Origin of the sequence: Nonomuraea rhodomycinica (genome assembly GCF_013363995.1) — a bacterium.
Classification (GTDB): Bacteria; Actinomycetota; Actinomycetes; order Streptosporangiales; family Streptosporangiaceae; genus Nonomuraea; species Nonomuraea rhodomycinica.
This window is the reverse complement of the sequence record NZ_JABWGO010000013.1, coordinates 220,734-274,733: the sequence shown is the minus strand read 5'-3', so window position 1 is coordinate 274,733 and position 54,000 is coordinate 220,734. Positions and strand designations below refer to the sequence as shown.

At 74.0% G+C, this 54,000-nt stretch carries 59 protein-coding genes (2 of these 59 running past the window's edge); 32 read left to right on the top strand and 27 right to left on the bottom strand.

Annotated features, from left to right (window positions below; translation table 11 throughout):
- Positions 1 to 562, top strand: partial view of an ABC transporter ATP-binding protein gene (locus HT134_RS38500; protein WP_175605408.1) — the 3' portion only. Its footprint begins 437 nt before the window's first position; the window shows 562 of its 999 coding nt (coding positions 438–999); its start codon lies off the left edge, out of view; it ends in the stop codon at positions 560 to 562.
- Complete coding sequence (locus HT134_RS38495; RefSeq protein ID WP_376768146.1) at positions 559 to 1,563, top strand: ABC transporter ATP-binding protein; 1,005 nt, start codon at positions 559 to 561, stop codon at positions 1,561 to 1,563. Before HT134_RS38500 ends, HT134_RS38495 begins: the two co-directional genes overlap by 4 nt.
- A 10-nt stretch (positions 1,564 to 1,573) precedes the next feature.
- Here HT134_RS38495 and HT134_RS38490 read toward each other — a convergent pair whose 3' ends face one another.
- Both HT134_RS38490 and HT134_RS38485 read right to left on the bottom strand, forming a co-directional pair.
- Positions 1,574 to 2,404, bottom strand: coding sequence for an NmrA family NAD(P)-binding protein (locus HT134_RS38490; RefSeq protein ID WP_175605407.1), 831 nt, complete (start codon positions 2,402 to 2,404; stop codon positions 1,574 to 1,576).
- 66 nt (positions 2,405 to 2,470) lie between these two features.
- Positions 2,471 to 3,664 (bottom strand): FAD-dependent monooxygenase, encoded by a 1,194-nt coding sequence (locus HT134_RS38485; protein ID WP_175605406.1) that lies wholly within the window; start codon positions 3,662 to 3,664, stop codon positions 2,471 to 2,473.
- A 73-nt stretch (positions 3,665 to 3,737) separates the two neighbouring features.
- Between HT134_RS38485 and HT134_RS38480 the strand changes: the two genes are divergently transcribed.
- The 5 genes from HT134_RS38480 to HT134_RS38460 all read left to right on the top strand — a co-directional run bounded on the left by HT134_RS38480 (position 3,738) and on the right by HT134_RS38460 (position 8,170).
- A complete protein-coding gene (locus tag HT134_RS38480) occupies positions 3,738 to 4,304 on the top strand; it encodes a TetR/AcrR family transcriptional regulator (protein WP_175605405.1) in 567 nt (188 codons plus the stop codon).
- A 202-nt stretch (positions 4,305 to 4,506) separates the two neighbouring features.
- Positions 4,507 to 5,709, top strand: a complete 1,203-nt coding sequence (locus HT134_RS38475) for a hypothetical protein (protein WP_175605404.1) — start codon at positions 4,507 to 4,509, stop codon at positions 5,707 to 5,709.
- Positions 5,706 to 7,016, top strand: coding sequence for a DUF8832 domain-containing protein (locus HT134_RS38470; protein WP_175605403.1), 1,311 nt, complete (start codon positions 5,706 to 5,708; stop codon positions 7,014 to 7,016). Before HT134_RS38475 ends, HT134_RS38470 begins: the two co-directional genes overlap by 4 nt.
- 59 nt (positions 7,017 to 7,075) lie before the next feature.
- A complete protein-coding gene (locus tag HT134_RS38465) occupies positions 7,076 to 7,468 on the top strand; it encodes a hypothetical protein (protein ID WP_175605402.1) in 393 nt (130 codons plus the stop codon).
- A gap of 306 nt (positions 7,469 to 7,774) precedes the next feature.
- Entirely contained in the window at positions 7,775 to 8,170 is a 396-nt protein-coding gene (locus tag HT134_RS38460) for an SCO4402 family protein (protein ID WP_175605401.1), read from the top strand.
- Between the two features lie 89 nt (positions 8,171 to 8,259).
- Here HT134_RS38460 and HT134_RS38455 read toward each other — a convergent pair whose 3' ends face one another.
- The 5 genes from HT134_RS38455 to HT134_RS38440 form a co-directional block, all read right to left on the bottom strand.
- On the bottom strand, positions 8,260 to 8,616 hold the full coding sequence (locus tag HT134_RS38455) for an antibiotic biosynthesis monooxygenase family protein (protein ID WP_175605400.1): 357 nt from the start codon (positions 8,614 to 8,616) through the stop codon (positions 8,260 to 8,262).
- A 46-nt stretch (positions 8,617 to 8,662) separates the two neighbouring features.
- On the bottom strand, positions 8,663 to 8,995 hold the full coding sequence (locus tag HT134_RS44975) for a hypothetical protein (protein WP_217708831.1): 333 nt from the start codon (positions 8,993 to 8,995) through the stop codon (positions 8,663 to 8,665).
- Between the two features lie 23 nt (positions 8,996 to 9,018).
- Positions 9,019 to 9,324 carry a hypothetical protein gene (locus HT134_RS44970; protein ID WP_217708830.1) on the bottom strand — a complete coding sequence of 102 codons (306 nt, stop codon included), beginning with the start codon at positions 9,322 to 9,324 and terminating at the stop codon, positions 9,019 to 9,021.
- A gap of 50 nt (positions 9,325 to 9,374) precedes the next feature.
- Positions 9,375 to 9,896, bottom strand: coding sequence for an NUDIX domain-containing protein (locus HT134_RS38445; RefSeq protein WP_175605399.1), 522 nt, complete (start codon positions 9,894 to 9,896; stop codon positions 9,375 to 9,377).
- An 85-nt stretch (positions 9,897 to 9,981) separates the two neighbouring features.
- Complete coding sequence (locus HT134_RS38440) at positions 9,982 to 10,947, bottom strand: ArsR/SmtB family transcription factor (protein WP_175605398.1); 966 nt, start codon at positions 10,945 to 10,947, stop codon at positions 9,982 to 9,984.
- A 71-nt stretch (positions 10,948 to 11,018) separates the two neighbouring features.
- Between HT134_RS38440 and HT134_RS38435 the strand changes: the two genes are divergently transcribed.
- Positions 11,019 to 11,855, top strand: coding sequence for an alpha/beta fold hydrolase (locus HT134_RS38435; protein ID WP_175605397.1), 837 nt, complete (start codon positions 11,019 to 11,021; stop codon positions 11,853 to 11,855).
- 19 nt (positions 11,856 to 11,874) lie between these two features.
- Here the strand turns inward: HT134_RS38435 and HT134_RS38430 are convergent, their stop codons facing one another.
- The 3 genes from HT134_RS38430 to HT134_RS38420 are packed head-to-tail and all read right to left on the bottom strand — an operon-like array spanning position 11,875 to position 13,583.
- Positions 11,875 to 12,534 carry a maleylpyruvate isomerase N-terminal domain-containing protein gene (locus HT134_RS38430; RefSeq protein WP_175605396.1) on the bottom strand — a complete coding sequence of 220 codons (660 nt, stop codon included), beginning with the start codon at positions 12,532 to 12,534 and terminating at the stop codon, positions 11,875 to 11,877.
- Between the two features lie 30 nt (positions 12,535 to 12,564).
- Positions 12,565 to 12,879, bottom strand: a complete 315-nt coding sequence (locus HT134_RS38425; RefSeq protein ID WP_175605395.1) for a DMT family transporter — start codon at positions 12,877 to 12,879, stop codon at positions 12,565 to 12,567.
- Positions 12,876 to 13,583, bottom strand: a complete 708-nt coding sequence (locus HT134_RS38420; RefSeq protein ID WP_175605394.1) for an FMN-dependent NADH-azoreductase — start codon at positions 13,581 to 13,583, stop codon at positions 12,876 to 12,878. The genes HT134_RS38425 and HT134_RS38420 overlap by 4 nt, the downstream gene beginning before the upstream one ends.
- Before the next feature lie 78 nt (positions 13,584 to 13,661).
- On the opposite strand from HT134_RS38420, the gene HT134_RS38415 reads away from it, so the two are divergent.
- Positions 13,662 to 14,207, top strand: a complete 546-nt coding sequence (locus tag HT134_RS38415; protein WP_175605393.1) for a TetR/AcrR family transcriptional regulator — start codon at positions 13,662 to 13,664, stop codon at positions 14,205 to 14,207.
- 48 nt (positions 14,208 to 14,255) lie between these two features.
- Here HT134_RS38415 and HT134_RS38410 read toward each other — a convergent pair whose 3' ends face one another.
- Both HT134_RS38410 and sigJ read right to left on the bottom strand, forming a co-directional pair.
- Positions 14,256 to 14,744: a carboxymuconolactone decarboxylase family protein gene (locus tag HT134_RS38410; RefSeq protein ID WP_175605392.1), complete on the bottom strand. Its 489-nt coding sequence runs from the start codon at positions 14,742 to 14,744 to the stop codon at positions 14,256 to 14,258.
- A gap of 96 nt (positions 14,745 to 14,840) precedes the next feature.
- Positions 14,841 to 15,776 (bottom strand): RNA polymerase sigma factor SigJ, encoded by a 936-nt coding sequence (gene sigJ / locus HT134_RS38405; protein ID WP_175605391.1) that lies wholly within the window; start codon positions 15,774 to 15,776, stop codon positions 14,841 to 14,843.
- 99 nt (positions 15,777 to 15,875) lie between these two features.
- On the opposite strand from sigJ, the gene HT134_RS38400 reads away from it, so the two are divergent.
- Positions 15,876 to 16,337 (top strand): hypothetical protein, encoded by a 462-nt coding sequence (locus HT134_RS38400; RefSeq protein WP_312888748.1) that lies wholly within the window; start codon positions 15,876 to 15,878, stop codon positions 16,335 to 16,337.
- Between the two features lie 16 nt (positions 16,338 to 16,353).
- Here HT134_RS38400 and HT134_RS38395 read toward each other — a convergent pair whose 3' ends face one another.
- Positions 16,354 to 17,133, bottom strand: coding sequence for an SDR family NAD(P)-dependent oxidoreductase (locus tag HT134_RS38395; RefSeq protein WP_175605390.1), 780 nt, complete (start codon positions 17,131 to 17,133; stop codon positions 16,354 to 16,356).
- Between the two features lie 169 nt (positions 17,134 to 17,302).
- On the opposite strand from HT134_RS38395, the gene HT134_RS38390 reads away from it, so the two are divergent.
- Positions 17,303 to 18,877, top strand: a complete 1,575-nt coding sequence (locus tag HT134_RS38390; RefSeq protein WP_175605389.1) for a wax ester/triacylglycerol synthase family O-acyltransferase — start codon at positions 17,303 to 17,305, stop codon at positions 18,875 to 18,877.
- 24 nt (positions 18,878 to 18,901) lie between these two features.
- On the opposite strand, the gene HT134_RS38385 is transcribed toward HT134_RS38390, so the two are convergent.
- Positions 18,902 to 19,906, bottom strand: a complete 1,005-nt coding sequence (locus HT134_RS38385; RefSeq protein WP_175605388.1) for a LacI family DNA-binding transcriptional regulator — start codon at positions 19,904 to 19,906, stop codon at positions 18,902 to 18,904.
- Positions 19,907 to 19,984: 78 nt separating this feature from the next.
- Here HT134_RS38385 and HT134_RS38380 point away from each other — a divergent pair, with 78 nt between their 5' ends.
- A complete protein-coding gene (locus tag HT134_RS38380) occupies positions 19,985 to 21,025 on the top strand; it encodes a nucleoside hydrolase (RefSeq protein ID WP_175605387.1) in 1,041 nt (346 codons plus the stop codon).
- Complete coding sequence (gene add / locus HT134_RS38375; RefSeq protein WP_175605386.1) at positions 21,022 to 21,993, top strand: adenosine deaminase; 972 nt, start codon at positions 21,022 to 21,024, stop codon at positions 21,991 to 21,993. Before HT134_RS38380 ends, add begins: the two co-directional genes overlap by 4 nt.
- A 28-nt stretch (positions 21,994 to 22,021) precedes the next feature.
- Here add and HT134_RS38370 read toward each other — a convergent pair whose 3' ends face one another.
- From HT134_RS38370 to HT134_RS38360, 3 genes are read right to left on the bottom strand one after another with little or no spacing between them, the layout of a single operon-like run.
- Positions 22,022 to 22,957: a ribose-phosphate diphosphokinase gene (locus HT134_RS38370; protein ID WP_175605385.1), complete on the bottom strand. Its 936-nt coding sequence runs from the start codon at positions 22,955 to 22,957 to the stop codon at positions 22,022 to 22,024.
- A gap of 58 nt (positions 22,958 to 23,015) precedes the next feature.
- Positions 23,016 to 23,519 carry a GNAT family N-acetyltransferase gene (locus tag HT134_RS38365; RefSeq protein WP_175605384.1) on the bottom strand — a complete coding sequence of 168 codons (504 nt, stop codon included), beginning with the start codon at positions 23,517 to 23,519 and terminating at the stop codon, positions 23,016 to 23,018.
- 52 nt (positions 23,520 to 23,571) lie between these two features.
- Positions 23,572 to 24,213 (bottom strand): HAD family hydrolase, encoded by a 642-nt coding sequence (locus HT134_RS38360; protein WP_312888746.1) that lies wholly within the window; start codon positions 24,211 to 24,213, stop codon positions 23,572 to 23,574.
- 137 nt (positions 24,214 to 24,350) lie between these two features.
- On the opposite strand from HT134_RS38360, the gene HT134_RS38355 reads away from it, so the two are divergent.
- Complete coding sequence (locus tag HT134_RS38355; protein ID WP_175605383.1) at positions 24,351 to 26,150, top strand: alkyl/aryl-sulfatase; 1,800 nt, start codon at positions 24,351 to 24,353, stop codon at positions 26,148 to 26,150.
- A gap of 57 nt (positions 26,151 to 26,207) precedes the next feature.
- Here the strand turns inward: HT134_RS38355 and HT134_RS38350 are convergent, their stop codons facing one another.
- Positions 26,208 to 26,603 (bottom strand): hypothetical protein, encoded by a 396-nt coding sequence (locus tag HT134_RS38350; protein ID WP_175605382.1) that lies wholly within the window; start codon positions 26,601 to 26,603, stop codon positions 26,208 to 26,210.
- 203 nt (positions 26,604 to 26,806) lie between these two features.
- Between HT134_RS38350 and HT134_RS38340 the strand changes: the two genes are divergently transcribed.
- The 3 genes from HT134_RS38340 (at position 26,807) to HT134_RS38330 (ending at position 30,453) form a co-directional block, all read left to right on the top strand.
- Positions 26,807 to 28,375 carry a serine hydrolase domain-containing protein gene (locus HT134_RS38340; protein ID WP_246366277.1) on the top strand — a complete coding sequence of 523 codons (1,569 nt, stop codon included), beginning with the start codon at positions 26,807 to 26,809 and terminating at the stop codon, positions 28,373 to 28,375.
- Positions 28,372 to 29,145: a MerR family transcriptional regulator gene (locus HT134_RS38335; protein WP_175605381.1), complete on the top strand. Its 774-nt coding sequence runs from the start codon at positions 28,372 to 28,374 to the stop codon at positions 29,143 to 29,145. The genes HT134_RS38340 and HT134_RS38335 overlap by 4 nt, the downstream gene beginning before the upstream one ends.
- A gap of 168 nt (positions 29,146 to 29,313) precedes the next feature.
- A complete protein-coding gene (locus tag HT134_RS38330; RefSeq protein ID WP_175605380.1) occupies positions 29,314 to 30,453 on the top strand; it encodes a hypothetical protein in 1,140 nt (379 codons plus the stop codon).
- 28 nt (positions 30,454 to 30,481) lie between these two features.
- On the opposite strand, the gene HT134_RS38325 is transcribed toward HT134_RS38330, so the two are convergent.
- Together HT134_RS38325 and rph are read right to left on the bottom strand one after the other, a co-directional pair.
- The gene (locus HT134_RS38325; RefSeq protein ID WP_312888744.1) at positions 30,482 to 31,429 is read right to left on the bottom strand and encodes a DNA polymerase domain-containing protein; all 948 of its coding nucleotides are present in this window, start codon (positions 31,427 to 31,429) and stop codon (positions 30,482 to 30,484) included.
- A 19-nt stretch (positions 31,430 to 31,448) separates the two neighbouring features.
- Complete coding sequence (gene rph, locus HT134_RS38320) at positions 31,449 to 34,112, bottom strand: rifamycin-inactivating phosphotransferase (protein ID WP_175605378.1); 2,664 nt, start codon at positions 34,110 to 34,112, stop codon at positions 31,449 to 31,451.
- Positions 34,113 to 34,182: 70 nt separating this feature from the next.
- On the opposite strand from rph, the gene HT134_RS38315 reads away from it, so the two are divergent.
- The 3 genes from HT134_RS38315 to HT134_RS38305 all read left to right on the top strand — a co-directional run bounded on the left by HT134_RS38315 (position 34,183) and on the right by HT134_RS38305 (position 36,158).
- The gene (locus tag HT134_RS38315; protein WP_175605377.1) at positions 34,183 to 34,998 is read left to right on the top strand and encodes an oxidoreductase; all 816 of its coding nucleotides are present in this window, start codon (positions 34,183 to 34,185) and stop codon (positions 34,996 to 34,998) included.
- 1 nt (position 34,999) lies between these two features.
- A complete protein-coding gene (locus HT134_RS47915) occupies positions 35,000 to 35,596 on the top strand; it encodes a TetR/AcrR family transcriptional regulator (RefSeq protein WP_175605376.1) in 597 nt (198 codons plus the stop codon).
- A 136-nt stretch (positions 35,597 to 35,732) separates the two neighbouring features.
- Positions 35,733 to 36,158 (top strand): hypothetical protein, encoded by a 426-nt coding sequence (locus HT134_RS38305; protein WP_246366276.1) that lies wholly within the window; start codon positions 35,733 to 35,735, stop codon positions 36,156 to 36,158.
- A 21-nt stretch (positions 36,159 to 36,179) separates the two neighbouring features.
- Here HT134_RS38305 and crcB read toward each other — a convergent pair whose 3' ends face one another.
- From crcB to HT134_RS38290, 3 genes are read right to left on the bottom strand one after another with little or no spacing between them, the layout of a single operon-like run.
- Entirely contained in the window at positions 36,180 to 36,542 is a 363-nt protein-coding gene (crcB, locus tag HT134_RS38300) for a fluoride efflux transporter CrcB (RefSeq protein ID WP_175605375.1), read from the bottom strand.
- On the bottom strand, positions 36,539 to 36,925 hold the full coding sequence (locus HT134_RS38295) for a DUF190 domain-containing protein (protein ID WP_175605374.1): 387 nt from the start codon (positions 36,923 to 36,925) through the stop codon (positions 36,539 to 36,541). Before HT134_RS38295 ends, crcB begins: the two co-directional genes overlap by 4 nt.
- Complete coding sequence (locus HT134_RS38290) at positions 36,922 to 37,458, bottom strand: fluoride efflux transporter FluC (protein WP_175605373.1); 537 nt, start codon at positions 37,456 to 37,458, stop codon at positions 36,922 to 36,924. Before HT134_RS38290 ends, HT134_RS38295 begins: the two co-directional genes overlap by 4 nt.
- A gap of 159 nt (positions 37,459 to 37,617) precedes the next feature.
- Between HT134_RS38290 and HT134_RS38285 the strand changes: the two genes are divergently transcribed.
- From HT134_RS38285 to HT134_RS38270, 4 genes are read left to right on the top strand one after another with little or no spacing between them, the layout of a single operon-like run.
- Positions 37,618 to 37,899, top strand: a complete 282-nt coding sequence (locus HT134_RS38285; protein ID WP_175595108.1) for a metal-sensitive transcriptional regulator — start codon at positions 37,618 to 37,620, stop codon at positions 37,897 to 37,899.
- Positions 37,900 to 37,944: 45 nt separating this feature from the next.
- Positions 37,945 to 38,160 carry a heavy-metal-associated domain-containing protein gene (locus HT134_RS38280; protein ID WP_175605372.1) on the top strand — a complete coding sequence of 72 codons (216 nt, stop codon included), beginning with the start codon at positions 37,945 to 37,947 and terminating at the stop codon, positions 38,158 to 38,160.
- Entirely contained in the window at positions 38,157 to 39,191 is a 1,035-nt protein-coding gene (locus tag HT134_RS38275) for a DUF8832 domain-containing protein (RefSeq protein WP_175605371.1), read from the top strand. Before HT134_RS38280 ends, HT134_RS38275 begins: the two co-directional genes overlap by 4 nt.
- A 27-nt stretch (positions 39,192 to 39,218) precedes the next feature.
- Positions 39,219 to 41,492, top strand: a complete 2,274-nt coding sequence (locus tag HT134_RS38270) for a heavy metal translocating P-type ATPase (protein ID WP_175605370.1) — start codon at positions 39,219 to 39,221, stop codon at positions 41,490 to 41,492.
- 80 nt (positions 41,493 to 41,572) lie between these two features.
- Here HT134_RS38270 and HT134_RS38265 read toward each other — a convergent pair whose 3' ends face one another.
- Positions 41,573 to 43,240: a VanW family protein gene (locus HT134_RS38265; RefSeq protein WP_175605369.1), complete on the bottom strand. Its 1,668-nt coding sequence runs from the start codon at positions 43,238 to 43,240 to the stop codon at positions 41,573 to 41,575.
- A gap of 183 nt (positions 43,241 to 43,423) precedes the next feature.
- Between HT134_RS38265 and HT134_RS38260 the strand changes: the two genes are divergently transcribed.
- The 5 genes from HT134_RS38260 to HT134_RS38240 all read left to right on the top strand — a co-directional run bounded on the left by HT134_RS38260 (position 43,424) and on the right by HT134_RS38240 (position 48,195).
- The gene (locus tag HT134_RS38260) at positions 43,424 to 44,044 is read left to right on the top strand and encodes a DUF305 domain-containing protein (protein ID WP_175605368.1); all 621 of its coding nucleotides are present in this window, start codon (positions 43,424 to 43,426) and stop codon (positions 44,042 to 44,044) included.
- Between the two features lie 312 nt (positions 44,045 to 44,356).
- A complete protein-coding gene (locus tag HT134_RS47340; protein ID WP_175605367.1) occupies positions 44,357 to 45,817 on the top strand; it encodes an aminotransferase class I/II-fold pyridoxal phosphate-dependent enzyme in 1,461 nt (486 codons plus the stop codon).
- A gap of 114 nt (positions 45,818 to 45,931) precedes the next feature.
- Complete coding sequence (locus HT134_RS38250) at positions 45,932 to 47,026, top strand: carboxylate-amine ligase (RefSeq protein ID WP_175605366.1); 1,095 nt, start codon at positions 45,932 to 45,934, stop codon at positions 47,024 to 47,026.
- 87 nt (positions 47,027 to 47,113) lie between these two features.
- Positions 47,114 to 47,989, top strand: coding sequence for a universal stress protein (locus HT134_RS38245; RefSeq protein ID WP_246366275.1), 876 nt, complete (start codon positions 47,114 to 47,116; stop codon positions 47,987 to 47,989).
- Complete coding sequence (locus tag HT134_RS38240; RefSeq protein ID WP_175605365.1) at positions 47,986 to 48,195, top strand: DUF1918 domain-containing protein; 210 nt, start codon at positions 47,986 to 47,988, stop codon at positions 48,193 to 48,195. The genes HT134_RS38245 and HT134_RS38240 overlap by 4 nt, the downstream gene beginning before the upstream one ends.
- A 9-nt stretch (positions 48,196 to 48,204) precedes the next feature.
- On the opposite strand, the gene HT134_RS38235 is transcribed toward HT134_RS38240, so the two are convergent.
- Genes HT134_RS38235 through HT134_RS38225 form a run of 3 tightly spaced genes read right to left on the bottom strand, consistent with a single transcriptional unit; the run spans position 48,205 to position 51,465 of the window.
- Positions 48,205 to 49,218, bottom strand: coding sequence for a zinc-binding alcohol dehydrogenase family protein (locus HT134_RS38235; RefSeq protein ID WP_246366274.1), 1,014 nt, complete (start codon positions 49,216 to 49,218; stop codon positions 48,205 to 48,207).
- 44 nt (positions 49,219 to 49,262) lie between these two features.
- The gene (locus HT134_RS38230) at positions 49,263 to 50,720 is read right to left on the bottom strand and encodes a sensor histidine kinase (protein WP_175605364.1); all 1,458 of its coding nucleotides are present in this window, start codon (positions 50,718 to 50,720) and stop codon (positions 49,263 to 49,265) included.
- 25 nt (positions 50,721 to 50,745) lie between these two features.
- Positions 50,746 to 51,465 carry a response regulator transcription factor gene (locus HT134_RS38225; RefSeq protein ID WP_281387859.1) on the bottom strand — a complete coding sequence of 240 codons (720 nt, stop codon included), beginning with the start codon at positions 51,463 to 51,465 and terminating at the stop codon, positions 50,746 to 50,748.
- A gap of 135 nt (positions 51,466 to 51,600) precedes the next feature.
- Between HT134_RS38225 and HT134_RS38220 the strand changes: the two genes are divergently transcribed.
- The 3 genes in view from HT134_RS38220 to HT134_RS38210 are tightly spaced (at most 39 nt apart) and all read left to right on the top strand, a layout consistent with a single transcriptional unit that may run on beyond the window.
- Entirely contained in the window at positions 51,601 to 52,962 is a 1,362-nt protein-coding gene (locus HT134_RS38220; protein WP_312888740.1) for a ferredoxin reductase family protein, read from the top strand.
- A 39-nt stretch (positions 52,963 to 53,001) separates the two neighbouring features.
- A complete protein-coding gene (locus tag HT134_RS38215) occupies positions 53,002 to 53,529 on the top strand; it encodes an FMN-binding protein (RefSeq protein WP_175605362.1) in 528 nt (175 codons plus the stop codon).
- A protein-coding gene (locus tag HT134_RS38210; protein ID WP_312888739.1) for an FAD:protein FMN transferase crosses the window boundary here: on the top strand, positions 53,526 to 54,000 show its 5' portion. The gene runs 344 nt beyond the window's last position; the window shows 475 of its 819 coding nt (coding positions 1–475); the start codon lies at positions 53,526 to 53,528; the stop codon falls past the right edge of the window. Before HT134_RS38215 ends, HT134_RS38210 begins: the two co-directional genes overlap by 4 nt.

Below are 54,000 nucleotides of genomic sequence, written 5' to 3'. Positions count from 1 at the left end.
CTACCCGCACGAGCTGTCCGGCGGGCAGCGGCAGCGCGTGATGATCGCCATGGCGCTCGCCTGCTCGCCCCGGCTGATCATCGCCGACGAGCCCACGACCGCCCTCGACGTGATGGTCCAGGCCCAGGTCCTGACGCTGATCAAGGAGCTGCTCGCCGAGCACGGCATCTCGCTGATCATGATCTCGCACGACCTGTCGGTCCTCGCCGACGTCTGCGACCGGCTCGCGGTCATGTACGCCGGGCGGGTGGTCGAGCACGGACCCTCGCGCGAGGTGTTCCACGACCCCAAGCACCCCTACAGCGCCGCGCTGGCCGCCGCGTTCCCGACCGTGGGCGACCCGGTCTCGCGGCTGGCGCCCAAGGGCCTCGGCGGCGACCCGCCCGACCCCATGGACCTGCCGCCCGGCTGCTCCTTCCACCCGCGCTGCCCGGTCGCGCTGGACGAGTGCCCCACGCTCGACGTGGAGCTGTGGCCCGCCGGGCCCGAACGCCGCGCCGCGTGCGTACACGTACGGCCGGAGAAGGCCGAGCCCGCGGAGACCACCCTGGAGGTGTCGTGACCGAGACCCAAGCACCTGTGGAGGCCGTCGGCACGGCCCGGCCCACCCTGCTGGAGGCCCGCGACCTGCACGTGGAGTTCCCCTCGCGCGGGCGGCGCGCCCGCGCGGTCGACGGGGTGGACCTCGCGATCGGCGAGGGCGAGATCGTGGCGCTCGTCGGCGAGTCCGGCTGCGGCAAGACCACCCTGGCCCGCACGCTCCTCGGCCTCGAACGCCCCTCCTCCGGCTCCGTCCTGTACGGCGGCACGGCCCTGGAGTACGGCTCCAGGGCGCTCAAGGCGTACCGCCGGGAGGTGCAGCTCGTCCTGCAGGACCCGATGGGCTCGCTCAACCCGCGCCAGACCGTCTACGAGGCCGTCGCCGAGGGGCCGCGCATCCACGGCCTGCCCGGCGAGCAGGAGGTCGTGGCCTCGGCGCTCTCCCGGGCCGGGCTCCGGCCGCCGGAGCGGTTCTTCCTGCGCTACCCGCACGAGCTGTCCGGCGGCCAGCGCCAGCGCGTGGTCATCGCCGGGGCGCTGGCGCTGGAGCCCAAGGTGCTGATCGCCGACGAGCCGGTGGCCTCGCTCGACGCCTCGGTGCGGGGCGAGATCCTGGCCCTGCTGCTGCGGCTGCGCGACGAGCTGGGCCTGTCGGCGCTGGTCGTCACCCACGACCTGGGCCTCGCCTGGAACATCGCCGACCGGGTGGCGGTGATGTACCTGGGCCGGATCGTCGAGTCGGGTCCCGTGGAGCAGGTGCTCACCGCGCCCCGGCACCCGTACACGCAGGCCCTGCTGTCGGTGCTGCCCGAGTCGCCGGAACGCGTCGTGCTCACGGGCGAGCCGCCGGACCCGACGCGGATCCCGGGCGGGTGCCGCTTCCACGCCCGCTGCCAGGTGCTCGCCTCGGGGCGGGCGGCGGAGGCCGGGGTGGACGGCAGGTGCCGGACGGAGCCGCTGGCGGTGCTCCCGGCGGTGTCCACGGCCCAGGCCGCCTGCCACTACGCGGCGGCCGTGGACTGAGACGCGTTGATCAGGGGCGGAAGGCGGCGGCGTGCTCGGCAGCCCACTGGGCGAAGGGGCGCGCCGGCCGCCCGGTGACCTGCTCGACGGTCGGCACCACGGTGTAGCCCACCTCGGGCGTGTTGCCCAGGGCCTGGACGAGGAACTCGACGGTCTCCTCGCCCATCCCGTGGGAGCGCCACTCCGCCCGGGCTTCCTGCTCGGTGAGCTCGGTGAAGGTGATGTCCAGGCCGGTCGCCTCGGCGAGGACCCGCACCTTCTGCCTGGTGGTCAGCGCCTCGGGGCCGGTGATGGTGTACGTGCGGCCGCCGTGTCCCTCTCCGGTCAGCACGGCCGCCGCCACGGCCGCGATGTCGGCCTCGTGGACCAGGGCGCTCAGCCGGTCGCCGAACGGCTCGCGCACCACGCCGTGGGCCTTCACCGAGCCGGCCCACCAGCGCAGCGTGTTGGACATGAACTCGACGGGGTTCAGCAGCGTCCACTCCACCTCGGTGGCTTCCAGGGCCCGCTCCAGCGGCCCGTCGGCCCGGCCGCCCAGCACGCTCACCTTGCGTACGCCGGCCTTGACGGCCAGCTCCACGATCTCGGCGCCGTGCTTCAGCGGGGCGTAGTCGTCTCCCGCGAACGTGATGAGGTGGGCGGCGGTGACGCCGTCGAAGGCCGCGGGGAGGCTGCCGGGGTCCGCCAGGTCGCCGGCCACCACCTCGACGTCCGCGGGCAGGAGCCCGGAGGCGCGGGAGGGGTCCCGGGTCAGGGCGCGGACCTGGCGCCCGGCGCGGACCAGCTCGTCGACGACGCGGCGGCCGACGGTTCCGGTGGCACCGGTCACGAGGATCGTCATGGCGGACTCCCTTGAACTTTGAGGAACGGAACGCTCTGTTCTTCTAGAGTATCAGAACGGAACGATTCATTCCACAGCTTTGTAGTCCTCCAGCGTGATGGCGTTGGCGGCGCGGTGGATGGCGCCGGCGACCCGCTCGATCACCCGGTCGCGGCCGGGCAGGTGCGGAAGCAGCCGGATCATGAGGAGCTGGAGGCGGAGGGCGAGCCGTGACCCGATCACCATGCCCTTGAGGTTGGCCGGGCCGAGCTTCTGGTTGGCCTCGACGAACGGGCGCATCACGCTCTCGTACCGGTCGAGCGCGCCGTCTCCGAGGCCGTGGCGGGCGAGCTCGCCCGCGAGCACGTACGCGCCGACCAGCGCGAGGCTCGTCCCCTGGCCGGACGCCGGCGAGGCGCAGTAGCCCGCGTCGCCCACCAGGACGACCCGGCCCCGCGACCAGCGGTCCATGTGGATCTGGCTGACCGAGTCGAAGTAGAAGTCGTCCGAGCGCCGCACCGCCTCCAGCAGCGCGGGCACCTCCCAGCCGGCCCCCGCCATGGCCTCGGCGAGGAGTTCCTTCTGCCGGGCCGGGTCGCGGTGGTCGTAGGACAGGGCGGGCGACGACCACATGAACAGGGCCTTGGCGGTCCGGTCCTGCCGGGTGCTGTAGACGTTCGCGGTCCTGCCGGGCGCGGCGTGCACGGCCTCCTCGCGGTCGAGGCCGAGGTGGTTGGGGACGGTGGAGATCGAGATGTGGGCGCCGAGGTCGCGCCGGAAGCGCTCCTCCGGGCCGAACGCGAGCCGCCTCGTGACCGAATGAACCCCGTCGGCCCCGATGACCAGGTCGAACCGGCGCGGCGCGGAGCGCTCGAACGTCACGGTGCCGTCCTCGGCGATCCCGGTGACGGTGTCGTCGAAGACGTACTCGACGTCGTCGCGGGTGAGGTCGTACAGCAGCTCGTTGAGGTCGCCGCGCATGATCTCGGCGTCGTCGCCCGTGCGCCCGCCGAACAGGTCGGCGTCCATGGTCGCGACCGGGCGGCCCGCGGCGTCGTAGTGGGTCGCGTGGCGCATGTCCGTGCCGCGTGCGCGGACCGCCTCCAGCAGGCCCATGCGCTCGATCACATCCAGGGCGACGCCGCGGATGTCCACCTTGTAGCCGCCCGTGCGGATGGCGGGCGCCCGTTCGACGACGGTCGGCGTGAAGCCGTGACGCCGCAGCCAGTAGGCCGTCGTGGTGCCGGCGATGCTCGCCCCGGAGATCAGGATGTTCGTCATGCCGTGAACGGTACAACCGTTCCAGACGCTTGTCCAGAACACCTGTATGAGACGGCCGTGCTAGGTTGGCCGCATGGGAAATCGTGAGGACCTGCTGGCGGGCGCGAAGCGCTGCCTGATGGAGAAGGGCTACTCCCGCACCACCGCCCGCGACATCGCGAGCGCCTCGGGCGTGAGCCTGGCGGGCATCGGCTACCACTTCCGCTCGAAGGACGCGCTGATGAACGAGGCGCTGTTCGAGGCGATGAGGGAGTGGGGCGAGGAGCTGGCGGCCACGCTGGCCGGCTCCGTGGAGCCCGGGGCCACGCCGCTGCGGCGCTTCGAGGTGGCCTGGGACCGGGTCGTCGAGTCGTTCGACCGGCTGCGGCCCCTCTGGGTCACGCAGTTCGAGCTCATCGGGCAGATCGACCACCTGCCGGAGGTGCGCGAGTACCTCGTCCAGGGGCTGCACGCGGCCCGGGACGGGCTGGCGGAGCTGTTCGCGGGCGTCGACGCGGCCGGCGACCCGGAACGGGCCCGGGTGGTGGGCTCGCTCTACCAGGCCATGCTGACGGGCTTCCTGGCCCAGTGGCTCCTGGACCCGTCCACGGCCCTCAAGGGCGCGGAGGTCGCCCAGGCCCTCCGCCTGGCCGCCGGCTGACTATAGGCTAACCGTTAGGGGGGCGGTGAACGCGAACCGGCGATCCCGGCCGAAGAAGACGGTGGCTTCGAACCCTGACGCCCGCCGTATCGCGTTGACTGTCTTATTGACGGCAGGACGACCCGTGGACAAGTCCCCCCTTTGGGGCGTTCGCCGGGAGAGCGCCCGGCCCGTCGCCGTCCGAACAAGGAGATCCGCTCTGATGGAAGGGAAGCAGGAGATGGCCGTTGCCCCCGCCGGCGTCCGGCGATTATTGGTGGACACCGGGGAACCCCGCGCGTGGGTGTCCCTCAGGACCGACCAGGTGATGGCGCTGCTCGGCATCTGGTTCGGGGTCGGACTGATGATCGACGCCTGGGCGCACACCAACCTGGCCGGGCTGGAGACCTTCTTCACTCCCTGGCACGCGGTGTTCTACTCCGGCTTCGCCGTGGTGTCCGGCTGGATCATCTGGCAGGTGTGGCGCAACGTGCGCGCCGGGCGGCAAGGGCTGGCGGCCGTCCCCAACGGTTACCTCGCCGGGCTGGTGGCGATTCCCGCCTTCGCCGCCTTCGGGTTCGCCGACATGCTGTGGCACACCATCCTCGGCATCGAGACCACCATCAACATCCTTTTCAGCCCGTCACACCTCGGCCTCATCGTGACGATGATGCTCATCATCACGACACCGGTGCGCTCGGCGTGGAACGCCCCCGACGTCGGCGCGCGCCCCACGCTCGGCCGCCTGCTGCCCGCGCTGGTCGGGCTCGCGTTCGCCACCACGCTGGTGTCGCTGTTCCTGTCGTACGGCGACGCCCTGCAGTACCGCCCCGAGTCCATCGTCCAGGCGTTCTCCATGCTGGACGACTCGGGCGCCGGCCCGCGGCCGGTGGGCCCGGGCGCCTCCCGGGTGGCCGTCGCGATGGTCGTCACCAACGTCGTCATGCTCAGCCCGGTGCTGCTCCTCGTGCGCCGCTGGCTGTTGCCGTTCGGCTCGGTGACCGTCATGTACACGATCATGGTGCTCATGCCGGGCGCCCAGACGCAGTTCCGGAACCTGCCGATCCTGCTGTCGTTCGTGGCCGCCGGGTTGGTGAGCGACCTGCTGATCCGCCGGCTGCGGCCGTCGGGTGAGCGGCGCGCCGCCTACTGGGCCTTCGCCGGGCTGTCGGCCTTCGCCACCTGGGCGCTGTACATCGGGGTCGCCTCGGCCACAGGGGGCGGCCTGCCCGCCGTGCCCGAGCTGTGGACCGGCGCGCCGGTCATCGCCGGGCTGATCGGGCTGGCGCTCGGCGCCCTGCTCCTGCCCAACGCGGTCACCGCCCAGCCGGTCCGGCCGAGCGCGGCCGACGCCGAGCGGGTCGGGCCCGGCGTGGCCGACGCCCAGCCGGTCCGGCCGAGCGCGGCCGACGCCGAGCGGGCATGATCCGAGTCCTGTGCCTGGCCGCCGCCCTCGTGCTGGCGCTGGCCGCCCCCGCCGCGGCGCACAACGTCACGGCGGGGGCGGACCTGCGGGTCGCCCAGACGATCGCCGGCGCCGAGGTCACAGTGGTGATCAAGGGGACGACCCGGGTGCCGGGGCCGCTGCGGATCGGCGTCGTCGCCTACCAGCCGGTGTCCGGCCCGCGCTTCGCCCTCGAAGTCCGTTCCGTCGAGGACGGCCGCACGGTGACCGGCACCGCCCAGGCGACGGCGGACCCGCAGTACACACAGCTCCAGGTGGAACGGACCGGGCCCCACGAGCTGAGACTGAGCGCCGGGAACGAGAGCGCCGTCATCCCGTTCCGCGTCCTCGTCGAACGCGGATCGGCGGGCGAGCTCCTCATCTACGGCGGCCTGTTCGTGGCCGCGATCCTGCTGGTGGGCGGCCTGCTCACCGGGGCGACGGCCCGCCCGGGACGGACGATGGCGCTGGTCGCGGGCGCCGCGGCCGGAGTGACGGTCGCCGCCATGGTCATCGTCTTCGAATCGCAGGTGCCGGCGCCCGCACCCGCCGGCGCGGCACCCACTCCCACGACATCGACCGCGGCGGGGCGGCCGTACGCGCAGGCCCGAGTGCGGACGATCCCGGCCCGGCCGAAGACGGGAGAGGAGTTCACCCTGCGAGTCGATCTCCTCGACGGCTCCACCGGGCGGCCCGTGGACGACCTCACCGCGCACCACGAGGCGCTCGCGCACGTGGTCGTCACCAGCGAGGACGGACGCTACTTCCGCCACGTCCACCCTCTGCGCACGGCACCCGGCCGCCTGGAGGTCAGGCTGAGCGCCGACCACCCCGGCCGCTACCTGGCGCACACCGAGTTCGAACGGGAGGACTCCGGCGGGCAGCTCGTCGCCGCGGACTTCAACGTCGAAGGGACCGCCAGAGCACCGGAGCAGGCCGACCCGATCGCGGAGCCCGGCAGCGCCGGCGTACCCGCGCGGACCGGTACGACCGCCACGCCGCGCCTGCAACCCGCCGTGCCCGTCGCGGGCCGCCCCACGATGATCGAGCTGGACACCCCCGCCGGCGTGCGGCCCTGGCTCGGCATGACCGGCCACCTGCTCATACGCAGTCAGCACGGCGACTTCTTCGGCCACGTGCACGAGATGGGCTCCCCGGGATCCCGGGTGCGCTTCACCTTCAGCTTCCCCGAACCGGGCCGCTACCTCGCCTGGATCCAGTACGCCACCGCCGACCGCATCGAGACCGTACCTCTCACCGTGAACGTGACCGCGTCGGAGGCGCAGTGACGAAACCGGAGGCCCAGTGATGAAACGGGAGGCCCAGTGACGAAACCGGAGGCCCAGTGATGAAGAGGTGGCACGCGGTGGCCGCGACCGCGCTCGTGGCCGCGGCGGCGGCGCTGTACGTCGTGACCAGGAGCACGACCGCCGAACCCGTCAACCTGACCACCACGGGCTCCCGCTACGCCGCCACCGTCCTCATCGCGGACCCGGCTCCCGGCCGGGTCACCGTGGAGGTCACGGTGAGCAAGGGCGACGCCGACACCGTGGCCCTGTCGGCGGTCATGGCCGACATGGGACACTCCACTCCCGAGCTCTCCGCCACCAAGCGTGCGCCCGGCCGCTTCGTGGCCGTGGGCGAGCTGTTCCCGATGAGCGGCGTCTGGGACCTGTCGATCCGGATCGACGGCCCCGCGGGCGAGGAGCAACTCGCCACCAAAACCCTGATCCCCGATTAGCCCGTCACTCCTTCGGATCTGAGGGGCTGAGACCGGGTGGGCTCGAAAGCGCGGTCCTCACTCAGTGGCACGCGCTTCGCGCGGGGGGTTCGGGCTGTGACAGTGGGGGAGCCGAGCTCCCCCACACCCCCTTGCCGGGGGCTTCCCAGCCCCCGGACCCCCGGCCTGGGCCCTCCACGCCGCGCTACGGGCGGCAGGAGGGCAGCTCAGGACCTTGACGAGGCGGCGGAGGGAGCTGAAAGGCATGCCCGCCACCTCGTATCCCACAACGACGTGACGTCAACAGGCCCGAGTAGCTTGGCCCCCGTGGAGGAAGACCACCCGGGCGAAGAGCCGGCGCAGCGGCCCGAGCGCCGCGAGGACGTGCTGGAGGCGCTACGAGCTTTGGGTGACCGCGAATACCAGGACCAGCACTGGAGATCCGGGAAGGGATGGCCGGATCTCACCGCCGCCGTTCACTGGCTCATCGACGACACCTTCATCGATATGAACGGCGCACGATCGCTGATCCCCCGCCTTTTCCTCGATGAACGAGAAGCCGACCTCGTGCAGATGGTCGTCGACGCCCTCCTACGCGTACTCGACGCTCTCGGCCCCACCGCTCCAGACGACGCATATCTCGACCATCCTGAGTGGATCAACGTCCTGAACTCGGCCGGCGCGGCCTACCTGGCGCTGTCCTCCGAACAGCCAAGCTCGTGACGAAAGCTCGTGACGAAAGTTCGCGCAACGGGGCCGCCCTCGGTGAGGTAGCGGGCGATGCCGGCGACGGCGGCCCGGCGGATGACTGACTACGTTCGCGTGAACCCGTGGCTCCGCTCCACTTTCGCCACATGCAACGTGTAGCTCTGGTACCACTCGGCCTGCCCGCGCTTCTGCGCCGCGCGGTGCTCGGCGTTGTCCCGCCACGCCGTGAGGGCGTCGCCGTCGCGGAAGTACCCGACGGTGATGCCCAGCCCACCAGGAGTCTGCGCGTGGTCCATCCCCAGGAACCCTGGGACGTCCTTCACCAGGTCTTCCAGGCGGGCGTTGGTCTCGCTGTAGCCGCTCTGCTCCTCGGTTCGCACCGTCGTGAAGACAGCCACGTAGTACGGGGGGTCAAAGGCCTCGACGGGTGCGACAGGCGCTTCAGAGTGGATGTTGCTCATCGTGTCACCGTAAGGCGGGAAGCGCCCGACGATCCAGCGACCCCACTCATCCGATGTCAGGCCGGCGCCTCCTCCCTTCCGGCGTGAACGTGAACGTGTCGGTGAACGCGCCTCTCCCGGAGCGCACGGCCAGGAGAAGGGGCTCCCTGTGGATCGGCGGCCAGCTCTTCCCGCTCTCCTCGGAGCTTCCGTTCCACAGGTGGAAGCAGATGATCGGTTCCGTCGTCTCCTCGGTCGCGTACGCGAGTGTCCTGCCGTAGAAGGGGTTGTCGCCGCCGAAGAGGACAGAAGGCGGGCCGAACTCCTCCAGGACCTCGGTGTACGTGCGGTCCTGGGTGAGCCAGGAGCTGAGGTTGCGCCGCAGGGCGGCGTATTCCACGGCCGTGAGTGTTCTGTCGATGCTCAGCCAGCCGCGATCACGCGCGACTCCGCGTAGAGGGAGGCGACCCCGTGGTCGCATGAATCGGCTAACACGGTGCGGAACGCTCCTGTCACGCCACATGCGTCGAACGCTCCTCGGGACCGCAGTGTCCGCAGTTCCGCCGCCCAGACCTCTTCCTGGCCTTCCGCGTAGGTCAAGTGGTCGAGCAGGACGCGTAGGACGATCTCCCCGCCGTACGCGCTGGAGCGGCGAAGTGCCGCGTTGAGCCGGGCCCGGAGGTGGGCGCGGATCTCCGCTGAGGAACGCGGCTCGAAGGACGATGCCATGGTGATCATTCTGGTCCGCCGCATGAGGCGTGGGCCGGCATGGGGCTCGGTCAGGGCGTGGAGACGTAGAGGAGGGCGGCGATGCTGGTGCCGCCGACGATGCGTCCCTCGCCGATCAGCCGGCGCACGTCCGAGAGCGGTACCCAGGCGACGCGTTCGGCCTCGGTCGTGTCCGTCGGCGGGCCGATGTGGGTGGCCTCGTCGGCGCGGAAGATGTGGTGGACCGAGTCCGAGATGCCGTTGCTGGGCTGGATGTCGAGCAGGGGGCGCAGCGGGCCGGGGCGCCAGCCGGTCTCCTCCTCGACCTCCCGGGCCGCCGCCTCGGGTGGCTCCTCGCCGCTCTCGATCCGGCCGATGGGGATCTCCCACGCCCACGTGTCGGTGATGAAGCGGTGCCGCCAGATCAGCAGGACGCGCCGCCGGTCGTCGAGCACGACGGCGCCGGCTCCGGGCGGCATGCGCATGAGCCGATGGTCCAGGTGCCTGCCGTCGGGCAGTTCCACGTCCGCCACGCGTATGTCGAGCCAGTGGTCCGAGTAGAGCGGTTGTTCGGAGTGGATCTGCCAGCGCATCGCGGTTCGCTCCCGGCGTGGACGGCTGATCTCGGCACCACCACGTTACAAGCCCGGGCCGGGCGGCGCCCCCGGCCCAGGAACGTCATGGGGCGGTGATGCCCAGCAGGTGGTCCGCTCGTTCCGTGCGCAGGTGGAGCGCCGTCCGGCCGGTACGGTGCGTCGACACCAGCCCCGCCCCGCGCAGCGCGCCCAGGTGCTGCGAGACCGCGCTCGGGGTGATGCCCAGGCGGGCGGCCAGGGCGGCGGTCGTCCGGGGTTCGGCCAGGGCGGCGAGCAGCGCCGTCCTGGTGCGGCCCAGCACCGGGGCCAGGCCCGGCAGCGCCGGCGGGGGCGGCTCCCACAGCAGGCCGACGCCCACCGCCGGATAGCGGATCGACGCGGCGGCGACGGGGGACTTGTCGACGCCCACGTTCGGCCAGTTGAAGACGCTGGGCAGCAGCACCAGGCCGTGCCCGCCGGTGTCCACGGTGTGGACGGCGTGCGGGGTGCGCCGGCCGTGCACCACCAGGTGGCCGCCGTCCCAGGCGATGTCCCGGTGCAGCTCGGCGAACAGCGCCTGCACTCCGCCGTCCACGAGGGTGAGCGCCCGCTTGGCGACGTCGGCGTCCAGCACCGCGCGCATCCGGCCCCACTGCGGAGCGATCAGCAGCTCGTGGCACCGGCGGAGCGCGCCCGCCAGCCGAGGCAGCACCGCCGCCGGGTCGGGAACCTCGTCGGCCGGTACGCCCACGACCGCTCCGTACTCGCGCCGGAAGAACGACTCCTCGGTGGCGCGCAGCAGCTCCAGCTCGGTCGCCGTCGACGGCAGCCGCTCCTGCGGCACCGGGAACAGGAAGGACGGCATGGCCTCGGCGATCAGTGCCCGCAGCAGCGGCAGCTCGCGCTCATCCGCGATCAGCGGACGCGCCCCGCGCACCCAGGGCCGGTGCATCGCGTGCCCGCCCGTGCTCAGCAGGATCCGCAGCGCCAGCACCGTCTCCCCCAGCGGGGAGACGGCGAATCGCACCCTGGCGACCGACGCCGCGGTGAACCTGATCTCGACGGCCATCCGCGCCACCCATCATGTAGCTGTGGCTGAACGATAGCCTTGGCCGCCGCCACCCTCTCAGACTGCCGGGCATGGAGTTCTTCACCTCGTACGACGGCGTCAAGCTGGCCTACCGGGTGGCGGGGGACGGCGCGCCGGTGGTCTGCCTGCCCGGCGGGCCGACGGCCTCCGCCTACCTCGGCGACCTCGGCGGCCTGTCCGCGCACCTGCAGCTGATCACACTGGACCTGCGGGGCACCGGGCGGTCCGCGACACCTCAGGACCTCACGTCCTGTCGCTGCGACCGGCTCGTCGCCGACGTCGAGGCCCTGCGCGCGCACCTCGGCCTCGACCGGATGGACCTGCTCGCCCACTGCGCCGGCGCGAACGTGGCCGTGCGGTACGCGGCCCGCCACCCGCGCCGTGTCGGCAGGCTGGCGCTGATCACGCCGAGCGTCCGAGCCGTCGGCATCCCGATCACCGGCGACCTCCGGCGCGAGACGGCTCTCCTGCGCCGGGACGAGCCGTGGTTCCCGGAGGCGTTCGCGGCGCTCGAGGCGATCGTGGCGGGCGCCGTCACGAGCGACAGCTGGCGGGCCATCGCGCCGTTCTCCTACGGCCGGTGGGACGAGGCGGCGCGGGCCCACCACGCGGCCGATACGGAGCAGCGGGTCCCGGAGGTCATGGCCGCCTTCGGCGCCCCGGGCGCCTTCGACCCGGACGCCACGCGCGCCGAGCTCGCCCGCTTCACGCGGCCCGTCCTGCTGGTCGCGGGAGAGGTCGATCCGGGAGCGCCTCCTGCCGCCATGGCGGAGTTCGCCGGGCTGTTCCCGGACGCCGAACTCGTGGTCCAGGTCCGAGCCGGACACTTCCCGTGGCTCGACGACGCCGACCGGTTCGTGTCCGTCGTCGCGCGGTTCCTGGGGTAGGCGTTCCCGCCGAACGCTGCTAGAACGCGCTGATCGTGGCGGGGGCGCGTTCGGTGCGGCTGAGGGTGCGGATGACCGCCGTCGCCCCGTGCCGGTGGACGGCGAGCCGGGCCAGCAGGTCCACCACCGGCTCCACGACCCGCGCGGGCAGGGGCGGGGTCTCCACGCCCACGCTCGCCGCCAGGTCGTCGGAGTGGACGACCAGCTCCATCATGCGGGTCATGAGGAAGTCGTCCAGCAGCAGCGACCAGCCCGAGGGCAGGTCGAGGACGCGGTCGGCCGGCGCGGCGGGCAGGGTGGCGCGCTGGCGCTCCAGCAGCTCGGCGGTGGTGGAGGCCAGTGCGGCCGGGCCCGCGGCGGCGGACTCCTCGCCGGCGCGCCGGATGCCGACGTTGATCTCGTGGTCGACGCCGGCCTCGACCCAGGGGGACCTGGCGTAGTGCTCCAGGAGACCGATCGGCTCGGCGCCCGGCGTGGGGTCGGCGGCCAGCAGCCGGTCCACCCGTACGAGCTGGTGGCCGAGGTGCCCGGCCAGGCCCGCGACGCTGAACTCGGTGAGCGCGCTCGGCTTGTCCCAGGCGGCGGCGACGGCGGGATGGCCCAGCAGGGCGACCGCGGACTCCGCGGCCGTCAGATACGACGCCCTGACTTCCTGGTAGGACTCTCCGACTTCCCCCATGAGGACCCGGCCCCTTCCGTCTATGTCCGTCTATGTCGTGATCCGGGCCAAGACTATCCCTCCCACGATCAGGCTCAAGGCCGCCATCCGTCCCACCGAGACGGGGTCGCCGCCGAACACGATCCCCAGGGTGATCGCGCCCACCGCGCCGATGCCGGTGAAGACGGCGTACGCGGTGCCGACCGGGAGCGTGTTCATGGCCTGCGACAGCAGCCATACGGCGGCGGCCATGAGGACCAGGGAGATCAGGGTGGGGATGGGGCGGGTGAAGTTCTGCGTCGGCTTGATGCTCTGCGACCAGGCCACCTCCACCAGCCCGGCCAGGAGCAGGGTCAGCCAGCTCATGGCCGGACCTCCGACCCGACGGACGACGACTCGACGGACGACGACCCGGGGGACGACGCCCCGGGGGACGACGCCCCGAGGGACGACGCCGTCTCCAGGGCGGCGGTCAGCGACTCCTCGTGCCGGTCGCGCAGGTGCGCGAGCGCCGGGTCGAGCCGCGTGTTGACCAGCTCGGCGTGGACGAACGTCACGTCCTCCACCGCGAAGTGGCCCTTGAAGAAGTCGCGCAGGTAGCGCTCCTCGTAGTCGTACGGCTCGCGCGGGGTGCCGGGGCCGTACGCGCCGCCCCGGGCGCCGGTCACCACGAACGACCGGCCCTTGAGCGACATCTTCGGGAACGTGATCTGGTCGATCCACGCCTTCAGCGACGACGGGATCGAGAAGTTGTACATCGGCGTGCCGATGAGCACCACGTCGGCCGCCACGACCTCGTCGAGCAGCGGCTTGAGGATCGCCCACGCCTCCCGCTGGGCGGGGGTGCGGACGGCCTCCTCGTAGCGGGCGATCTCCGTGATCCCGTTCTCCAGGACGTAATCGCACAGCTCGGTCCACGCCTCGCGGATGTGCGGGACGGGGTCGGCGGCCAGGTCGCGGTAGACGTACCCGGCGCCGGGGTGCGCGGCGCGCCAGGCGTCCGCGTACGCCCTCGACAGTCTGCGGGAGAAGGAGGTACGGCGGGCACTGGCGTCGAGGTGGAGCAGCATGTCATCTCTCCGATCAGTAAGCGGACACGTTGTCCATTTAAGCATATCCGGACGATGTGTCCACATACACTGGTGCGCATGGAGAGAGCCGACGCCGCGCGCAACCGCGCCCGGATCCTGGAGGCGGCGGCCGCGCTGTTCGCAGCCCGGCCACCGCACGAGGTGACGATGGACGACATCGCCAAGGCCGCCGGGGTGGGCAGGGGCACGCTGTACCGCCGCTATCCCGACCGCGCGTCCATCGCGGTCGCGCTGCTCGACGAGCACGAGCGCGAGCTGCAGGAGCGCCTGCTGCGCGGCGACCCGCCCCTCGGCCCCGGCGCGCCGCCCGCCGAGCGGCTCGCCGCGTTCTACGCCGCCATGGTGCGGCTGCTGGAGGACCACGCCCACCTGGTGCTGGGCAGCGAGGTCGGGCGCACGCGGTTCGAGACCGGCGCGTACGGCTTCTGGCGGGCGCACGTCCGGTCGCTGCTGGTGGCCGCCGGCACGCCGAGCCCGGACGCGCTCGTCGACACGCTGCTCGCGCCGCTCGCCCCCGAGGTGTACGTCTACCAGCGCTCCGACCGGGGCCTCGGCATGGACGAGATCATCGAGGCGTTGACCAGGCTCACCCGCGTCCTGTGAGCGGGGGTGAGGCGCGGACGCACGGCCTCACCCCGGGCCCGGAGGGCGTTACCTGCTGTAGTTCTTCCCGAGCGGCCTGCCGGGGATCGGCTTGGCGATGAGCGCGACGGGGACGAAGAAGCAGATCTGGCTGATCGCCAGGGTCAGCGTCCAGAGCCCCTTCTCGTCGTAGTGGGCGCAGGCCCTGGCGTACAGCTCGTCGGGGACGCGTTCCCCGGCCGGGTTCGCGGTCAGGACGGCCTCGACCAGCTCCAGCGCCACCCGTTCGGCGTCGGTGAAGTACGGGGCGTCCCGCCACGACGCCACGGCGGTGATGCGTTCCTCCGTCTCCCCGGCGCCGCGCAGCAGGCCGGTCTGCCGCACCGTGTGGTACGTGCTGCCGACGACCTGCCCGGCCCGCAGCTGCACCAGGCCGACGGTGGTGCGCGGGATCGCACCGTTGTGGGTGGCCTTGGTCATGGCCGCGGCGATCGTCGCCACCTCGGGGAAGAACTGGCTGGGGTCGGGCAGACGCGACTGAAGGTTCTCCGTGGACATCGAGCGGTGGTCCTCTCTCGGTTTCGGCGGTGCGCCGGACGCTGTGTCAGGGGTCCGACGACCCGGCCGCCCGGAATGTGAGGCGACGCCCCCGTCTCACTGCCGCGGGTCCACCGTCCAGGGCCGGAGCTTCTCCGGGTTGCGTACGGCCCAGATGCGGGTGATCCGGTCGCCCGCGACCTCGAACGCCATCACCGCGTCGATGACGCCGTCCCGCTGCGCCACCAGACCGGGCTGGCCGTTGACCGTCCGCTCCAGGATCGTCAGGCCGGAGGCCATGCCGGCGATGGTCATGGCGTAGCGGGCGATCTGCTCGGGCCCCTCGATCGGGCGCAGCAGGGCGTTGACGAGGCCGCCGCCGTCGGCGATGACCGTGGCCCCGGGGTCGAGCAGGCCGATGAGGGCGTCGATGTCCTTGGCCTCCCATGCCTGCTTGAAGTCCCTGACGACGCCGGCCCGCCGGGCGGCGGGCGTCGCCGGGGTCCGCGCGTCGCGGATGCGGCGGCGGGCCGAGGAGGCGAGCTGGCGGCAGGCCGCCGGGCTGCGGCCGACGATCTCGGCCACCTCGGCGAAGGGGTAGCGGAAGACGTCGTGCAGGACGAACGCCACCCGCTCGGCCGGGGTCATCGACTCCAGCACGACGAGGAACGCCATGTTGACCGACTCGTCCAGCGTGACCCGGTCGGCCGGGTCCCCGCCGGGCCGCCCGCCGGCCCACTCCGTACGGTCGGGCAGCGGCTCGGGGATCCACTCGCCCACGTAGCGCTCCCGCCGGGCCCGCGCCGAGCCGAGCACGTCGAGGCAGATGCGGCCGGCCACCGTCGTCAGCCAGGCGCCGGGGGAGGCGATGGCCCGCTGCTGTTCCGGGGACATGGCGTACCAGCGGGCGTAGGTCTCCTGCACGACGTCCTCGGCGTCGGCCAGCGTGCCGAGGAGCCGGTAGGCGAGGTTGATCAGATGGCGCCGCTCGCTCATGATCGCGCTCAGGGTCGGATCGGGCCGGACGGCTCCTGGCTCGGACGGTGTGGTCATGGTGATGTCGGCTCCCTCGATGCGGCTGCCCTCACCGGAACGACGAGACGACGCACCGAACTGTGAGGTCGGCCACGTCGCCTCACATTCCCGGCGGTCGTGTCGTCGGAGTGCGAGACGCCGATCCAGGCGCGGGCGTACGGCCTCGTCGCCGAGGTCTTCACCCTCCCCCTCCCGTCCAAGGAGTCACTCGTGTTCTTGCGTGTCGCGGTCATCCTGCAAACCCTGGCCCTCTTCGCCGCGCCGATCACCGCCGGCCTGCTGCTGTCCACGCCCGGCGGGCGCACCCTGCACAGCGCCTCGGCGTACACCGTGTTCGCCGTGACGCTGGTGCACCTGATCGTCGCGATCCTGATGTGGCGGCCGGGCGGCGGCTCGCCCAGGCCCATCCTGTACGCGGCCGGGATGTTCGTGCTCACGCTGGCGCAGGTGGCGCTGGGCATCGCCCAGGTGAAGACGGTGCACGTCCCGCTGGGCGTGCTGCTGTTCGGCATGAGCCTCCTCCAGCTCAGCCGGGTCCCGGCCGCCCGCCGCGCCGGCGAGGTGTCCCACGCGCGCTGACCCACCTCCGAGCCGTTCAGAGGGCGTGGCCGCCGGCCACCTGGAGCACCTGGCCGGTGATCCACCGGGCCTGACGCGAGGCCAGGAACACCACCGCGTCGGCGACGTCGTCCGGCTCACCCGCCCGCCCCAGCGGCACGACCGACCGGACGTGCTCCTCCATGGCGGCGTCCATCCAGCCGGTCTGCACCGGCCCCGGCGCCACCGCGTTGACCCTGATGCCGGCGGCGGCCAGGTCGAGCGCCGCCGCCCGGGTCAGCGCCTCCAGCGCGGCCTTCGACGTGCCGTACCCGATCTGCCCGGGGAAGGCGCGGGCCGCGTCGGTGGAGACGTTGACCACGGCGGCCGGGCGGCCGGGCGGCCGGCGGCGCGCCAGCTCGGCGACGAGCAGGGCGGGCGCGATCGCGTTCACCTGGTAGGCGCGCCCCAGCCCGGCGGCCGTCACGCTCGCGAACGTGTCGGGGCTCTCGCAGTGGGCGGCGTTGTTCACGAGGACGTCCACGGGCCCGAGCCCGCTCTCCACCTGGTCGAACAGCCGTCCGGCGGCGTCCGGCTCCATGAGGTCGGCACGCACGGCGATGGCGCCGCCGCCCAGCTCGGCCGCCAGCGCCTCGGCCTCGTCGGGGGACGGGGTGACGTGCTCCCAGGTGACGCCCGGGGGCGGGACGGCGCCCGCGAACCCGTGGACGGCCACCCGCGCGCCCTCCCGGGCGAAGGCGCGGGCCACGGCCGCCCCGATGCCGCGTCCGGCCCCGGTGACCAGCACGACCTGACCGGAGAGTCCCGTGTCGAGCATCCCGCCAGCATGCCAGGGGCCCCGGCGGGAGGGAGCGCCGGGGGCCGGGAGCCGGGACGTTCGGCCCTGCCGCGACGGCGACCCGGCCTCCATCGTGGGACTCACGCAGGACGCCCGCCATGGCGGGGGCGGGCGGCGAAGGCGGAGGTGGAGGGTGAGGTGGCAGGTCGTGGACGGAGCGGTGCGTCGCAGCCCGTCGAACGCGGACGGGACGGGATGTCGCAGGCTGTCGGCGGTGGACCTGGCGATGCTGCGCCTGGAGCGGCCGTCGGCGCCGCAGCACGTCGCCGGACTGTGCGTGGTGGAGGCGGGCCCGCTGCTGGACGAGCGCGGTGACCTGGCGCTCGGCGCGATCCGGGAGCGGCTGGAGCGGCGGCTGGTCCGGGTGCCGGAGTTACGGCAGGTGCTGCGGGACGCGCCGCCGCTGTGCGGGCCGCCGCTGTGGGTGGACGATCCCGGCTTCGCGATCGCCCACCACGTACGGACGGCGCGGGTCGCGGCGCCGGGGGACGAGGCGGCCCTGCTGGAGACGGCGGAACGGCTGCTCCGCGACCCGCTGGACCGGTCGCGCCCGTTGTGGGACCTGCGGCTGCTGACCGGCCTCACGAGCGCCCCCGCCGACCCCGCCGAACCTGCGGAACCTGCGGGACCTGCAGAACCTGCCGACCCTGCGGAACCTGCCGAACCTGCCGAGCCCGCTGACCCCGCCGCGCCTGCGGGGCCCGCCGCGCCTGCGGGGCCCGCCGTCACCCGCGTCGGGCTGCTGTTCCGGGTGCACCACGCGCTCGTGGACGGCCTGGCCGCGGTGGCGCTGGCCGCCGCCTTCCTCGACGCCGACCCCCAGGAGCCCGATCCGCCGGCTTCGGCCTGGCGTCCGGCGCCGCCGCCCTCCGCCCTGGAGCTGTTCCTGGGCAACGCCCGCCACCGCCTGTCGCGGACCGCGGCCGTCCTGGCCGATCCGGCCGGCTCCCTCCGGACACTCCACGGCACGGTCTCGGCCGCGGCGGGCGTCCTGTCGGCCCTGAACGTCGCCCCTCGCACCTCGCTCAACGCATCCACCGGCGGACAGGGCCGCCTGCTGCGTGTCGTGCGGCTCGGGCTGGACGAGGCCCGGCGGGTGGCGCACGCCCACGGGGCCACGGTCAACGACGTGGTTCTCGCGACCGTCATGGGCGGGGTGCGCGACCTGCTGCTCGGCCGCGGCGAGCCCGTGGACGGCCTGGAGCTGAGCGTCGTGGTCCCGGCGACGATCCGGGACCCCGGACGGTCGCGCGACCTCGGCAACGTGGTCGGCGCCCTGTACTGCCGCCTGCCGGTCGGGGAGCCGGATCCGGTGCGACGGCTCACCCTCGTGGCCGCCGCGACCCGTGCGGCCAAGGCCGCGCAGCCCCTGTCGCGGGAGGTGTCCACGGTGATGTACGGGCTGCTGGGCGGCCTGTCGGCGCTCGGCCTGGACCTGGAGGGCCGGCAGCGGTCCATGAACTTCCAGGTCTCGAACGTCCCCGGCCCGGAGCGGCCCCTCTACCTGCTCGGCGCCCAGGTGCTGGACGCCGTGCCGGTCACCGGGATCACCGGCAACCTGACGCTCACGGTGGCGGCGCTGTCGTACCGGGGGCGGCTCGGCCTGACGGTGCTCGCCGACCGGCGCGCCTGCCCGGACGTGGACGTCCTGGCCGAGGGCATGCGCCGCGCCTGGGCGAAGACCCGGGCGAGCGCGCCGGCGGCGGGCGGCACACGCGGATGAGCGGTCATCGCGTGGCGGGGACGGTCAGTCCTGATCGCCGTCGCAGCCGCAGCTACGCCTGATCACCAGGGGTGCGTGCGCGGCCGGCGCGCCGGGGTCCCGGCCGGACAGCAGCTCGACCGCCTGCTCCGCCATGGCCTCCAGCGGTTGCCGGGTGACCGTCAGGGCCGGGGCGGTGTGGGCGCTCTCCGGGGTGCCGTCGAGGCTGATCACGGCGAGCCGGCCGGGGACGGCGACCCCGCTCGCCCACGCCCCTGACAGGACCCCGATGGCCTGCTCGTCGGTGGCGGTGATGAGGGCGCGTGGCAGGGCGTCGCCGGCGGCGAGGCGGCGGGTCAGGGAGTGGGCGGCGGCGCGCGAGTAGTCGCACCGCAGGAGCGCGGCCCAGGGGTCGTCGGCGACGGCCGCCCGCCACGCCGTCCGGCGATCCGCCACGGGCCCCGCGTCGTGCGGGCCGCCCAGGAAGGCGATGTGCCGGTGCCCGTGCCCGCGCAGGTGGGCGACGGCCTCCCGTACGGCGTCGTGGTTGTCGGCCCCGACGACCCGGGCGCGCCCGTCGGACGGGCCGTGGTGGACGTACACGGCGGGCACCCCCGCGGCCTGCGCCAGGTCCGTCACGTCGTCGCCGCCCTCGGCGGAGACGATCACCAGCCCGTCGACCTGGGCGGCGAGGAAGCGGTCGACGAGGTCGCGCTGGCGGTCCGCCGAGTAGCCGGCGTTGCCGATCAGCGTGAGCCGCTCGCGCCTCTCCAGCGCCTGCTCGACGTGCCGCGCCAGGGCGGCGAAGTACGGGTTGGAGGCGTCGGCCAGCACCAGCCCGACGACGCCCGTGGTGCGGGAGCGCAGCGCCCGGGCGATGCGGTTGGGACGGTAACCGAGCTCGGCCGCCGCGGCGAGGACGCGCTCGCGGGTCGCGGCGGCGACGGGACGGGGCCCGTCGTTGATGACGTAGCTCACCACGGCCGTGGAGGTCCCGGCCCTGCGGGCCACGTCGGCCAACGTGATCGGCTTGTCCGCGCGTTTCGTCATGACGGTTTACATCATCGTATCTAATCGTTTAGATAGCAGGGTCTAAACGATTAGACCCTCGAAGGAGAGGAGGCAGGCATGCCGGGCATCCCGTTGATCGTCGACACCGACACGGGTTCCGACGACGCGGTGGCGCTGCTCCTGGCCGCCGCCGGCGACCTCGGCGACGTGCGCGCCGTGACCACCGTGGCGGGCAACGTGCCCGTGGCGACCGCCACCCGCAACGCGCTCGTCTCGCTGGAGACGGCCGGGCGCGGCGACGTCCCCGTCCATCCCGGGTGCGATCGCCCGCTGGTCCGTACACCGTCCACCGCACAGCATGTCCACGGCCAGGACGGGATGGGCGACATCGGGCTGCCCGACCCGGAGTGGGTCGCCGAGGAGGAGCACGCGGTCGAGGTGCTGCTGACCCGTCCGCGCCGGGAGCCCGGCGAGCTGACCCTGGTCACGCTGGGCCCCCTCACCAACGTCGCCGTCGCGCTGCTCCGCGACCGTGACCTGCTGAGCCGGTACCGGCACGTGTACTGCATGGCCGGAGCCGCGGACCTGCGCGGCAACATCTCGCCCACCGCCGAGTACAACGTCTGGGCCGACCCCGAGGCCGCCCGGGTGGTCCTGGAGGCGGCCACGCCGGACAGGGTGACCTGGATCGGTTGGGACGTCTCCCGCAAGGACGCCGTCATGACGCCCGAGGACCAGCTCAGGCTGGAGCGGCTCGGCACGCCCATGGCGACCTTCGCCCACCGCGTCAACCGGGCCGTCGCCGACTGGGCCCGCGACGTCACCGGCCTGCCCGGGTACGACCTGCCCGACCCGGTCGCCATGGCGGTGGCACTGCGCCCCGACCTGGTCGTCGAACAGGAACGCGCGCACGTGGACGTCGCCCTGGGCGAGGAGACCCGCGGCCAGCTCGTCATCGACCGCAGGCGTACCGCTCCGCCGCCCAACCTGACGCTGGTCCGGCGGGTCAGCGAGCGCGGCTTCAAGGAACTGCTCTTCGACACCTGCGCCCGTACGCCCGCCTCGTCGGTCTCGCCGGGCTCGTCGGTCCTGCCGGGCTCGTCGGTCCTGCCGGCCTCCTCGGTCCCGTCCGGCTCCGGGCCGGAGGGACCGCGATGAGCTCCCGGACCCCTTCACCCGTGCCGCGTTACGAGCTGCACTGCCATCTCGACGGCTCGGTGCGCCCCGGCACGGTCGCCGACCTGGCCGGCGGCCAGGGCATCGTCCTGCCCTTCCCCGTCGAGCGCCTGGTCACCGCGCCGCCCCGCTGCGGCAGCCTCAGCCGGTTCCTCACCTACATCGACGTGCCGCTCGCGGTGCTCCAGACGCCCGACGCCCTGCACCGGGCGGCCCGCGAGCTGGTCGAGGACTGGCACGCCGACGGCGTGGTGTACGGCGAGGCCCGCTTCGCGCCCCAGCTCCACACCCGCCGGGGCATGAGCATGGACGAGGCGGTCCGGGCGGTCTCCGGCGGGCTCGCGGCGGGGCGTCAGGCCACCGGCGTGCGCACCGGGTTGCTGCTGTGCTGCCTGCGCCACCAGACGCCCGACGAGAGCCTCGCCGTGGCCGAGACGGCGCTGCGGCACCGCGACGAGGTGGCCGGGCTCGACCTCGCCGGCGACGAGCGGCTCCACGGGGCCGAGCCGCACCGCCCCGCGTTCGACCTCGCCCACCGGGCGGGACTCCCGTGCACGGTCCACGCCGGCGAGGCCGCCGGGCCGGCCGGCGTGTGGGAGGCGCTCGACGTGCTCGGGGCGCGCCGGATCGGCCACGGCGTCCGATGCGCGAGCGACGGCGCGCTGCTGGAGCGGCTGCGGCGCGACGCCATCGCCCTGGAGATGTGCCCGACCAGCAACGTCCAGACGGGCGCGGTCCGCAGCCTGGGGGCGCACCCCGCGACCCGGCTCCTGGCCGAAGGGCTCGCGGTCACCGTCAGCACCGACACGCGCACCACCTCGGCGACCACCCTCGCGCGCGAGTTCGCGCGCCTGCGCTGGTCCGCCGGACAGGAGCGGCTGGCGCAGGCCCACGCGGCCGGCGCGGCGTTCGCGGACCCGGCCGCCCGGCCGCACGACCGGGCGCCGTGAACGACTCCGCCAGGACCCGCTCCGCGCGTCAGGTGCTGAACAGGGCGCTCACCGACTCGCCGTCATGGATGCGGCGCATGGCCTCGGCCAGGGCCGGCGCGATCGACAGGACCGTGAGCTTGCCGCTCGGCCCGGGCGGCGGGACGGTGTTGGTGCAGACGATCTCCATGACCTCGGGCAGCGCGCTCAGCCGCTCGATCGCCCCGCCGGAGAACAGACCGTGCGTGCAGGCCACGCGCACCGAGTTGACGCCGCGCTCCCGGAGCCGGTCGAGCAGCTCGATGACCGTGCTGCCCTTGGCGATCTCGTCGTCCAGGATGATCACGTCCTTGCCGGCGACGTCGCCGATGACCGAGCTGATCACCACGCGGTCGTCGCTGAAGCGCTGCTTGGCGCCCATCGCGACCCCGGTGCCGAGCAGCCGGGCGAAGGCCGCGGCCTCCTTGGCGTTGCCCAGGTCGGGGGAGACGACGACGGTGTTGGACAGGTCGTACTGCCGGAAGTGGTTCGCCAGCTCCCGCAGCGCGTGCAGGTGGTCGACGGGCACGCTGAAGAAGCCGTGGACCTGCGGCGAGTGGAGGGTCATGGCGAGCACCCTGTTGGCGCCGGCCGTCACCATGAGGTCGGCGACGAGCCGGGCCCCGATCGAGATGCGGGGGGCGTCCTTCTTGTCGCTGCGGGCGAATGCATAGTGCGGGAGGACCACGGTGGTGCGGGCGGCCGAGGCGCCGCGGGCGGCGTCGAGCATCAGCAGCAGCTCGACCAGGTGCTCCTGCACCGGCGGCACGAGCGGCTGGATGAGGAAGACGTCCCGTTCGCGGCAGTTGGCCTGGAGCTGGACCTCCAGCACGTCGTTCGCGAAGCGGTTGATCGCCACCGGGTGGAGCGGGGTCCCGAGGTGGGCGCAGATCTCCTCGGCGAGCTGCGGGTGGGCCGAGCCGCTGAAAACCGTGATGTCACGCACGATTTCCAGAGCTTATCCCCAGGGTTCGCATGGCCGTGCCCGGGGGCTCGGGTGGCTCCTACGGGCTCACGTAGTGGTGGAGCAGGGCGAACTCGCCGGCGGCGTTCAGCCAGTCGCCTCGGCTGCTGGTGACGCGCCGCCAGCCGTGGCGTTCGTAGAAGGCGATCGCGGCGCGGCCCTCGCTGGAGACCTCCAGCGTCAGGGGCGGGCCGTCGGAGGGGTACGCGGCGCGGGCGGCGGCGAGCAGGCCCGCGGCGACGCTCCGGCCGCGGGCGCGCGGGACGACGAACAGGCGGGACACGACGGCGCTGACGCTGACGCCGACGAGCCGCGTGACGTGCGGGTCCGGGCGGGTGAGGCCGACGTGGCCGAGCACGGTGCGTCCGTCGTCGTCCACGGCCACCCACGCCCGGGCGAGGTCGTCGGGCGTGAGCCAGCCGGCGGGGTCGGCGGGCCAGTCCACGGGGTAGCGGTCGGCGGCGTGGACCTCCGCCAGCGCCCGCACGCAGGCGGGGAGGTCGTCGTCGGTCCTGGGACGGACCAGGGCCGGGGAGCGCGTCATGGGCGGGAGACCTCCGCGGGACGAGGGCGGGACGGGGCCGCAGAGGGGCTGGTCACTGCTCCAGGGTCTCCGGGGTGAGTCCGTCCAGGTCGTCGATGACGAGCCAGGCCAGTTCGAGGGCGTCGGGCGCGGGCGGGTAGCGGGGGTGCGGCACCGCGACGACCCGCATCCCGGCCGCGTACGCCGAGCGCAGCCCGTTGCTGGAGTCCTCCACGGCCACGCAGGCGCGCGGATCGACGCCGAGGCGCGCGGCCGCCTCCAGGTAGCCGTCCGGCGCGGGCTTGCCCCGGGGCACCTCCTCGGTGGAGACCGTGGCGGCGAAGCAGTCGTCGAGCCCGGCGGCGTCCAGGACGACGTCGATCAGCCTGCGGGGCGAGGAGCTGGCCAGCCCGAGGGTGTGGCGCTCGGCCAGCCGCCGGACGGCCGCACGGGCGGCGGGCATGAACGGGATGGCCTCGCGGTAGCGCGCGGCCATGGCGTCCACCACCTGCCGGGCGATCTCCTCCGGCGGCAGGGGGACGCCGAGCTCGTGCAGGTACGCGGCCCACTCCTGGGTGCTCATGCCCATGAGCCGGGACTGCGTCTCCGGGCGCCAGGTGCCGCCGTGGTCGGCGACGTACGCCCGGCGCACCTCCTCCCATACCGGTTCGGAGTCGACGAGCACGCCGTCGAGGTCGAACACGCACGCTTCCACCGCGAAACCCTCCAGACGATCAGTCGGTCTCCAGCCAATCACATCGCGTCGCGGACCCCCGCCGCCGGTAGGGGTTTGTCCGTATTGCCAGACTCTATTGACCGTGTCCGTACCGGATGACGGGCATGCAGGGGAGCATGTCCAACCTTCCACCCGGTGAGCGGAGCGACCACGGCGACGCCGCACGCGGGCTCGTCGCGCGGCTCGACCCGGCGGTGATCAGGAACGCCGACAACCGAGTCGTCTGGGACGGCGGCTCCTACGCCTTCCTCCAGGAGGAGTGCCCCGGCACCGCGCATCCCGGGCTGTGGCGCGAGAGCCGGCTCTGCGCCCAGCAGGGGCTGTACGAGGTGACCGAGGGCGTCTATCAGGTGCGCGGGCTCGACCTGTCGAACATGACGCTCGTCGAGGGCGACACCGGCGTCGTGGTCGTCGACCCGCTCGGCTCGGTCGAGTGCGCGGCGGCGGCGCTCGGCCTGTACCGGGCGCACCGCGGCGACCGCCCGGTCACCGGCGTCCTCTACACGCACTCCCACGTGGACCACTTCGGCGGCGTGCGCGGCGTCACGGGCGGCGGCGTGCCCATCCTCGCGCCGGCCGGGTTCATGGAGCACGCGGTCTGCGAGCGCGTGCACGCCCGCGCCGCCGTGACGCGCCGCTCGGTCTACACCTACGGCCAGGCACTCGAACGCTCACCGCTCGGCCAGATCGGCGCGGGCCTCGGCCCGGCCGCCTCCACGGGCGCGATCTCGCTGATCCCGCCCACGGTCACCGTCACCCGTACGGGCCAGGAGGAGGTCGTGGACGGCGTGCCGATGGAGTTCCAGCTCATGGCCGGGCCGGGTGATCCCGCGCAGATGACCTTCCTGCTCCCCGGCCGCCGCGCCCTCTTCCTGGCCGAGAACCTCACCCGCGACCAGCACGACCTGCTGCCGCTGCACGGGGCGGCGGTCCGCGACCCCCGGGCCTGGGCCCGCCGCCTGACCGAGACGATCACGCTGTTCGCCGGCCGGGCCGAGGTCGCGCTCGCCTCCCACCACTGGCCCGTCTGGGGCGCGGACGACGTCGTACGGCTGCTGACCCGGCGGCGGGACCTGCACACGTACCTGCACGACCAGACCGTGCGCCTGATGAACAAGGGGCTCACCGCGTCCGAGATCGCCGAGACGCTCCCGCTGCCGCCCGAACTGGAGGAGGCGTGGCAGGCGCGCGGCTACCACGGCGCGCTCAGCCAGCAGGTCAGGGCCGTCTGCCAGCGCTACCTCGGCTGGTTCGACGGCAACCCGGCGCACCTGTGGGAGCACCCGCCGCGCGAGAGCGCCGTCCGCTACGTCAAGTGCCTGGGGGGAGGGGGCGCCGTGGTGGAGTTCGCGCGCGGCTACATCGGCCAGGGCGACCTGCGCTTCGCGGCGCAGCTCCTCAACCACGCCGTCTTCGCCGACGAGGGCAACAAGGAGGCGCGGGACCTGCTCGCCGAGGTCTACACCCGGCTCGGCCACGGGGCGGAGAACGCCACCTGGCGCAACGTCTACCTGACGGGGGCGCTGGAGCTGGCCGACGGGATCGTGCCCGCGGTGCCCGCCGCGCCGTGCCCGGACCTGGTCGCGGCGCTCCCCGTGGAACGGATCTTCGACTCGGTCGCCGTCCGGCTCCACGGGCCGCGCGCCTGGAACGAGAGCCTGTCGATCGACTGGCACCTGACCGACCTGGGGGAGCGCCACCGCACGACGCTCTCGAACGGCGCGCTCGTCCAGCAGCAGGACCCGCCGGACGGGCCGGTGGACCTCACACTGCGGCTGACCAGGCAGCAGCTCGTCGCGCTGTTCTGCGGCAAGGGGGCGGAGGGGGTCGAGCGGGAGGGCGACGTCGGGGCGCTGCGCCGCCTGGTGGCGCTCCTGGACGACGCCATGCCGGACTTCCCCGTGGTCACGCCCTGACCGTTCTCACCGGCCGGCGTGGCTCACGGGCCGGCGCGGCCCACAGGCCGGGGCGGCTCACAGGCCGGCGTGGCTGATCAGCAGCACGGCCGAGGTGCAGGTCAGCACGCTCGCGGTGAACGCCCCCGCCCACGGGGGCAGCGCCCGGGCACAGGTCAGGGCGATCGGGAGCACCAGCCAGACGAACGGCTGCGCGGCCACCGCGAGCACGGCCCACGCCAGCACGAGCGGGAGCAGCCACAGCAGCGCGAGCCGGGGCCGGGCCGGGACCAGCTCGGCCTCGAGGAGCGTCCAGGCGACGTACAGGCCGCCGAGCAGCGCGCCGCCCGCGGCGGCGGCCGTGCCGCCGTCACGGGCGGTCGCGATCAGGGCGGACACCAGCAGCAGCCCGAACGCGCCGTGGGACATCCACCGGAGCGCGCCCGGCCGCACCATGAACAGGAATCGACTCATACGATCACCCACGGTAACCGTCGCGAGCCCGTCAGGCACCCACCGGCCCCCGCGAGTCCCGCGTCGTCTCGGTGTCGAGTCTCCGCCGACGAGCGTCCGCTGTGAGCCAGATCACCGTTGAGGTTGACCTCGGGTCAGGGTGCAAGCTCCTCGCAGCGGCGAGACGCCGACCGGACACCCGAGACTCGAAGGAGCGGACCACCATGTCCCTCACCCTCTCCGACCAGGACAAGAGCACCCTGCGGACCGCCGCGTACGGCGCGGTCTCGCTGATGGCCGCCGCCGGTGCCGCCGGCAAGCCGCACCGGATCGCCACCGGCGGCGCGCTCGCCTTGGCGTCGGCGACCGGCCCGGTCGGGCATGTGCTCGCGGTGCGGACGAAGGACGTCGCCCTGAGGGGCAAGTCCACCGCCGAACTCGCCGACCAGGTGCTGCCGGCCCTGACGGCGGCCATGAGCCTGCTGAAGGAGCAGGATCCGGCCGAGGCGGACAACTTCCGCCGCGCCGTCCTCGTCGCCGTCGAAGCGGCCGCCCAGCCCCGTCAGGGTGAGCCGAGCCCCACCATGGCGGAGATGGCCCGCAAGATCTCCGAAGCGCTCGACGTCGCCGCCGCGGCCCGCGCGGACGGCGCGACCGCGCCGGGAGCCGCGGCCGGGCAGGATCGCCCGGAGCTGCAGAAGGCGATCGAGGAGATCGTCGAGTCCGGCTTCCTCGGGGTGTCGCTGCGCGTGCACGACGAGCGGGGCGAGTGGGCCGGCAGCGCCGGGGCGGCCGAGCTGGGCGGGACCGGGAAGCCGCCGACGAACGGGCACGTCCGGATCGGCAGCGCCACCAAGACCTTCACCGCGACCCTGGCGCTCCAACTGGTGGCCGAGGGCAGGATCGGGCTGGACGTCCCGGTGGCGAACTACCTGCCCGAGTTCGGGCTGGACGAGCGGATCACGGTGCGCATGCTGCTGCAGCACACCAGCGGCGTGTTCAACTTCACCGGCGAGGTCGACGGCGACGGGACGGTCGCGCCGGGGATCCCCATCCCCTACGGCACCACGGGCAAGGAGTGGCTGGACAACCGGTTCACGACCTACCGGCCGCGGGAGCTGGTGGAGCTGGCGTTGTCCAGGCCGGCGCGGTTCGAGCCGGGGACGAGCTGGAGCTACTCCAACACCAACTACGTGCTCGCCAGGCTGGTGATCGAGAAGGTCACCGGCCGCTCGCTCGCCGAGGAGGTGCGGCGGCTGATCCTGGGGCCGCTCGGGCTGTCGGGCACGGTGGTGCCGGACGCCTCGCCGGAGATCCCCGCGCCGCACGCCCACGCCTACTACCGCTCCGAGGAGGACGGCCGGCCGACGACGACCGACATCACCCGCCAGAACCCCTCCTGGATCTCCACCGGCGGCGACATGATCTCCACCACCCGGGACCTCCACACGTTCATCTCCGCGCTGCTGGGCGGCAGGCTCCTGCCGGCCTCGCTGCTGGCCGAGATGTGCGCCCCGCACCCGACCGGCATCCCGAACATGGACTACGGCCTGGGGGTCTTCGTGGTGAACACGGACGGCGGCACCCTCATCTCCCACAACGGCGCCGCCGTGGGCCACGCGGCGCTGATGTACAGCACGCCCGACGGCCGCAAGACCCTGACCGCCGCGCTGAACTGCGTGGACGACGCCGGCCTGTCCATCGCGCCGGCATTCCTGAGCGCCCAGCAGAGGCTCGTCGACGAGGTGTTCCGCGCCGGGCAGGCCGGGCACACGGCAGGATCGTGCGGATGAACGGAGTCACGATCGGGCAGGCGGCGGCGTTCGTCGGCGTCACGGTGAAGACGGTGCGGCACTACCACAAGCTCGGGCTGGTGCGGGAGCCGGAACGCGACAGCTCCGGCTACCGGAGGTACGGATCGGCCGATCTGTTGCGGCTGGTGCAGGCCCGGACGCTGGCCGCCGCCGGAGTGCCGCTGGCCGAGATCGGGCCCCTGCTCGACGCCGATGCCGCGCTGTTCACCGCCGCGCTCGCCGACGTCGAGCGGCACCTCACCCAACAGATCGAGGAGTTGACCGCGCGGCGTGACACGCTGCATCGGCTCGCCGACGGCGACCGGGCCCTGCTGCCGGACCGGGCTGTGGCGCTGCTGGAGCGGATGGCCGGTCTCGGCTTCGCCGCGGACGAGACAGCGGCCACCAGGGAGGGCTGGGTGCTGGCCAGGGCCCTGGTCCCGGAGGGCTTCGACGACTACCTCACCCATTTCGAGCACGCCCTCGACGATCCCGGGCTCGTCGCCTTGGGCAGGCGCGCGGCCGAAGCCGCGGCCTGGGAGCCGGACGACCCCCGCATCGCCGAGCTCGCGGCCACGGCGGCCGGCCACTACCTCGCCAACCCCGCGCTGCTGAAGACGGTGACCGGCCTGCAGGCCCGCACCGAGGCCGGGACCCGGTACATGCTGATCGCCCACCACGGCGGAGAGCGGACACCGGCCGCGGCGCGGCTGGCCGAGCTCTTCGAGGCCGAGCTCCGCGCCGCCGGCATCCGCATCCCCAGGCCCTAGGACGCCCGCCGTGACCGCGCGACCTGCCCGACACCCTGGAGTTCGCGGGACGCCGAATCGTTCCGGCGCGCGTCGCGTGGCGTTTGACTTCCGTCCATGGACGCGCCGAACGACCTCTGTAAGGATCTTCCGGAGTACTTTTCCCCCTCGGAAGGCACACGGAAGAACATGCGGGTCGCACACGTACTGCTCACGGCAGCCCTCACCACCGCCCTCGGCTCCGGCCCCGCCCTGGCGGCGCCGGCGGAGGCCGGACCGGCGCGGTTCCCGGCGGAGGTGAACGGCGGCGCCTGGCCGTCGGGCCACGTGCAGGGCATGGCCCTGGACCGGAAGAAGGGGTACATGTACTTCTCCTTCACCAACCTCCTCGTCAAGACCGATCTGCAGGGCAACCCGGTCGGCTCGGTCACCGGGTTCACCGGCCACCTGGGCGACCTCGACTTCAACGAGAAGGACGGCCGCGTCTACGGCTCCCTGGAGTACAAGGACGCGAAGGCGTTCTACATCGCCATCTTCGACGTCGACCGGATCACCAGCCTGGACATGAACGCCGAGGGGTCCGACGTGGTGACCGCCGTCTACCTCAAGGACGTCGTGGACGACTACGCCGCCGACATGAACGGCGACGGCGTCTTCGACGGCAACGTCGCCAACACCCCCGACCACCGCTACGGCTGCAGCGGCATCGACGGCGTCGCCTTCGGCCCCGAGTTCGGCCGGCGCGGCGGCCAGCAGAAGCTGACCGTCGCCTACGGCGTCTACTCCAACACCACGCGCACCGACAACGACCACCAGGTGCTGCTGCAGTACGACATCCGCGACTGGCGCCGGTACGAGCGCCCGCTCACCCAGTCGCAGCCGCACACGGCCGGCCCGGACGAGGCGGCCGGCAAGTACTTCGTCCGCACCGGCAACACCACCTACGGCGTGCAGAACCTGGAGTACGACAAGCGCTCGGGCCACTGGCTGATGGCCGTCTACAAGGGCGTCAAGCCGCAGTTCCCGAACTACTCGCTGTTCGTCGTGGACGGCTCGGCCCGCCCGGTCGAGGGCCCGATCGAGGGACAGCCGAAGCCGGAGCGCGGCGCCCTGCTGCCGCTGCTCGACGAGGGCCTGCGCCACGACGCGACCGGCATCCGGGGCTGGGAGTCCGGCGGCCAGTACGGCCTGGTCTCCCTCGACGACGGCCGCTTCTACCTGGCCAAGGACGGCAAGATCACGGAGGGCGGCGTGACGAAGCAGACCGGCGTCGCCCAGCTCCACCGCTGGACCGGCCAGACGCCGACCCCGTTCGAGCGGATCCAGTAGCGACGGTGTCCGGCCCGCCGCGGGAGTGTCACTCGCCGCGGCGGGCGCGGGCCCGGCGCTTGCCCTCGTGCATCGCCTGCACCCGCGCCACCGGGATCGTGTGCCCCTCCTCGACCAGGCCGGCGGGCAGCCGCTGCGGCGGCGGCATCAGCTCCGCCCACGGGTCGCGGCCGTCCAGCAGCGCCGGCACGGTGTGCACGGTGAAGTCGCCCGGGCTCACCGCGTCGAGGTCGTCCCACGCCACGGGGAACGACACCGGCACGCCCGGCCGGACCCGCGGGCTGTAGGCCGCCACCACCGTCGCCCCGCCCGCCCGGGTCGAGTCGATGAACACCTTGCCCTCGCGGTCCTCCCGGATGAACGCCGTCGTGGCGAGGCCGGGGTCGAGGCGGGCGGCGCGGGCGCCGAGGGCGCGGGTCGCCGCCGCCAGGTCCTCCACCGGGACGCCCGTCTCCACCGGCACGAACACGTGCGCCCCCTTGGCGCCGCTCGTCTTGACCGCGCCCGCCAGGCCCGCGTCGGCGAGCGCCTGCCGGACGAGCAGGGCCGCCTTCACGGCCAGGCCGAACGCGCCGCCCTCCGGCGGGTCGAGGTCGAGTACCAGGTGGGTGGGGTCGCCGCCGGCGGGGCCGAGCGCCGGGTGGTACTCGACCGCCCGCTGGTTGGCGAACCACAGCAGCGTGCGCCGGTCGTCGCACAGCGCGTACGACACCTGCCGGCGCGACGCCTCGGCCCAGACGGACACCGTGCGCACCCACGACGGGGCGTACTTGGGCACGTTCTTCTGCATGAAGGCCGGCTGCCCCGGGCGGACCCGCACGACCGACAGCGGGCGCTCGCGCAGGACGGGCAGGATGCGCTCGCTCACGGCGTCGAGGTAGTCGACCAGGTGCCGCTTCGTGCTGCCGGACCCGTCGAACAACGGCTGGTCCAGGTTGGTCAGCGGCACCCCGTCACGCGTCTCATCGCTGCTCACGCGCTCCACCCTGCCCGCCTCACGCCTCCTCAGGCAACAGCTCCACATATCCCTCGGAGCCGTTGACGCGGATGCGCTGCCCGTCGCGGATGCGCCGCGTCGCGCCCTCGACGCCCACGACGGACGGCAGGCCGTACTCCCGGGCGACCACGGCGCCGTGCGTCATCACCCCGCCGACCTCCATGACCACCCCCTTCACCGACACGAACAGCGGCGACCAGCTCGGGTCGGTGAAGACCGTGACGAGGATGTCGCCCTCCTCGACCTCGGCCCGCGCCATGTCCAGCACGACCCGGGCCCGGCCCTCGACGACACCGGACGACACGGCGACGCCGGCCAGCGCGCCCTCGGGCAGCCTCCCGGCGTCGTACGCGCCGTCGATCATCTCGCCCTCGGAGGTGATGACGCGGGGCGGTGTCAGCTTGCGGTACGTCTCGTACGCCTGGCGCCGCTCGGCGATGACCGCGCGCTCCAGCCGCCCCGTGGCGACGGCCTGCCGCAGCTCCTCGAAGGTCAGGAAGTACACGTCCTCGGGCTTGTCGATCACGCCCTGCAGGGCCAGCCGCCCGGCCTCGGCGAGGATCGCCCGCTTGTACAGCTCGTAGCGCTGGAGCAGGGCGTGCTTGGAGTACTCGCGGTAGCCGATGAAGTGCCGGACGAGGCTCATCCGGTGGGCCGCCCGCCTCGCCTTGCGGGCGCCTCCGGGCAGCTTCCTGAGCCGCTCCAGCAGGTCGTTCATCGTGCGCTCGGCCTCGGCGCGGCCCCGCTCCGCCCTGCGCTCGCGCTCGCCGGGGGCGAGAGCGCGGACGTTGGCCAGGATGAGCGGGACGAGCAGCGTGGGGTCCTCGCTCCACCGCGTCCGGGTGATGTCGATGCCGCCCTGGCCGTGCATGCCGTACGCGCGCAGGTAGTCCTCCAGGGAGCGGCTGACCGCCTCCCCGCCCTCGACCCCGGCCAGCCCGGCGAAGAACGTGTCGCGTCCGGCCGTCTCCAGGTACGCGACCACGGCCGGGTGCTCGCGGACGACGTCGGAGACCGCCAGCAGGTCCAGGCCCATCGCGGCCACCACGTTGTGGTCGGCGGACTGCGAGAGGGCGTCGGCCGCGTTCCGGACGCCCAGCCACCGCGCCATGCGCTTGTTGACCCAGTTCACGGACTGGATGCCGATGAGCGCCGCCGCCACGCTGCGTGGGTCGAACGTGAGCTCGGCGACGACGTCGTGGTCCTTCTCGATGGCCGCGAACAGCGCGTCGCCCGACGCGCCGGCCAGGCCGCGGCGCAGCTCCTCGACCGTCGCCTCGGCCCTGGCGATCAGGTCGGGGACGACGCGGGGGTCGTCCTCGCGGGACAGCTTGAGGTACTGCCGGATCAGGGGCAGCGGGCCGCCCGGGCCGACGTCCGTCAGCGAGGTCCTTCCCCTGGCCAGGTTCCTGGCGAAGTCCTTCCTGGCCAGCACGGCGCGCAGGGCGGCGACCATCAGCACGTCCGCCTGGGCCACGCTCTTGAGCGTGGCGGCGCGCGTGAGCGGGGACGCCAGCTCGTGCGACAGGTCCTTGTAGAAGCGGTTGCCGGCCACGGTCCCGGCGGTGCGGCCGAGCCGGCGGTGGAACAGCTCGAACATCGACAGGCCGAGCGGCGCGAACGCGTCGGTCATCATCTGCCGGTGCCCGTAGGAGATGTAGACGTGGTTGCGGTCGTCGTCGGCCTCGGGCACCGGGTAGAGCGTGGTGACGGGGCGGCTCTGGAGCACGTGGAACTCACCGTCCGACAGCGCCCACTCGATGTCCTGGGGGCGGCCGAAGTGCGCCTCGATCCGCCTGCCGAGGCGTTCGAGCCGCAGGATCTGCGCGTCGTCCAGCGTCTGGGCGTGGCGGCGGGCCTCCTCCACGGGCCGCTCCTCGGTGCCGCCGTCGGCCGAGGCGCGCAGCTCGACGGTCTGGGTGGCGACGCGCCTGCCGGTGATCCGGCCGTCGCGCACCCGGTAGTTGTCGGCGTCCACGAGCCCGGAGACGAACGCCTCGCCGAGGCCGAAGCCGGCGTCGATGGAGACCACCCGGCGGTTGGAGCTGACCGGGTCGGCGGTGAACATGATGCCCGCCGCGTCGGGGAAGACCATGCGCTGCACGACGACCGCGGCCCGCACCGCCCGGTGGTCGAAGCCGTTCCGGACGCGGTAGGCGACGGCCCGGTCGGTGAACAGCGAGGCCCAGCAGCTCCGGACGGCGTCCACGACGGCCCGCTCGCCGCGCACGTTGAGGTAGGTGTCCTGCTGGCCGGCGAACGAGCTGGACGGCAGGTCCTCGGCGGTGGCGCTGGAGCGCACGGCGCAGGCCACCTCGCCGGCGCTCCCGGTCTCGGCGGCGAGGTCCGCGAGGCGGCGGGTGATGTCCTTCTCGATCTCCTCCGGCACGGGCAGGGCCTCGATGGCGTCGCGCAGGCGCCCGGCGGCCCGCGCGACGCCGGCGCGGTCGTCGGCCCGCAGCCCGGCGAGGTCGTCGATCAGGCCGCCGACGGCCGGGTCGCGCTCCACCACCGTCCGGTACGCCTCGGTGGTGACGCAGAACCCGCCGGGTACGCGGACGCCCTCGATCGAGGACAGCTCGCCGAGGTTCGCCCCCTTGCCGCCGACCCGGGGGAGTGCGGTCCGGTCGATCTCGTGGAAACCGAGCACATAGGTACTCATGGCAGATCCCCTCTCTAGCTGGATTAAAATACAGTACACCTCTGTATTCGAACTCAAGCTGGAGGTTTCCATGGCGGCCAAGATCTGCCTCGTCACGGGCGCGTCGTCGGGCATCGGCCACGCGACCGCGCTGGAGCTGCTGCGCGCCGGCCACGTCGTCTACGGCGCCGCGCGCCGCGTGGAGCGGATGGCGGCCCTCCGCGCCGCCGGCGGGCACGTCCTGGAGGCGGACGTGACGAGCGAGGCCGACGCTGAGCGCGCCGTGCGCACGGTCCTCGACGAACGGGGCCGCGTCGACGTCCTGGTCAACAACGCCGGCGCCGGGCTGCACGGCGCGATCGAGGACGTCCCGGTCGAGCGGGCCCGGCGGCTGTTCGAGGTCAACCTGTTCGGGGCGGCCCGGCTCACCCAGCTCGTCCTGCCGGGCATGCGCGAGCGGCGCTCGGGCCGGATCGTCAACGTCTCGTCGGTCGCCGGCCGGTTCGCGCTGCCGATGGTCGCCTGGTACCACGCCTCGAAGCACGCCCTGGAGGCGTTCTCCGACGCGCTGCGCCAGGAGGTCCGGCCGTTCGGCATCAAGGTCGTCGTGGTCGAGCCGGGCCTGGTCAGGACGGAGTTCGAGCGGGAGGCGGCGCGCGAGCTGCGCGCCTTCTCCGGAAGCGGCGCCTACCGGGGGCCGGCCGAGGCCATGGCCCGCAGGAGCGAGGGGCTGGCCGCGGTCAGGATGTCCGACCCGGCGGTGGTGGCCCGGACCATCCGCAAGGCGGTGGAGGCGCCGCGGCCCCGGCTGCGCTACCCGACGGGGCACCTGGCCCGGCCGCTCCTCGCCTTCGCCGGGCTCACGCCGGACCGGCTGTTCGACCGCATGGTGACTAGGATCGGGTGACGTGTCCACCATCCGCGTGCCGCGTCCGCCGGGGCGGCCCCGCAGCCGGCAGGTGGACGAGGCCGTCCTCGCCGCCGCCCTCGACCTGCTGATCGAGCGCGGCGCCAGCGAGACGAGCATCGAGCAGGTGGCCCAGCGCGCCGGGGTGACCCGCGCCACCGTCTACCGCAGGTTCCCGGGCAAGACCGCGCTGCTCATCCAGGCCATCGAGTCGGTCCACCAGGACCACGACCCGGGCGCCATCGACTGGCCGGGCATCGACCCCATGCTGGACGACTGGGCCGGCTACCTCAGCGTGCCGCGCAACCGCCGCATGCTCCGCCGTCTCTATGCCGCCGTGGACGACCATCCGGAGCTGCTGAGCGCCTACCGCGAGTCGCACGGGGCGCGCCGGGCGGCGGCCGAGCGCGCCGCGCTGGCCCGCTCGCGCGAGCGCGGCGAGCTGCCCGCCGACGCCGACCTCGACGCCCTCCAGCAGATCCTCGGGGGAGCCGTCCTGCATCACCTGGGGGCCTGTCCGGACACGGTGACCGCGGGGGAGGTCAAGTCGTACCTGGTCGCCCTCCTCCGGCAGACCGGCTACCGGCCCCAGTCGTAACATCGGCACCTTTCGCCCCCACAGCCCCCGGCCCGCCGGCGGGCTCGCGGCGCGACACGCCGACTCCCCTCGGGGAAGGCGAATTGTGGGGTTTTGGGGAGTATTGCGGGCGGTATTCCGCTTTGTGGGGGGAGCCATGAACAAGATCGTTGCCGCTGGTCTCGGGGTGGTGGTCATGCTGGGCCTGTGCGTCTCCTCGGCGCGGGCCGACGGCGACCTGCGCGATCTGGGCTCGGCGAGCGCCCATGGCGGCGAGCGTGGCCCGGCCGCGGCGGGTGCCGACGGCGACGGCCAGGACGTCAGCAGGCGCCAGTACCAGATCCTGCTCCGCCAGTGCTCGTACGCGAACACGGCGGCGGCGCGCACGCGGTGCCGCGCCGACGTCAGGCGGACCTACCGCATCGGCGCGGTGAACCCGTCGCTCGACTGCCGCACCTACTCGGGGGTGACGGTGTGCGGGAAGCTCATGCTGAGCCCCTCCGAACGCGCCTGCGTCCGGGACTCCGTCGCGAAGGGGATCTCCTACCGGCGCTCGGAGGTGGAGTGCTACGCCTTCCTGTGACGAGGCCGGAACGGCCGGCGGTCACGGGGCCAGGGCCAGCGCGACGGCCATGCCGCACCACGCCGCGCCCAGCCCCGCCGCCACGCTGCCCAGCGCGTTGAGCAGCGCGTACGCCGTGGCGCCGTCGCGGGCCAGCCGCACGGTCTCGTAGCCGAACGTCGAGTACGTGGTCAGCGCCCCGCAGAAGCCGGTGCCCAGCAGCGTCATGACCGGCCCGGACACCGGCGCGGCGGCGAGGAAGCCCAGGATCGTCGAGCCGATCGCGTTGACCGTCAGGGTGCCCCAGGGAAAGACGGTGTCGTGCCGCGACTGCACGGCCCGGTCGACCAGGAAGCGCAGCGGAGCCCCGACGGCGGCCCCGAGCGCGACGAGCAGCACGGTCACGAGTCACGCCCGCCCGTGTCCACCGCCATGGCGTCGCCGGGGTCTGCGGCGGAGCGGCCCACGTAGCGGATCACCTCCACCTCGTCGATCATCACCAGTCCCTCGGTGACCAGCTCGTCGAGCTGCGACAGGAAGGCGCGGATCCGGTCCGGATCGTCCACGATCACGATCGCCAGCGGCAGGTCGTCCGACAGCGACAGGATCCGGGCGGTGTGGAGCTCGCTGGAGGCGCCGTAGCCCTCGATGCCGCGAAACACACTGGCGCCCGCCAGCCCCGCCTGCCGGGCGCGGTGCACGATCTCGTGGTAGAGGGGCTTGTGGTGCCAGGAGGCGTCCTCCTCGACGTAGACGGTCAGGCGCAACGCCGGGCCCTGGAGTCTCATCGTCGTTCCTCCCTTCGCGAGCGCCAGGTGACGAACACCAGGCGGCCCAGGCGCTCCCCGGCGTAGGTCGCGAGCAGCGCGGCGACCAGGGTGCCGCCCAGGTAGGCCAGCGCCGTGCGGGCCGCGCCCGCCTCCAGCGCCTTCTGCGTGTCCACCACGTACGTCGAGAACGTGGTGTAGCCGCCGAGCACGCCGATGCCCAGGAAGGGCCGCACCAGCCGGTGGACCCGCCACGCCTCGGTGATGGCGACCATGAGCAGGCCGATCAGCAGGCACCCCGTCACGTTGATCAGCCACGTGGCCCACGCGAACCCGCCGGGCGGGTGGGGCATGGCGCGCGTGATGCCGAAGCGGGCCAGCGCGCCGAACGCCCCGCCGAGGGAGATCGCGCCCAGCGTGGCCCAGGGGACGCGCCGCACCCACGGCTCGGGCTGCCGCGCCGGGCGCGGAGCGGCGGCGGAGCCGGCCGGGCGCGGAGCGGCGCCGGAGCCGGCCGGGCTGCGCGCCCCGGACGTGCGGCGGGCGTCGGACATGTCCCTCCTCCAGTGCCTCTGACAGCGACGCTACTCCGTTCCGGCCCGCGGTCTCGCCCCGGCCCCGGGCCGCTGTCCGAAAAAATCGGGTAGGTCGGAAATACCATAGGGGGGTACCGTGTTAGAGTGGGTACACGGCAAGGGAGAGGGGGATCGGCGATGGCGGGATACTCCGCACGCAAGGACGACCACAGCCGGCGGCTGCGCCGGATCGAGGGTCAGGTCCGCGGGCTTCAGCGCATGGTCGAGGACGACAAGTACTGCATCGACGTCCTGACCCAGGTGTCGGCGGCCACCAGCGCCCTGCAGTCGTTCGCCCTGTCCCTGTTGGAGGAGCACCTGGCCCACTGCGTCGCCGAGGCCGCCCGCGAGGGCGGGCCCGAGGCGCAGGCCAAGGTCAAGGAGGCCTCCGACGCCATTGCGCGCCTCGTGCGCTCCTGACCCCGTCGTTGAGTTCCGTTACCGCTGTTGCGAGGAGTGATCGGTATGGCCACCACCGCCACCTACACCGTCAAGGGCATGACCTGCGGCCACTGCGTCAGCTCCGTCAAGGAGGAGGTCGGTGAGGTGCCGGGCGTCACCGGCGTCGAGGTCGACCTGCAGAGCGGCCTGCTGACCGTCGCCAGTGAGCAGCCGGTCGAGCAGGCCGCGATCGTGGCCGCCGTCGAGGAGGCCGGTTACAGCGTGGAGGGCGCGTCGTGAACACGGCAGGCAGGCTCGGGCTTTACGCCCTGGGACTGGCCGTGGTGTTCGGCGGCGCGCTCGGCGCCGGCAACGCGCTGGGCGACGCCGGCGCGGTGGCGGCGGGGGCGAAGGCCCCCGCCGCCCACGCGGCCACCGGCGGCCCCGCCGCCCACGGCGAGCAGGCCGCCCATGGTCAGCAGAACGCCCAGGGCCACGGCGACGCGGCTCAGGCAGGCTCCGAAGATACCCCCGGGGGGCTTCAAGTGTCAGAGAACGGCTACACCCTCGTCCCGCTCACCGATGAGATCAAGCCCGGTGAGCCCGCCGACTTCCGCTTCGCCGTGACCGGCCCCGGCGGGGGCAACGTCACGGACTTCGAGACCCGCCACGACAAGCGGCTCCACCTGATCGTCACCTCGCGCGACCTGACGACGTTCCAGCACGTCCACCCGGAGATGTCCGCCGACGGCGTCTGGACCGTCAAGCTGACCCTGCCCGAGGCGGGCCCCTACCGCGCCTTCGCCGACTTCGCGCCGACCGGCGGGCCCGCGCTGACGCTCGGGACCGACGTGTTCGTCGCCGGCGGCTACACGCCCCGCCCGCTGCCCGCGGCAGCCCGCACGGCCACGGTGGACGGCTACACGGTCGAGCTGATCGGCGACCTCGCCCCCGGCCGGTCGAGCCGCCTGGCGCTCAAGGTCAGCAAGGGCGGTGAGCCGGTCACCGACCTGCAGCCGTATCTTGGGGCGTACGGGCACCTCGTCGCCCTGCGCGGCGGCGACCTGGCGTACCTGCACGTCCACCCGGACGGCGAGCCCGGCGACGGCGTCACGAAGGCCGGTCCCGAGATCGTCTTCTACGCGCAGGCGCCGAGCGGCGGCGACTACCGCCTCTTCCTGGACTTCCAGCACGAGGGGAAGGTCCGCACCGCCGCCTTCACCGTCCACGCCGGCTCGCCCGGCGCGACGCCGGAGCCGAGCGGCACGCCCGCCGGCACGCCGAGCGCCGGACCGGCCGACCACGACGATCAGGGCCCGCACGGCCACTGATCGCGGGACGCGACGAAAGGAGAGGTGATGTCCCCCATCACGGAGACCCCCGTCACCGGGGAGAGGCCGCACGGCGCGGTCGAGCTGGCGATCGGCGGCATGACCTGCGCGTCCTGCGCCAACCGCATCGAGCGCAAGCTGAACAAGCTCGACGGCGTCACGGCCACCGTCAACTACGCCACGGAGAAGGCCAAGGTCACCTTCCCCGAGGGGCTCGACCCGCAGGTGCTGGTCAGCGAGGTCGAGAAGGCCGGCTACAGCGCCGCCCTGCCCGAGCCGCCCGCCCCCGAGGACGAGCCCGGGGCCGAGCGGGGCGAGCGCGGCGAGGGCCCGGACGAGCTGGGGCCGCTGCGCTCCCGGCTCATCACGGCCGTGGTGCTGAGCGTCCCGGTGATCGCGATGGCGATGGTGCCGGCGCTGCAGTTCACCTACTGGCAGTGGCTGTCGCTCACGCTGGCCGCGCCGGTCGTGGTCTACGCCGGATGGCCCTTCCACAAGGCCGCCTGGACCAACCTGCGCCACGGCGCGGCGACCATGGACACGCTGGTCTCGCTCGGCACGATCGCCGCGCTCGGCTGGTCGCTGTGGGCGCTGTTCCTCGGGACGGCCGGCATGCCCGGCATGACCCACCCGTTCGAGCTGACGATCGCCCGCACCGACGGCTCGGGCAACATCTACCTGGAGGCCGCCGCCGGGGTGACCGCGTTCATCCTGGCCGGACGCTACTTCGAGGCCCGCTCCAAGCGGCGGGCGGGCGCGGCCCTGCGGGCGCTGATGGAGCTGGGCGCCAAGGACGTCGCCGTCCTGCGCGACGGCGCCGAGGTCCGCGTGCCGATCTCCCGCCTCGCCGTCGGCGACCGGTTCGTCGTCCGGCCGGGCGAGAAGATCGCCACGGACGGCGTGGTCGAGGAGGGCACGTCCGCGGTCGACGCGTCGATGCTGACCGGCGAGTCCGTGCCCGTCGAGGTGCGGCCCGGCGACGCGGTCACCGGCGCCACCGTCAACGCGGGCGGCCGGCTGGTCGTGCGCGCCACCCGCGTCGGCTCCGACACGCAGCTCGCCCAGATGGCCAAGCTCGTGGAGGAGGCGCAGACCGGCAAGGCGCAGGTCCAGCGGCTGGCCGACCGGATCTCGGGCGTGTTCGTGCCCATCGTGATCGCGCTGTCGCTGGGCACGCTCGGCTTCTGGCTCGGCGCGGGCGCCGGCCCGGCGGCGGCCTTCACCGCCGCGGTGGCCGTGCTCATCATCGCCTGCCCGTGCGCGCTCGGCCTGGCCACGCCCACCGCGCTGCTGGTCGGCACGGGCCGCGGCGCCCAGCTCGGCATCCTCATCAAGGGGCCGGAGGTGCTGGAGTCGACCCGCCGGGTGGACACCGTCGTGCTGGACAAGACCGGCACCGTCACCGAGGGCCGCATGACGCTGGTCGAGACGCACGTGGCCGACGGCGAGGACCCCGTCGAGGTGCTGCGCCTGGCCGGTGCGCTGGAGAACGCCTCCGAGCACCCCATCGCCCGGGCCGTCGCCCGCGGCGCGGCCGAGCGGGCCGGTGAGCTGCCCACGCCCGAGGACTTCGCCAACGTCGAGGGGCTCGGCGTGCAGGGCGTCGTGGACGGGCACGCGGTGCTCGTCGGCCGGCCCCGGCTGCTGGCCGAGTGGTCGCAGCACCTGCCCGCCGACCTGCAGCGGGCGCTGGACGAGGCGCAGAACGCCGGCCGCACGGCCGTCGCCGTCGGCTGGGACGGCAAGGCCCGCGCCGTGCTGGTCGTGGCCGACGTGGTCAAGCCCACCTCGGCCGAGGCCATCCGGCGGCTGCGCGGGCTCGGCCTGACCCCGGTGCTGCTCACCGGCGACAACGAGGCCGTCGCCCGGAGCGTGGCCGCCGAGGTCGGCATCGACGAGGTGATCGCCGAGGTGCTGCCCCAGGACAAGGTGGACGTGGTCAAGCGGCTGCAGTCCGAGGGCAAGTCGGTGGCCATGGTCGGCGACGGGGTCAACGACGCCGCCGCGCTCGCCCAGGCCGACCTGGGCCTGGCCATGGGCACCGGCACCGACGTGGCCATCGAGGCGTCCGACCTGACGCTCGTGCGGGGCGACCTCCGCGTGGCGGCCGACGCGATCCGCCTGTCGCGCCGGACGTTGCGTACGATCAAGGGGAACCTGTTCTGGGCGTTCGCCTACAACGTGGCCGCCCTGCCGCTGGCGGCCATGGGGTTGCTCAACCCCATGATCGCCGGTGCCGCGATGGCGTTCTCCAGCGTCTTCGTGGTCAGCAACAGCCTGCGGCTGCGCGGATTCAAGTGATCCGCGCGCGGCAGCCCGAGAGCGGCCGAGGCGGCCGGTGACGAGAGGGTCCCGGCCGCCTCGGCTCTTTCGTCTCCCGCTCAGGAGCAGGTGAGGCGGGGCTCGGGGGCGTAGACGGTGTGGAATCTCTGCTCGCGCACCACCTCGCCGTCCTTCCGGAAGATCCGCCACACGTCGATCGCGAAGCCCTGAGCCCCGCCCATCGGCAGGCAGTCCGGCCCCTGGTCCCTGAGGGTGGGGAAGTCCTTGACGGCGTAGCGGGCGGAGCTGCGGGACTCGACGTCGTACCGCTTGGTGCTCCAGAACTCGACCGTGACGGACGTGCTCGTGTACGAGGTCCTGATCAGCACCCCGTACGGCGAGTCGTTGCGCCAGCGGAAGTCCGGCCGCGGGAACGACACCGTGGACTCGCGGCCCGCCGGATAGCGGGAGATGAAGAACTGGTGCGGCGTGTGCCGCACGTCCTCGAACCCGCCGAAGAACACCGCGTTGAACATCGTGGTCGCGAACTGCGACACGCCTCCGCCCACGTCGTCGACGAACCGGCCGCCCAGGATCATGGGCGCCTCCACGAAGCCGCGCTCCCGGTCGCGCCTGCCCACCAGGCCGTTCAGCGAGAACGTCGCGCCGGGCCGGACCACGTGGCCGTCCACCAGGTCGGCGATGCGGTGGATGTTCGTGACGCGGGGCGCGCAGCACGGGTGCCGCGTGGTGAAGGAGCTGACCTTCTCCCTGACGCCCAGCGCGCGGGCCCGCTCGGTGGTCAGGGCGGGCTCGACCCGGGCGAGCGCGACCCCGGCCGTGCGGGACCCCGACGCGAGCGCGGCCGACACGGCGGCGCTCACCGCCGCGGGGGCGAGGCCGCTGCCCGCCCGGCCCGGCACGACCGCCGGGCGGCCCTTGGCGATCGTGAACCCGGCGTCCTCGGGCCGCTCGGCGGCCGGGACCAGCTCGTCCCGCAGCTCGGCGGCGACCTCGCGCGCGTCGAACGACGGCCGCAGCCCGCCCCGCCCGTCCGCCACGAACCGCAGGTGGGCCGCCAGCCGCGACCGTGACAGGACGGCCCGCCGCCCGCCCGCCGTCAGCGTCAGCGGAGCCGCCACCGCGGCGCGGGCGGCGGAGACGGCGGCGCGCGCCCGCTCCGCCGTGACCGACGGGGCGAGCGGGCGGACCGGCAGCGTGACCCTCGCCCGGCGGGCCAGGAAGGCGTCGCGGACGGCCCGCGCCGCGGCGGCCCGGTCGAGAGCGCGTCCCGCCCCGGGCAGCACCGGCCGCGGCGCCAGCCCCACGTAGCGGACGCCGCCCTCCCGGGGCGCGCGGTCCACGGTCCGGGCCAGCGCGGCGACCTTCCGGCCCAGCAGCCGCTCGTCCACCCGGACCCGCGGGGTCAGGGCCCGGCCGCCGACCAGGCCGCGAACCACGCCGGCGGGCGTGCCCGCGCCGTCCATGGCGGCGGCGACCGTGGCCGCGGCGTCGAGCGAGAGGCCCAGGTCGGCGGGCGCCACGGTGACGGTCCCGCCCGGCGCGGCGAGCGCCATCCGGCCCGCCCGGGCGAACGCCGTCTCCAGCCGGGCCCGCGCCCGGGCCGGGGAGAGCCCGCCGATGTCCACCCCCGCGACCGTCGTGCGCGGCGGCACCTCGCCGGCCAGCACCATCGCCGGCACCCCGTACGCGGACAGGGCCAGGACGGCGGCGACAGCCGCGATCCGTCCCGCCCGGGGGCGAACGATCCTGCGCCGTGCGGTCATGCGCGTGCCTCCTGCCCGGGCGCCGCCACGGTGCCGGCGCCGATGGGAGATACGCGGGCGGGGCCGCCGGCGGCCGGGTCGGGAGCCCGTCGCAGCGGCCCGCGTGTCGGTGCCGCACGCGCGGGGCCACCCCGCCCACGATTACGGTCAACGCACGCACCGTAACGGGGAGTCACATCAGCCATGCTCGCGCACCGTACGACCGCCCGCATCGTGATCGCCGCCACCGCGGCGCTCGGCCTGCTCACCGCCTGCGACGGCTCCGGCGGCTCCGGCGGCCAGGCCCCCGCCGGCGGCGCGGCCTCCGAGGCCCCCGCCCTGCGGCGGACCGACGCCCCGCCCTCGCGGGCGCACAACGACTCCGACGTCATGTTCGCGCGGATGATGATCCCGCATCATCTCCAGGCCGTCCAGATGGCCGAGCTGGCCGCCACGCGCGCCGAGGACCCCGAGGTGAAGAAGCTGGCCGAGCGCATCCGGGCCGCTCAGGAGCCGGAGGTCGCCGCCATGCGCGGCTGGCTCCAGGCGTGGGGGATGCCGGAGTCCACCCGCGGGCACATGCGGCACGGCATGCCCGGCATGCTGTCCGCCGACGACCTGCAGGACCTCGAAGCGGTCAGTGGCGAGATCTTCGACAAGGAGTTCCTCCGGCTGATGATCGCCCACCACGAGGGGGCGGTCACGATGGCCCAGAGGGAGCGGCGGGAGGGCGAGAGCGCCGACGCCAAGGGGCTCGCCCAGAGCATCGAGACCTCGCAGCGGGACGAGATCGAGCAGATGAGGCGCATCCTCGACCGCCTCTGACCCTTCGGCGCGGGCGGCGGGTCAGCGGTCGTGCGGGCCCGCACGTACCCCCGGCCGCCCCGGCCTCACGCCGATGTTCTGAGCGGTTCGCCCCGGTCTCATGTGGTTTGACCGTTGGCGGGGCGGTAAGAGGGGACTCCCGTCCCGTCACTCGTTCACCAGGGGAGAGCGCCATGACATCCTGACGCACCGCCACGCACGGACGTGCGGATTCCGGGAACGGGTGCCATGAGCACCGGCGCGACGCCCGGCGCCGAGGGGGACGCCGGGCGTCGCGCCGGCATCGAGGAACACTGGGAGGAGCCCTTGACCATGGATCATTCGCGCGCGCCCGTGCTGGAGGCGCTGCAGGCCTATCACCGCACCGGCCAGACGCCGTTCAGCCCGCCCGGCCACAAGCAGGGGAGGGGCGCCGACCCGCGGGTGGTCGAGGTGCTGGGGGAGGCGGTCTTCCGCTCCGACGTGCTGGCGAGCGCCGGCCTGGACGACCGCTCGTCCTCCGGCGGCATCCTGGAGAAGGCGCAGGAGCTGATGGCCGACGCCGTGGGCGCCGAGCACGCGTTCTTCTCCACCTGCGGCAGCTCCCTGTCGGTCAAGGCGGCCATGCTGGCCGTCGCCGGCCCGCACGAGAAGCTGATCCTCGGCCGGGACGCGCACAAGTCGATGGTGGCCGGCCTGATCCTGTCCGGGGTGGAGCCGATCTGGGTGGACCCGCAGTGGGACCCCGGCCTGCACCTGGCCCACCCGCCGTCGGTGGACTCGTTCGCCGCGGCCCTGGCCGCCAACCCGGAGGCCAGGGGCGTCCTCGTGACCACGCCCACCCCGTACGGCACGTGCGGCGACCTGGAGGGCCTGGCCCGGCTCTGCCACGAGCACGGCAAGCCGCTGATCGTGGACGAGGCCTGGGGCGCCCACTTCCCCTTCCACCCCGACCTGCCGACCTGGGCGATGGACGCCGGCGCCGACCTGTGCGTCACCTCGATCCACAAGATGGGCTCCGGCCTGGAGCAGAGCTCGGTCTTCCACCTCCAGGGCGACCTGGTCGATCCTGCGGTGCTGAAGGCGCGGGCCGACCTGCTGTCCACGACCAGCGCGTCGGTGCTGGTGTACGCGGCGCTGGACGGCTGGCGCCGGCAGATGGTGGAGCGCGGCCGCGCCCTGTACGACCGCACGCTGGCGCTGGCCGAGCGGGTGCGCGCCGCCGTCGAACAGCTCGGCGGCCTGCACGTGTACGGGCGCGACGAGTTCGTCGGCCCCGGCCTGGCGTTCGACATGGACCCGCTCCAGGTGATCATCGACGTGAGCGGCTACCTGCCCCCGGGGTACGCCATGCACGACTGGATGCGCGAGCACCACCAGGTCAACCTGCACCTGTCGGACCAGCTCCGGATCAGCGCCCAGCTCACCCACGCCGACGACGAGCAGTCGGCGGGGAAGCTGCTCGACGGGCTGGCCGACCTGGTCAAGCACGTGGACGAGCTGCCGAGGGCCGCGGTGCGGATCCCCTCGCCGTCCCGGATGCGGCTGGAGCAGGTCATGCCGCCCCGCGACGCCTTCTTCGCCGAGACCGAGCAGGTGCCGGTGGAGCAGGCCGCCGGACGGATCTCGGCGGAGATGCTCACGCCGTACCCGCCCGGCATCCCCGCGGTGGTGCCCGGGGAACGGCTCACGCACGAGATGCTGTCGTACCTGCGCTCGGGGGTGGACGCGGGCATGGTCGTCCCGGACTCCGTGGACTCGAGCGTCAAGTCCGTACGGGTCGTCGCGTTCTGACGACCCGGCGGCCGGCCTGCGAGGACGCCGCGTGAGAAGCCGCCGGAGAGGGTAGTTACCCCACACGGGCTCCCCCTCTGGCGCAACCGGCGTGACGGGCGAGGAGGTGACGCCATGGTCACCACCGCGGCGGTCCGGACCGCGGACCGGACGCTCACCGTGGGCGTGGAGGAGGAGTTCCTCCTCATGAACCGCGCCGACGGCGAACTGGCGCTGCTCGCGCCCCAGCTCATCGACCTCCTGGGCGACGACCACGTCAAACCCGAGGCCATGCGTTACCAGCTGGAGACCGTCACCTGCGTGTGCGGATGCCCGGAGGAGGCCGGCGGACAGCTGCGGACCCTCCGCCGCCGCGCGGCCCAGGCCGCGGCCGAGAACGGCTGCCATCTCGTCGCCTCCGGCGTCGCCCCGGGCCGCATGCCCGGCGCGTACGCCGTGACACCCGACCCCCGGTACCGGGAGCTGGCCAGGCGCTTCGGCCCGCTGCTGGCCTGCACCGGCACCTGCGGCTGCCACGTCCACGTCGGCATGCCCTCGCGCGAGCTGGGCGTCCAGGTGCTGACCCGGGTGCGGCCGTGGCTGGCCACGCTGCTCGCCGTCAGCGCCAACTCGCCGATCGCCAACGGCCGCGACACCGGGTGGCAGAGCAAGCGGTACCGGCGCTGGGCCCGCTGGCCCTCGGCCATGGCGCCCCGGGCGTGGCGGTCCACCGGCGACTACGACGCCGCCGTCAGCAGGCTGATCCGCCGGGGACACGCGATCGACGAGCGCGGCGTGTACTTCCACGCCCGGCTGTCCTGCCGCTACCCGACGATCGAACTGCGCATCATGGACGCCTGCCTGTCCGTGGACGACACCGTCCTGATCACCAGCCTGGCGCGGGCCGTCGTGGGGCTGGCCGTCGCCGAGGTGCGGGCCGGCGTGCCGATCAGGCGGATCGGCGACGTGCGGATCACCGCCGCGCTGAACGCCGCCGCCCACCACGGCCTGGCCGCCCCCACCCGCCACCCGTACACGGGCCGGGTGGTGAACCACGAGCGCATGCTGGAGACGCTGCTGGAGCGCATCCCGGACGCCGACCTGATCGAGGACCTGCTCCGGCGCGCCCGCGAACGCGGGACGGGCGCCGCGCGCCAGCGGGTGCTGTGGGCCGCGGCCGAGACGCCTCAGGAGTTCGCCCGCCTGCTGGCGGAGGCCACGGTCTCGTGAGCCCGGGTCCAAGGTCCCGCCGACGCGGGTCGTTCCGCTCTGACGGCCCCCGGGGCCCCGCCATGACGATGGAACGGGGTGAGAGCCATGACCATGACCGGAGCGTACGGGATCGTCGTAGGGTACGACGGCTCGGACTTCTCGATGCAGGCCCTCGACTGGGCCATGGACGAATGCGAGCTGCGCAAGCTGCCGCTGACGGTCGCCCACGCGTGGCGCTGGCCGTACGGCGAGGCCCCCGAGGAGGCCAGGCAGCACCTGCGCAAGGCCGCCGAGCACGTCCTGTACCACGGCGCGGAGTGCGCCCGCTCCTCCAGCACGATCGGCGACGTCGCCACCGACCTGTACGAGGGGTCGCCCGCCGAGCGGCTGGTCGAGCTGTCGGCCGAGGCCGACATGGTGGTGCTCGGCTGCCGCGGGCTCGGCGCGCTGGCCAGGTCGGTGGTGGGGTCCGTCACCGCCTACGTCGCCGCGCACGCGCACGCCCCGGTGATCGTCGTGCGCGGGCCCGGCCCGATCCCGGCCCTGGCCGAGCCCGGCCCCGTGGTGCTCGGGCTGAGCGAGGGCACGCCGGACGAGGCGGTGGAGTTCGCCCTGTCCGAGGCGGCGCTGCGGCAGCTCCGCCTGCTGGTGGTGCACGCCGTGCACCCGCTGCCGATGGCCTGGGGCGTCAGCGTGGCGCCCGAGCCCGACATCGAGGTCCTCGCCGCCGCGGCGCGCAAGGGCATGGACGAGCGGCTGGAGGCGTGGACCGCCCGCTATCCCGAGGTCACCATCGAGCGCCGGACCGTCGTCGCCGCGCCGAGGGAGGCGCTGCGGGCCGCGTCGGACGGCGCGACGCTGCTCGTCCTGGGCAGCGTGCGCAGCCGCCATCCCGCGCACCTGGGCGCGGTCGTGCCGGCCATGGCCGAGCACGCGTCCTGTCCGGTGGCGGTCGTCCCGGCTCCAAGGAGGACATCATGAGGGCAGCGGTGGGCGACCGGCTGGTCGTCGAGAACACCTACGGCGGAGAGCCGCGAAAGATCGGCGTCATCGTCGAGCTGCGCAACCTCGACGGCAGCCCGCCGTACGTGGTGCGCTGGGTGGACGCCGAGCACGAGACGCTCGTCTTCCCCGGCCCGGACGCCCACGTGGTGCCGAAGGGCGAGCGTGACCGCTCGTTCCGGTGAGCGGGGGCGTCAGGCGTCCATGTGCAGGACGGCCGCGCCGGTGATCCGGTCGGCGGCCAGGTCGGCGAGGGCCTGACCGGCCTGGTCCAGCGCGTACGGCACGGTCGTGACGTGCAGCGGGCTGCGGGCGGCGTGCTCCAGCAGGGCGCGGCCGTCGGCGCGGGTGTTGGCGGTGACGCTGCGCAGCGTGCGCTCCTGGAACAGGTGCTCCTGGTAGTTCAGGGGCGGGACGTCGGTCAGGTGGATGCCGGCCACGGCCAGCGTGCCGCCGCGGTCCAGGGCGGCCAGCGCCACCGGCACCAGGTCGCCCACGGGCGCGAACAGGATGGCGGCGTCCAGCGGCTCCGGCGGTGCGTCGTAGGCGTCGCCCGCCGAGGCGGCGCCCAGGTCGAGCGCCAGCCGCCGGGCCTCCGGCGCGCGGGTCAGCACGTGCACGGTCGCGCCCTGGGCGATGGCCACCTGGGCGGTCAGGTGCGCCGACGCGCCGAACCCGTACACGCCGAGCCGCCCGCCCGGCGGCAGCTCGGCGCGCAGCAGCGCCCGGTAGCCGATGATGCCCGCGCAGAGCAGCGGCGCGAGCTTCTCGGCCGGCGGATCGGCGGGGAGGGGGTGGACGAAGTCCTGGGGGGCGGTCAGGTACTGGGCGTAGCCGCCGTCGGCGTCCCAGCCGGTGTAGCGCGAGCGGGGGCACAGGTTCTCGGCGCCGCGGCGGCAGTAGCGGCAGACGCCGCAGGTCGAGCGGAGCCACGCCACGCCCACGCGGGCGCCGTCGGGGAGGTCGGCGCCGGGGCCGCGGCCCACGACCCGGCCCACGACCTCGTGCCCGGGGACGGTGCGGGGGCGGCGCGGGGTCAGGTCGCCCTCCGCCAGGTGCAGATCGGTGCGGCAGACGGCGCACACCTCGACCTCGACCAGCACCTCGCCGGGCCCCGGCTCGGGGACGGGGAGCCGCACGCGCTCCAGCGGGCCGCCGGCCACGGGCCCCGGCCGGGCCACCACCCACGCCGTCATCGTCTCCGCCATACTCCCATGGTCACACGCCCGCCCTCCGCGCCGTCGGCGGAGCGTCACGAGGGCGGGGCCGTGTCCGCCTCCACCGGGGGCGGCTCGGCGGGCAGGCGGATCCAGAAGGCCGTGCCGCCCGGCCCGCCGTCCACTCCGGCCGTCCCCCCGTGCGCGGACACCACCGCGCGCACGATCGCCAGCCCGAGCCCCGTGCCGCCGGAGGCGCGCGAGCGGTCCTTGTCCACCCGGGAGAACCGCTCGAAGATCTCCTCCCGCAGCTCCGCCGGGATGCCCGGCCCGTCGTCGGCGACGGTCAGCTCGGCGCCGTCCGGCAGCGGACGCACGGAGACCGTCACGGTGGTGCCCGCCGGCGTGTGGACGCGGGCGTTGGCCAGCAGGTTCGCCACGACCTGGTGGATGCGGGGCGCGTCGCCGGTGACCGTGACGGGCTCCTGCGGCAGCTCCAGCCGCCACCGGTGGTCCGGCCCGGCGGCGCGGGCGTCGCCCGTCGCCTCGATGGCCAGGCGGGTCAGGTCCACCTCGCCGCGCGCCAGGGGCCGGCCCGCGTCCAGCCGGGCGAGCAGCAGCAGGTCCTCCACCAGCTCGCCCATCCGGCCCGACTCGGCGTCGATCCGGTCCAGGGCGTGGCGGACGGAGCCCGGCATGGGCTCGGTGACGCGCAGAGCCAGCTCGGCGTGCCCGCGGATGGCGGTCAGCGGGGTGCGCAGCTCGTGGCTGGCGTCGGCGGCGAAGGCGCGCAGCCGCTGCTCCACCGCGTGCCGGCGGCCCAGGGCGTCGGCCACGTGCCCCAGCATCCGGTTCAGGGCCGCGCCCACCTGGCCCGTCTCGGTCCGCGGGTCGGTGTCGGGCACCCGTTCGGCGAGCGTCACCTCCCCGCTGGCCAGCGGCAGCTCGGCCACCCGGCGCGCGGTCGCCGTCACCCGGTCGAGCGGGCGCAGCGCCAGCCGTACCCACACCGCGCCGGCCACGCCGGTGACGGCCAGCGCGGCGGCGAACAGCACGGCCTCGAACAGCTGCAGCCGGTGCATCGTCTCCTCCGCCTCGTGCAGCGGCAGCCCGGTGATCAGCACGTCGCCGTCCGCCCCCGGCAGCGCGAGGACCCGGTAGTCGTCCAGCACCCCGAGGTCGACCGTGCGGGGCACCCCGTCGGCCGGTACGGCCCGCAGCACGGCCTGGTCCTCCGCCGTCAGGCGCGGCTCGGCCCCGTACCTGGAGGCGACCACGGCCGCGTCCGTGACCGTGCCGTTCAGCAGCCGGACGCCCAGCGTGCCGCGCGCCTGCCCCCGGGTGTCGCCCCGGTCCCTGGACTCCTCGCCGCGCTCCAGGCTCGCCGGGAACCGGCCGCCCGCGCTGACGAGCTGCTGGTCCACGCGTTCGAGCAGGAAGTGCTCCATCGCCACGGAGGTGGCGACGCCGACGGCCGCGCAGGCGAGCGCCAGCAGCACCAGCAGCCCCGCGATCAGCCTGCCGCGCAGCGTCCGCGGCACCGGCGCCCTCACGGTCGGCCCGCCTTCCCCGACCGGCTCATGGCTTGAGCACGTAGCCGACGCCGCGCACGGTGTGGATGAGCGGGACGCGGCCGGCGTCGATCTTCTTGCGCAGGTAGCTGATGTACAGCTCCACCACGTGCGCCTGCCCGCCGAAGTCGTACGACCAGACGTCGTCGAGGATCCGCGCCTTGCTCAGCACCACGCGCGGGTTGCACATGAGCAGCCGCAGCAGCTCGAACTCGGTCGGCGTCAGGTCGATCAGGGTCCCGCCCCTGGTCACCTCGCGCGCCTCCTCGTCCATCACCAGGTCGCCGACCACGAGGCGGCTGCCGTTGCCGGCGCGGGCCATCCCGGCGCGGCGCAGCAGGCCACGCAGCCGCGCCACCACCTCGTCCAGGCTGAACGGCTTGGTCACGTAGTCGTCGCCGCCCGCCGTGATGCCCGCCACGCGGTCCTCCACGGCGTCGCGCGCGGTCAGGAACAGCACGCAGACCTCGGGGGCGTCCTGCCTGATGCGGCGCATCACCTCCAGACCGTCGAAGCCGGGCAGCATCACGTCCAGCACCACGGCGTCGGGACGGAAGCCGTCCGCCGCCCGCACCGCCGAGGGGCCGTCGCCGGCCGAGCGGACCTCCCACCCCTCCTGGCGCAGCACCTCTTCCAGGACCTCGACGATGTCCGGCTCGTCGTCCACGACGAGCACGCGGATCGGCGCGCCGTCCGGACGCGTCATCGTCGTCATCTCCACCCCCATGCCCCACAACATATGCGCCGCCTCTGAGACTCCTCTGAAATGTCCCCGGACGGGGTCTTTCAGAGGAGTCTCAGAGGTTCGGCTGGCACGGTTCAGACCGACGCGAGCAGCGTACGAGCGACGCGAGGAGGATCCGTGACCACCGCCTACGCCCCCGCCCGGGTGTCCGGGCCGCCGGCCCCGGCGCCCCGGCGCGCCGTCGTGGCCCGCCCCGGACCGGTGCTCGCCCTCATCGGGCTGGGCGCGCTGGCCGTCGTCGCGCTGTGGTGGCGCGACACGCCGTACGTGGCGGGCGCCGACGGCTGGCTCACCAACGGCGCCCGCGTCACCGGCCTGCTCGCCGGGTACGCGCTGGCCGTCCTGATCGGGCTCATGGCCCGGGTGCCGGCCCTGGAGCACGGCGTCGGCACCGACCGGCTCACCCGCTGGCACGCCATGGGCGGCAGGTACGTCGTCGGGCTCGCGGTCGCGCACACCCTCACGGTCGTCTGGGGGTACGCGCTGGCCGACCGGACCGGCGTGGTGGACGAGACGGTCACGATGGTGCTGACCTTCCCCGACATGCTCAAGGCCACCGTCGCCGTGCTGCTGCTCGTCGGCACCGGGATCGTCTCGGCCCGCGCGGCGCGCCGCCGGCTGCGCTACGAGACCTGGTACCACCTGCACTTCTACACGTACCTGGTCGCCTGGCTGGCGTTCGGGCACCAGCTCGCCACCGGGGCCGAGTTCACGGGCGACGCCGTGGCCAGGGTCGCCTGGTACGCGCTCTACCTCGGGGTGGCGGCGCTGGTCGGCTGGTACCGGTTCCTCGGGCCGGTCCGGCTGTGGCTGCGGCACCGGCCGCGCGTCGCCGCGGTGACCCGGGAGGGGCCCGGCGTGGTCTCCGTCCACCTCACCGGGCGGGGCCTGGAGCGGTTGCGGGCCGAGCCGGGCCAGTTCTTCCGCTGGCGCTTCCTCACCCGGGACCTGTGGTGGTCGGCCAACCCGTACTCGCTGTCGGCCGCGCCGGGCGGGACGCTGCGGATCACGGTCAAGGCGCTGGGCGACCACAGCGCCGCCCTCACCAGGCTGCGGCCCGGCACTCCCGTGGTCATCGAGGGCCCGTACGGCGGTCTCACCGGCCGCCTGCGCCGCAGCGGCAAGGCGCTGCTGATCGCCGGCGGGGTCGGGATCACGCCGCTGCGGGCGCTGTTCGAGACGCTGCCGGGCGAGGTGACCCTGCTCTACCGGGCCCGCACCGAGGCCGACCTGGTGCTGCGGGAGGAGCTGGAGCGGATCGCGGTCGCCCGCGGCGCCCGGCTGTTCCTGTCCACCGGGCCGCGCGACGAGGCGGAGCCGCTGTTCGACCCGGCCGTGCTCGCCCGCCTGGCGCCCGGCCTGCCGGAGCACGACGTGTACGTGTGCGGGCCGCCCGCGATGACGCGGGCCGCGATCGCGGCGGTGCGCGCCGCCGGGGTGCCGGCCCGCCGCGTCCACCACGAGTCGTTCACGTTCTAGGAAGTTCCAGGAAGTTCCAGAGGTTCAGGGGGAGTCCCGATGCGAAGGGCGTTGCTCGCCATCGTCGTCACGGCCGCGGGCCTGGTGCTGCTGTTGTCGTTCAAGCCGCACCAGGTCACCGACGCCGGCGCGCCCCCGGCCGCGGTCGCCCAGGCCCCGGCCGGCCGCTCCGGCGAGTCCAGGGAGTCCGGCGACTCGGATACGACGGGCGACTCCGGCACCACCGGCGACTCCGCCACGACCGGCACGACCGGCAAGGCCGACACGTCCGGCGGCTCCGGCGCCGCCGCCGGGCGGACCTACACCGGCGACGCCGCCGACACCCGGTGGGGCCCGGTGCAGGTGCGCATCACCGTCGCCGGCAAGAAGATCACCCACGTCGAGGTGGTCCAGGCGCCCGACACCAACCACCGCGACATCGAGATCAACCAGCGCGCCCTGCCCGTCCTCCAGCAGGAGACCCTGTCGGCCCAGAGCGCGCGGATCGACACCGTCTCCGGCGCCACGTACACCAGCGAGGGCTACGTCGCCTCCCTCCAGAGCGCCATCGACCGGGCGGGCCTGTGACCGCCCGCGCCGCCCTCGCCACGCGGCACGTCGAGCACGTCATGGGCACCGTGTTCTCCTTCGACGTCCGGGGGACGGACGACCCGGAGGGCGTCGGCCGGGCGGTCGCCTGGCTGCACCACGTGGACGCCGTCTTCTCCACCTACCGCGACGACAGCCCGGTCAGCCGGCTCGGCCGCGGCGAGATCGCCCTCGCCGACTGCCCCGCCGAGGTGGCCGAGGTGCTCGGCCTGTGCGCGCGGGTCGAGCGGGACACCGGCGGCTACTTCACCGCCCGGCCCCCCGGGGGCGGCCTCGACCCGTCCGGACTGGTCAAGGGCTGGGCGATCGAGCGCGCGTCCGGCCTGCTCACGGCCGCGGGAGCGCCTCGGCACACCGTGAACGGCGGAGGAGACGTCCGGCTCGGCGCCGCACCGGAGCCGGGCCGTCCCTGGCGCGTCGGCGTCGCCGCCCCGCCCACGGCTGCCGGCC

Coding starts and splice junctions, on each gene's coding strand:
- HT134_RS38490 (WP_175605407.1), bottom strand. CDS start 2,404: ATGACGATCCTCGTGACCGGTGCCACCGGAACCGTCGGCCGCCGCGTC.
- HT134_RS38485 (WP_175605406.1), bottom strand. CDS start 3,664: ATGACGAACATCCTGATCTCCGGGGCGAGCATCGCCGGCACCACGACG.
- HT134_RS38480 (WP_175605405.1), top strand. CDS start 3,738: ATGGGAAATCGTGAGGACCTGCTGGCGGGCGCGAAGCGCTGCCTGATG.
- HT134_RS38475 (WP_175605404.1), top strand. CDS start 4,507: ATGGAAGGGAAGCAGGAGATGGCCGTTGCCCCCGCCGGCGTCCGGCGA.
- HT134_RS38470 (WP_175605403.1), top strand. CDS start 5,706: ATGATCCGAGTCCTGTGCCTGGCCGCCGCCCTCGTGCTGGCGCTGGCC.
- HT134_RS38465 (WP_175605402.1), top strand. CDS start 7,076: ATGAAGAGGTGGCACGCGGTGGCCGCGACCGCGCTCGTGGCCGCGGCG.
- HT134_RS38455 (WP_175605400.1), bottom strand. CDS start 8,616: ATGAGCAACATCCACTCTGAAGCGCCTGTCGCACCCGTCGAGGCCTTT.
- HT134_RS44970 (WP_217708830.1), bottom strand. CDS start 9,324: ATGGCATCGTCCTTCGAGCCGCGTTCCTCAGCGGAGATCCGCGCCCAC.
- HT134_RS38445 (WP_175605399.1), bottom strand. CDS start 9,896: ATGCGCTGGCAGATCCACTCCGAACAACCGCTCTACTCGGACCACTGG.
- HT134_RS38440 (WP_175605398.1), bottom strand. CDS start 10,947: ATGGCCGTCGAGATCAGGTTCACCGCGGCGTCGGTCGCCAGGGTGCGA.
- HT134_RS38435 (WP_175605397.1), top strand. CDS start 11,019: ATGGAGTTCTTCACCTCGTACGACGGCGTCAAGCTGGCCTACCGGGTG.
- HT134_RS38430 (WP_175605396.1), bottom strand. CDS start 12,534: ATGGGGGAAGTCGGAGAGTCCTACCAGGAAGTCAGGGCGTCGTATCTG.
- HT134_RS38425 (WP_175605395.1), bottom strand. CDS start 12,879: ATGAGCTGGCTGACCCTGCTCCTGGCCGGGCTGGTGGAGGTGGCCTGG.
- HT134_RS38420 (WP_175605394.1), bottom strand. CDS start 13,583: ATGCTGCTCCACCTCGACGCCAGTGCCCGCCGTACCTCCTTCTCCCGC.
- HT134_RS38415 (WP_175605393.1), top strand. CDS start 13,662: ATGGAGAGAGCCGACGCCGCGCGCAACCGCGCCCGGATCCTGGAGGCG.
- HT134_RS38410 (WP_175605392.1), bottom strand. CDS start 14,744: ATGTCCACGGAGAACCTTCAGTCGCGTCTGCCCGACCCCAGCCAGTTC.
- sigJ (WP_175605391.1), bottom strand. CDS start 15,776: ATGACCACACCGTCCGAGCCAGGAGCCGTCCGGCCCGATCCGACCCTG.
- HT134_RS38395 (WP_175605390.1), bottom strand. CDS start 17,133: ATGCTCGACACGGGACTCTCCGGTCAGGTCGTGCTGGTCACCGGGGCC.
- HT134_RS38385 (WP_175605388.1), bottom strand. CDS start 19,906: ATGACGAAACGCGCGGACAAGCCGATCACGTTGGCCGACGTGGCCCGC.
- HT134_RS38380 (WP_175605387.1), top strand. CDS start 19,985: ATGCCGGGCATCCCGTTGATCGTCGACACCGACACGGGTTCCGACGAC.
- add (WP_175605386.1), top strand. CDS start 21,022: ATGAGCTCCCGGACCCCTTCACCCGTGCCGCGTTACGAGCTGCACTGC.
- HT134_RS38365 (WP_175605384.1), bottom strand. CDS start 23,519: ATGACGCGCTCCCCGGCCCTGGTCCGTCCCAGGACCGACGACGACCTC.
- HT134_RS38355 (WP_175605383.1), top strand. CDS start 24,351: ATGTCCAACCTTCCACCCGGTGAGCGGAGCGACCACGGCGACGCCGCA.
- HT134_RS38350 (WP_175605382.1), bottom strand. CDS start 26,603: ATGAGTCGATTCCTGTTCATGGTGCGGCCGGGCGCGCTCCGGTGGATG.
- HT134_RS38340 (WP_246366277.1), top strand. CDS start 26,807: ATGTCCCTCACCCTCTCCGACCAGGACAAGAGCACCCTGCGGACCGCC.
- HT134_RS38335 (WP_175605381.1), top strand. CDS start 28,372: ATGAACGGAGTCACGATCGGGCAGGCGGCGGCGTTCGTCGGCGTCACG.
- HT134_RS38330 (WP_175605380.1), top strand. CDS start 29,314: ATGCGGGTCGCACACGTACTGCTCACGGCAGCCCTCACCACCGCCCTC.
- rph (WP_175605378.1), bottom strand. CDS start 34,112: ATGAGTACCTATGTGCTCGGTTTCCACGAGATCGACCGGACCGCACTC.
- HT134_RS38315 (WP_175605377.1), top strand. CDS start 34,183: ATGGCGGCCAAGATCTGCCTCGTCACGGGCGCGTCGTCGGGCATCGGC.
- HT134_RS38305 (WP_246366276.1), top strand. CDS start 35,733: ATGAACAAGATCGTTGCCGCTGGTCTCGGGGTGGTGGTCATGCTGGGC.
- HT134_RS38295 (WP_175605374.1), bottom strand. CDS start 36,925: ATGAGACTCCAGGGCCCGGCGTTGCGCCTGACCGTCTACGTCGAGGAG.
- HT134_RS38290 (WP_175605373.1), bottom strand. CDS start 37,458: ATGTCCGACGCCCGCCGCACGTCCGGGGCGCGCAGCCCGGCCGGCTCC.
- HT134_RS38285 (WP_175595108.1), top strand. CDS start 37,618: ATGGCGGGATACTCCGCACGCAAGGACGACCACAGCCGGCGGCTGCGC.
- HT134_RS38280 (WP_175605372.1), top strand. CDS start 37,945: ATGGCCACCACCGCCACCTACACCGTCAAGGGCATGACCTGCGGCCAC.
- HT134_RS38270 (WP_175605370.1), top strand. CDS start 39,219: ATGTCCCCCATCACGGAGACCCCCGTCACCGGGGAGAGGCCGCACGGC.
- HT134_RS38265 (WP_175605369.1), bottom strand. CDS start 43,240: ATGACCGCACGGCGCAGGATCGTTCGCCCCCGGGCGGGACGGATCGCG.
- HT134_RS38260 (WP_175605368.1), top strand. CDS start 43,424: ATGCTCGCGCACCGTACGACCGCCCGCATCGTGATCGCCGCCACCGCG.
- HT134_RS47340 (WP_175605367.1), top strand. CDS start 44,357: ATGGATCATTCGCGCGCGCCCGTGCTGGAGGCGCTGCAGGCCTATCAC.
- HT134_RS38250 (WP_175605366.1), top strand. CDS start 45,932: ATGGTCACCACCGCGGCGGTCCGGACCGCGGACCGGACGCTCACCGTG.
- HT134_RS38245 (WP_246366275.1), top strand. CDS start 47,114: ATGACCATGACCGGAGCGTACGGGATCGTCGTAGGGTACGACGGCTCG.
- HT134_RS38240 (WP_175605365.1), top strand. CDS start 47,986: ATGAGGGCAGCGGTGGGCGACCGGCTGGTCGTCGAGAACACCTACGGC.
- HT134_RS38235 (WP_246366274.1), bottom strand. CDS start 49,218: ATGGCGGAGACGATGACGGCGTGGGTGGTGGCCCGGCCGGGGCCCGTG.
- HT134_RS38225 (WP_281387859.1), bottom strand. CDS start 51,465: ATGGGGGTGGAGATGACGACGATGACGCGTCCGGACGGCGCGCCGATC.
- HT134_RS38215 (WP_175605362.1), top strand. CDS start 53,002: ATGCGAAGGGCGTTGCTCGCCATCGTCGTCACGGCCGCGGGCCTGGTG.